This window comes from Mangrovihabitans endophyticus, from assembly GCF_014646155.1.
In the GTDB taxonomy this organism is placed as follows: Bacteria; Actinomycetota; Actinomycetes; order Mycobacteriales; family Micromonosporaceae; genus Actinoplanes; species Actinoplanes endophyticus.
In genome coordinates this window covers 1-55,165 of the sequence record NZ_BMMX01000034.1, presented here as the reverse complement: position 1 = coordinate 55,165, position 55,165 = coordinate 1, and the positions used below count along the sequence as shown (strand labels likewise).

The 55,165-nt window shown below is 70.0% G+C and carries 54 protein-coding genes and 1 pseudogene (1 of these 55 cut by a window edge); 19 read left to right on the top strand and 36 right to left on the bottom strand.

Translation table 11 applies throughout. The features are described from left to right. Positions 1–87, bottom strand: partial view of an alcohol dehydrogenase catalytic domain-containing protein gene (locus IEY73_RS25790; RefSeq protein WP_229716159.1) — the 5' end (the start) only. The gene continues 312 nt to the left of window position 1, outside the view; the window shows 87 of its 399 coding nt (coding positions 1–87); it begins with the start codon at positions 85–87; its stop codon lies beyond the left edge, outside the window. 66 nt (positions 88–153) lie between these two features. Between IEY73_RS25790 and IEY73_RS25785 the strand changes: the two genes are divergently transcribed. After that, the gene (locus IEY73_RS25785) at positions 154–804 is read left to right on the top strand and encodes a TetR/AcrR family transcriptional regulator (protein WP_189081903.1); all 651 of its coding nucleotides are present in this window, start codon (positions 154–156) and stop codon (positions 802–804) included. On the opposite strand, the gene IEY73_RS25780 is transcribed toward IEY73_RS25785, so the two are convergent. Continuing rightward, positions 797–3,124, bottom strand: a complete 2,328-nt coding sequence (locus IEY73_RS25780; protein WP_189081902.1) for a hypothetical protein — start codon at positions 3,122–3,124, stop codon at positions 797–799. The genes IEY73_RS25785 and IEY73_RS25780 overlap by 8 nt on opposite strands. A gap of 250 nt (positions 3,125–3,374) precedes the next feature. After that, the gene (locus IEY73_RS25775) at positions 3,375–3,809 is read right to left on the bottom strand and encodes a MarR family winged helix-turn-helix transcriptional regulator (RefSeq protein WP_189081901.1); all 435 of its coding nucleotides are present in this window, start codon (positions 3,807–3,809) and stop codon (positions 3,375–3,377) included. A 157-nt stretch (positions 3,810–3,966) separates the two neighbouring features. Between IEY73_RS25775 and IEY73_RS25770 the strand changes: the two genes are divergently transcribed. Together IEY73_RS25770 and IEY73_RS25765 are read left to right on the top strand one after the other, a co-directional pair. Then, on the top strand, positions 3,967–5,688 hold the full coding sequence (locus IEY73_RS25770) for an FAD-dependent monooxygenase (protein ID WP_306661538.1): 1,722 nt from the start codon (positions 3,967–3,969) through the stop codon (positions 5,686–5,688). Next, positions 5,685–6,275 carry a hypothetical protein gene (locus tag IEY73_RS25765; RefSeq protein ID WP_189081899.1) on the top strand — a complete coding sequence of 197 codons (591 nt, stop codon included), beginning with the start codon at positions 5,685–5,687 and terminating at the stop codon, positions 6,273–6,275. Before IEY73_RS25770 ends, IEY73_RS25765 begins: the two co-directional genes overlap by 4 nt. 3 nt (positions 6,276–6,278) lie before the next feature. Here the strand turns inward: IEY73_RS25765 and IEY73_RS25760 are convergent, their stop codons facing one another. Beyond that, positions 6,279–6,809, bottom strand: coding sequence for a gamma-glutamylcyclotransferase family protein (locus IEY73_RS25760; RefSeq protein WP_189081898.1), 531 nt, complete (start codon positions 6,807–6,809; stop codon positions 6,279–6,281). 80 nt (positions 6,810–6,889) lie between these two features. On the opposite strand from IEY73_RS25760, the gene IEY73_RS25755 reads away from it, so the two are divergent. After that, positions 6,890–9,280: an ATP-binding protein gene (locus tag IEY73_RS25755; protein WP_189081897.1), complete on the top strand. Its 2,391-nt coding sequence runs from the start codon at positions 6,890–6,892 to the stop codon at positions 9,278–9,280. A gap of 9 nt (positions 9,281–9,289) precedes the next feature. On the opposite strand, the gene IEY73_RS25750 is transcribed toward IEY73_RS25755, so the two are convergent. From IEY73_RS25750 to IEY73_RS25735, 4 genes are all read right to left on the bottom strand, one after another. Continuing rightward, positions 9,290–10,519 (bottom strand): chymotrypsin family serine protease, encoded by a 1,230-nt coding sequence (locus IEY73_RS25750; RefSeq protein ID WP_189081896.1) that lies wholly within the window; start codon positions 10,517–10,519, stop codon positions 9,290–9,292. 210 nt (positions 10,520–10,729) lie between these two features. After that, positions 10,730–12,139: a nitrosuccinate lyase gene (locus tag IEY73_RS25745; protein WP_189081895.1), complete on the bottom strand. Its 1,410-nt coding sequence runs from the start codon at positions 12,137–12,139 to the stop codon at positions 10,730–10,732. Positions 12,140–12,379: 240 nt separating this feature from the next. Then, positions 12,380–13,414 carry a lysylphosphatidylglycerol synthase transmembrane domain-containing protein gene (locus IEY73_RS25740; protein WP_229716158.1) on the bottom strand — a complete coding sequence of 345 codons (1,035 nt, stop codon included), beginning with the start codon at positions 13,412–13,414 and terminating at the stop codon, positions 12,380–12,382. 102 nt (positions 13,415–13,516) lie between these two features. Further along, positions 13,517–15,655 carry an MMPL family transporter gene (locus IEY73_RS25735; RefSeq protein WP_189081894.1) on the bottom strand — a complete coding sequence of 713 codons (2,139 nt, stop codon included), beginning with the start codon at positions 15,653–15,655 and terminating at the stop codon, positions 13,517–13,519. Between the two features lie 46 nt (positions 15,656–15,701). Between IEY73_RS25735 and IEY73_RS25730 the strand changes: the two genes are divergently transcribed. Further along, complete coding sequence (locus tag IEY73_RS25730) at positions 15,702–16,223, top strand: MarR family winged helix-turn-helix transcriptional regulator (RefSeq protein WP_189081893.1); 522 nt, start codon at positions 15,702–15,704, stop codon at positions 16,221–16,223. Between the two features lie 36 nt (positions 16,224–16,259). Here the strand turns inward: IEY73_RS25730 and IEY73_RS25725 are convergent, their stop codons facing one another. Both IEY73_RS25725 and IEY73_RS25720 read right to left on the bottom strand, forming a co-directional pair. Next, complete coding sequence (locus IEY73_RS25725; protein WP_189081892.1) at positions 16,260–16,904, bottom strand: DedA family protein; 645 nt, start codon at positions 16,902–16,904, stop codon at positions 16,260–16,262. A gap of 28 nt (positions 16,905–16,932) precedes the next feature. Further along, on the bottom strand, positions 16,933–18,081 hold the full coding sequence (locus IEY73_RS25720) for an FAD-binding protein (protein ID WP_189081891.1): 1,149 nt from the start codon (positions 18,079–18,081) through the stop codon (positions 16,933–16,935). Positions 18,082–18,193: 112 nt separating this feature from the next. Between IEY73_RS25720 and IEY73_RS25715 the strand changes: the two genes are divergently transcribed. Then, positions 18,194–18,757 (top strand): phosphatase PAP2 family protein, encoded by a 564-nt coding sequence (locus tag IEY73_RS25715; RefSeq protein WP_189081890.1) that lies wholly within the window; start codon positions 18,194–18,196, stop codon positions 18,755–18,757. On the opposite strand, the gene IEY73_RS25710 is transcribed toward IEY73_RS25715, so the two are convergent. After that, positions 18,648–19,913: an MFS transporter gene (locus tag IEY73_RS25710; RefSeq protein WP_189081889.1), complete on the bottom strand. Its 1,266-nt coding sequence runs from the start codon at positions 19,911–19,913 to the stop codon at positions 18,648–18,650. The genes IEY73_RS25715 and IEY73_RS25710 overlap by 110 nt on opposite strands. A 168-nt stretch (positions 19,914–20,081) precedes the next feature. On the opposite strand from IEY73_RS25710, the gene IEY73_RS33765 reads away from it, so the two are divergent. Both IEY73_RS33765 and IEY73_RS33760 read left to right on the top strand, forming a co-directional pair. After that, positions 20,082–20,468, top strand: coding sequence for a copper resistance CopC family protein (locus IEY73_RS33765; protein ID WP_229716157.1), 387 nt, complete (start codon positions 20,082–20,084; stop codon positions 20,466–20,468). 63 nt (positions 20,469–20,531) lie between these two features. Next, positions 20,532–20,744: pseudogene (locus IEY73_RS33760) on the top strand (CopD family protein); the annotation flags it as partial. A 28-nt stretch (positions 20,745–20,772) separates the two neighbouring features. Here IEY73_RS33760 and IEY73_RS25700 read toward each other — a convergent pair. From IEY73_RS25700 to IEY73_RS25640, 13 genes are all read right to left on the bottom strand, one after another. Continuing rightward, positions 20,773–21,936, bottom strand: coding sequence for a sensor histidine kinase (locus tag IEY73_RS25700; RefSeq protein WP_189081888.1), 1,164 nt, complete (start codon positions 21,934–21,936; stop codon positions 20,773–20,775). 47 nt (positions 21,937–21,983) lie between these two features. After that, a complete protein-coding gene (locus IEY73_RS25695) occupies positions 21,984–22,709 on the bottom strand; it encodes a response regulator (protein ID WP_189081887.1) in 726 nt (241 codons plus the stop codon). Positions 22,710–22,711: 2 nt separating this feature from the next. Further along, positions 22,712–23,434: a hypothetical protein gene (locus tag IEY73_RS33755; protein WP_229716155.1), complete on the bottom strand. Its 723-nt coding sequence runs from the start codon at positions 23,432–23,434 to the stop codon at positions 22,712–22,714. Then, complete coding sequence (locus IEY73_RS25685; RefSeq protein ID WP_229716154.1) at positions 23,434–23,739, bottom strand: SHOCT domain-containing protein; 306 nt, start codon at positions 23,737–23,739, stop codon at positions 23,434–23,436. The genes IEY73_RS33755 and IEY73_RS25685 overlap by 1 nt, the downstream gene beginning before the upstream one ends. 117 nt (positions 23,740–23,856) lie before the next feature. Then, the gene (locus IEY73_RS25680) at positions 23,857–24,405 is read right to left on the bottom strand and encodes a hypothetical protein (protein ID WP_189081886.1); all 549 of its coding nucleotides are present in this window, start codon (positions 24,403–24,405) and stop codon (positions 23,857–23,859) included. 16 nt (positions 24,406–24,421) lie between these two features. Continuing rightward, positions 24,422–24,964, bottom strand: a complete 543-nt coding sequence (locus tag IEY73_RS25675; RefSeq protein ID WP_189081885.1) for a GNAT family N-acetyltransferase — start codon at positions 24,962–24,964, stop codon at positions 24,422–24,424. A gap of 107 nt (positions 24,965–25,071) precedes the next feature. Beyond that, complete coding sequence (locus IEY73_RS25670) at positions 25,072–25,431, bottom strand: ArsR/SmtB family transcription factor (protein ID WP_189081884.1); 360 nt, start codon at positions 25,429–25,431, stop codon at positions 25,072–25,074. Between the two features lie 5 nt (positions 25,432–25,436). Further along, complete coding sequence (locus tag IEY73_RS25665) at positions 25,437–25,868, bottom strand: SRPBCC family protein (protein WP_189081883.1); 432 nt, start codon at positions 25,866–25,868, stop codon at positions 25,437–25,439. Positions 25,869–25,963: 95 nt separating this feature from the next. Further along, entirely contained in the window at positions 25,964–26,335 is a 372-nt protein-coding gene (locus tag IEY73_RS25660; protein ID WP_189081882.1) for a rhodanese-like domain-containing protein, read from the bottom strand. A gap of 3 nt (positions 26,336–26,338) precedes the next feature. Then, positions 26,339–26,656, bottom strand: a complete 318-nt coding sequence (locus IEY73_RS25655) for a rhodanese-like domain-containing protein (protein WP_189081881.1) — start codon at positions 26,654–26,656, stop codon at positions 26,339–26,341. 70 nt (positions 26,657–26,726) lie between these two features. Continuing rightward, a complete protein-coding gene (locus IEY73_RS25650) occupies positions 26,727–28,112 on the bottom strand; it encodes an MBL fold metallo-hydrolase (RefSeq protein ID WP_189081880.1) in 1,386 nt (461 codons plus the stop codon). 166 nt (positions 28,113–28,278) lie between these two features. Further along, positions 28,279–28,551: a metal-sensitive transcriptional regulator gene (locus IEY73_RS25645; protein WP_189081879.1), complete on the bottom strand. Its 273-nt coding sequence runs from the start codon at positions 28,549–28,551 to the stop codon at positions 28,279–28,281. A gap of 76 nt (positions 28,552–28,627) precedes the next feature. Then, on the bottom strand, positions 28,628–29,830 hold the full coding sequence (locus IEY73_RS25640) for an NAD(P)/FAD-dependent oxidoreductase (protein WP_189081878.1): 1,203 nt from the start codon (positions 29,828–29,830) through the stop codon (positions 28,628–28,630). Between the two features lie 138 nt (positions 29,831–29,968). Between IEY73_RS25640 and IEY73_RS25635 the strand changes: the two genes are divergently transcribed. Beyond that, complete coding sequence (locus tag IEY73_RS25635; protein ID WP_189081919.1) at positions 29,969–30,178, top strand: DUF6767 domain-containing protein; 210 nt, start codon at positions 29,969–29,971, stop codon at positions 30,176–30,178. Here the strand turns inward: IEY73_RS25635 and IEY73_RS25630 are convergent. Both IEY73_RS25630 and IEY73_RS25625 read right to left on the bottom strand, forming a co-directional pair. After that, the gene (locus IEY73_RS25630; RefSeq protein ID WP_189081877.1) at positions 30,168–30,992 is read right to left on the bottom strand and encodes a sulfite exporter TauE/SafE family protein; all 825 of its coding nucleotides are present in this window, start codon (positions 30,990–30,992) and stop codon (positions 30,168–30,170) included. The two genes, IEY73_RS25635 and IEY73_RS25630, sit on opposite strands and share 11 nt — an antisense overlap. Further along, positions 30,989–31,813 (bottom strand): GntR family transcriptional regulator, encoded by an 825-nt coding sequence (locus IEY73_RS25625; RefSeq protein WP_189081876.1) that lies wholly within the window; start codon positions 31,811–31,813, stop codon positions 30,989–30,991. Before IEY73_RS25625 ends, IEY73_RS25630 begins: the two co-directional genes overlap by 4 nt. A 111-nt stretch (positions 31,814–31,924) precedes the next feature. Between IEY73_RS25625 and IEY73_RS25620 the strand changes: the two genes are divergently transcribed. Next, complete coding sequence (locus IEY73_RS25620; protein WP_189081875.1) at positions 31,925–33,307, top strand: MBL fold metallo-hydrolase; 1,383 nt, start codon at positions 31,925–31,927, stop codon at positions 33,305–33,307. Positions 33,308–33,374: 67 nt separating this feature from the next. Continuing rightward, positions 33,375–34,580 carry an NAD(P)/FAD-dependent oxidoreductase gene (locus tag IEY73_RS25615; protein WP_189081913.1) on the top strand — a complete coding sequence of 402 codons (1,206 nt, stop codon included), beginning with the start codon at positions 33,375–33,377 and terminating at the stop codon, positions 34,578–34,580. A 237-nt stretch (positions 34,581–34,817) separates the two neighbouring features. Here IEY73_RS25615 and IEY73_RS34175 read toward each other — a convergent pair whose 3' ends face one another. From IEY73_RS34175 to IEY73_RS25580, 8 genes are all read right to left on the bottom strand, one after another. Beyond that, entirely contained in the window at positions 34,818–34,940 is a 123-nt protein-coding gene (locus tag IEY73_RS34175) for a hypothetical protein (protein ID WP_268240488.1), read from the bottom strand. Positions 34,941–34,999: 59 nt separating this feature from the next. Continuing rightward, a complete protein-coding gene (locus tag IEY73_RS25610; protein ID WP_189081874.1) occupies positions 35,000–36,577 on the bottom strand; it encodes an ABC transporter permease in 1,578 nt (525 codons plus the stop codon). Further along, entirely contained in the window at positions 36,574–37,500 is a 927-nt protein-coding gene (locus tag IEY73_RS25605) for an ABC transporter ATP-binding protein (RefSeq protein WP_189081873.1), read from the bottom strand. The genes IEY73_RS25610 and IEY73_RS25605 overlap by 4 nt, the downstream gene beginning before the upstream one ends. A 221-nt stretch (positions 37,501–37,721) precedes the next feature. Then, on the bottom strand, positions 37,722–38,387 hold the full coding sequence (locus tag IEY73_RS25600) for a GntR family transcriptional regulator (RefSeq protein WP_189081872.1): 666 nt from the start codon (positions 38,385–38,387) through the stop codon (positions 37,722–37,724). Positions 38,388–38,564: 177 nt separating this feature from the next. Next, positions 38,565–39,353: an ABC transporter ATP-binding protein gene (locus IEY73_RS25595; protein ID WP_189081871.1), complete on the bottom strand. Its 789-nt coding sequence runs from the start codon at positions 39,351–39,353 to the stop codon at positions 38,565–38,567. Between the two features lie 4 nt (positions 39,354–39,357). Further along, the gene (locus tag IEY73_RS25590) at positions 39,358–40,137 is read right to left on the bottom strand and encodes an ABC transporter permease (RefSeq protein WP_229716153.1); all 780 of its coding nucleotides are present in this window, start codon (positions 40,135–40,137) and stop codon (positions 39,358–39,360) included. Continuing rightward, positions 40,134–40,970, bottom strand: a complete 837-nt coding sequence (locus tag IEY73_RS25585) for an ABC transporter permease (RefSeq protein ID WP_189081870.1) — start codon at positions 40,968–40,970, stop codon at positions 40,134–40,136. Before IEY73_RS25585 ends, IEY73_RS25590 begins: the two co-directional genes overlap by 4 nt. A 7-nt stretch (positions 40,971–40,977) precedes the next feature. Next, positions 40,978–41,961, bottom strand: coding sequence for an ABC transporter substrate-binding protein (locus IEY73_RS25580; protein ID WP_189081869.1), 984 nt, complete (start codon positions 41,959–41,961; stop codon positions 40,978–40,980). Between the two features lie 128 nt (positions 41,962–42,089). Between IEY73_RS25580 and IEY73_RS25575 the strand changes: the two genes are divergently transcribed. The 7 genes from IEY73_RS25575 to IEY73_RS25545 all read left to right on the top strand — a co-directional run bounded on the left by IEY73_RS25575 (position 42,090) and on the right by IEY73_RS25545 (position 50,741). Continuing rightward, positions 42,090–42,788, top strand: a complete 699-nt coding sequence (locus tag IEY73_RS25575; RefSeq protein WP_229716152.1) for a 4-carboxy-4-hydroxy-2-oxoadipate aldolase/oxaloacetate decarboxylase — start codon at positions 42,090–42,092, stop codon at positions 42,786–42,788. Positions 42,789–42,823: 35 nt separating this feature from the next. Further along, complete coding sequence (locus IEY73_RS25570; protein WP_189081867.1) at positions 42,824–43,870, top strand: 4-oxalomesaconate tautomerase; 1,047 nt, start codon at positions 42,824–42,826, stop codon at positions 43,868–43,870. Next, positions 43,867–44,820: a VOC family protein gene (locus IEY73_RS25565; RefSeq protein WP_189081866.1), complete on the top strand. Its 954-nt coding sequence runs from the start codon at positions 43,867–43,869 to the stop codon at positions 44,818–44,820. The genes IEY73_RS25570 and IEY73_RS25565 overlap by 4 nt, the downstream gene beginning before the upstream one ends. Then, positions 44,817–45,608, top strand: coding sequence for an NAD(P)-dependent oxidoreductase (locus tag IEY73_RS25560; RefSeq protein WP_229716151.1), 792 nt, complete (start codon positions 44,817–44,819; stop codon positions 45,606–45,608). The genes IEY73_RS25565 and IEY73_RS25560 overlap by 4 nt, the downstream gene beginning before the upstream one ends. Then, a complete protein-coding gene (locus IEY73_RS25555) occupies positions 45,605–46,606 on the top strand; it encodes an amidohydrolase family protein (protein WP_189081865.1) in 1,002 nt (333 codons plus the stop codon). The genes IEY73_RS25560 and IEY73_RS25555 overlap by 4 nt, the downstream gene beginning before the upstream one ends. 61 nt (positions 46,607–46,667) lie before the next feature. Further along, complete coding sequence (locus tag IEY73_RS25550; RefSeq protein ID WP_189081864.1) at positions 46,668–47,510, top strand: SAM-dependent methyltransferase; 843 nt, start codon at positions 46,668–46,670, stop codon at positions 47,508–47,510. A gap of 507 nt (positions 47,511–48,017) precedes the next feature. Next, on the top strand, positions 48,018–50,741 hold the full coding sequence (locus tag IEY73_RS25545) for a PAS domain S-box protein (RefSeq protein WP_189081863.1): 2,724 nt from the start codon (positions 48,018–48,020) through the stop codon (positions 50,739–50,741). Here IEY73_RS25545 and IEY73_RS25540 read toward each other — a convergent pair. Then, complete coding sequence (locus tag IEY73_RS25540; RefSeq protein ID WP_189081862.1) at positions 50,679–51,770, bottom strand: hypothetical protein; 1,092 nt, start codon at positions 51,768–51,770, stop codon at positions 50,679–50,681. The two genes, IEY73_RS25545 and IEY73_RS25540, sit on opposite strands and share 63 nt — an antisense overlap. A gap of 227 nt (positions 51,771–51,997) precedes the next feature. On the opposite strand from IEY73_RS25540, the gene IEY73_RS25535 reads away from it, so the two are divergent. Next, positions 51,998–53,491 (top strand): S1 family peptidase, encoded by a 1,494-nt coding sequence (locus IEY73_RS25535; protein ID WP_229716150.1) that lies wholly within the window; start codon positions 51,998–52,000, stop codon positions 53,489–53,491. Between the two features lie 134 nt (positions 53,492–53,625). Here IEY73_RS25535 and xynA read toward each other — a convergent pair whose 3' ends face one another. Further along, entirely contained in the window at positions 53,626–54,600 is a 975-nt protein-coding gene (gene xynA, locus IEY73_RS25530; RefSeq protein ID WP_189081861.1) for an endo-1,4-beta-xylanase XynA, read from the bottom strand. Positions 54,601–55,165 lie beyond the last annotated feature (565 nt).

Here is a 55,165-nt window from a genome sequence, read left to right as displayed (position 1 = left end):
GGGCCCTGGTGCCGGCATCGGCGCGTCGATCACCACCATGCCATCGGGATCGCCGAACGTCTGAATGCTTACCGCTTTCACCGTCATCTCCGATCAACCGACCCGGTGCGACCGTAGCGGACACCCCCGTCCACTTGAGTAAAGTGAGATCCTGTGACCGGCCGTTTGCCCCACATGCTGCGCTCGGACGCCCAGGAGAACCGGGACCGGGTGCTCGACGCCGCGCGGTCACTCTTCTCCGAACACGGCCTCGACGTGCCGATACGCGAGATCGCCCGCCGGGCAGGGGTCGGTCCCGCGACCCTGTATCGGCGGTTCCCCACCAAACAGGCGCTGATCGATCTCGCCTTCGCACGCGAGGTCAAGCAGTGCCGCGAGATCGTCCGCAACGCCTGGGCCGACGAGGACCCGTGGCGTGGGATGTGCTCGGTGGTCAACGGGCTCGCCGAGATCAACGCGCAGAATCAGGGCTTCGTCGACGCCTTCATGACCGCGTCGCCGGACGCGATCGACTTCGCCGCGCACCGCGCTGACATGCTCCGCATGATCGCCGAGCTGTGCCGCCGCGCGAAACATGCCGGCGCACTGCGCCCGGATTTCGTCCTCGACGACTTCATTCTCGTCCTGATGGTCGGCCGCGGACTCTCCGCCGCTCCGCCGGATGTCCGGCGCACGGCCGCCCGGCGGTTCTCCGCGCTGACCCTCGATGCACTCCGCGCCTCACCCACCACGGCCACCTTGCCACCACCGGTCCGCGTCACCCCCGCAGTCCTCGCGAATTGGGGCGGCGGTCGTCCTATTTGATGACGGAATTGAAGGTTGCTATGACGATCACGTCATGAGCCACCGTGAGCTCGCAGGTCGCCTTCCTCTCCTCCGAGCTGCAGGCGCCGCGCCAGCCAGCAAAGTTGTTGTACGAATCTTCGGTCTCCTCTGGGCTCGGAGTCGCGGTCAGCGTGATTTGGTTGCGCGCCGGATCGGTGATGCGGGCTTCGCAGGATCCGGGGCAGGCAATGAAGTCGTCCCCGCTGGAGACGGTGCCGCGCCCAGATCCTTCTATCGCCACGCCGAAAAGGACGAAGCCGGTTCCGGTGAGTTCCGCGGAGGCGGTCCTCCCGCTCAGATCGGCGACCGTCAGCTTGCCGACGTGCAAACCTATCGAGCTCGGACGGAAGGTCACGGCGATTTCGCACCGTTGGTTGGCCCTGAGTATCCGTCCGCCGCAGTCGTCGCGGTCGATGGAATACGCGTCGCTTCCGTCGATGCCGCCACCTGCCATGATCGCGGCGGCGTCGTTGAGGTTGGTGATGGAGACCAAGCGTCGGATGATCGGTGCGTTGGGTGAGACGTGGGCGTCGCGGAAGGAGACATTTCTCGGGGCGACGGTCAGCGGACGAGCCGCGGTCGGCCGAGTGGTAGTCGTTGGTGCGGTGCCGCTGGTTTCTGGTGTGAGCGGCGATCCGGTGTTTGCGGTTTCTGGTACCGGCAATGGCGTGTCGGGTAATGAGTCAGTTGCGGGCGGCAGGCGCAGGCCGGTATTGACCGAATCGTCGTGGAACATGTTGATCCCGATGGCCGATAGGACGATCACGCCGAGAATCGCCGCGATGAGCGAGACTGCTCGGCGCACCCAGCGGCCGCGATGCGACGGTCCGGGCTTCGATGGTTCGGGCTGCGATGGTTCGGGCTGTGCGGGTCCCGGTTCTGCGGCAGCGGCTCCCGAAGCGGCGACCAGGCTCAGGTTGTGTCGGCTGACGTTGGCGCCGGGCACGTCGCCGAGTGCCTCCCGGATACGCACGGCCTCCGTCAGAAGAGTTCCTGCTTCGCTGGTACGGGCCTGGCAGAGCGCGAGCGTGCCCTGTTCATGAGCGAAGAACGCCTGTGCTGCCGAGTCGCCGACCGCCTGCGCGCCACGCATTCCCAGCTCCAGCAACTGCCGACATGCCTCCCACCGGCCGGCGAGAGCCAACACCGGCTCGACAACTCGTATCAGCCGTACGACGTAGTCCCACTCCAGTTGCTTCGCACCGAATTTGATCAATGACAACCCGGCTGCGGCCACCGGCAGAGCCGCGTCGCTCGCCGGATCCGCCGCTGTCAGCCAATCGCCGATCACTCGAGCGGCGTTTCCGGCGCTGACATAGTCCGCGACGGAGGCCAGGTTTCTCTCACCGCGACAAACCGGCAGACCGAACCGGTCCTCGTGCTGTTCGATATGCCCGCGGCGGCGCAGTTCCGCGAGCGCCCCGGCCACGTCACCGAGGCCCGTGATCGCGGAGATGAGGTCGCCGGGAAGAAAGACGCCGGCGAGGAGCGCTGCGTAGGCGAGAATCTGCCGCTGGGCGTGGGACAAACCACCCAGACTGAGCGAGTGGATGTCGTGCGGCCGATCGGCGAGGGCGGCGAAGCTGTGCTCGTGCACCCGTACAAGCGCGGCCGCCTGGCGCAGGCTGAGCGGGCGACCATGGACGGCAGCGATCAGTCGGTGTATTGCGGCAGCCTCGTATATGGACAACGGTCGGGCGAGGTCACGGCGGATGACCGTGCTCGCTGCCGCCTCGCCGAGTCCGGGCAGCACAACACTTCTGCCCCGGCGCTGCAGCCGTGGCCTGTCGGAGGCGATCACCACGGCGCATCCGGGTAATGCGCTCAGCACCTCGCCGACGCGGGCTGTGTCACCGGCCAGTTCGTCGAGCACGGACACCACTCCGGCGCGGCGGAGAAGGTCAGCGCAGGTCTCGGGCGGGAGTTTCGCCCGACGGTCCATGACGTAGACCTCATCGACGAGTCGCTGCAACAGATCCGCCGGATGATCATCGCCGGCCAACAGACAGACGGCAGGGCGTCGCAGGCGAGTGGTGACGGCGGCGGCGACGTGGCGTAGCAGCGTCGACCTGCCTTGCCCGCAAGGTCCAGTGAACTCGATGGGAAGATCGGCGGCCGCGGCATTCACGGCTTGGTCGACGTATCGCTGACGTCCCTCCAGACCGCTCGTCGGCATGAGGGAAGGGGGCGTAAGGGTCAACCGGGGAATCGTATCGAAATGTGACCCCAGGCGCTCCGCCCGGCCGCCGACGCCGGTCATGTGATCTATACGCAAATCACGGAACCAGATGCTGTTCATCCCGCCTCCTCCTGAGCGGAACGGGAGCGGCTTTTCGTCATTAGATTCCAGTCGCTACCCACGGCGCAAGGCTCCGAGACCCTCGGCAGGTGTCACATTCGACGCCACTGCAATTGCGAAAAAGGTTCAGTGCAGATCATCGATATAGTGGCATGTGAATTTGGCTGATTGAAACGTGGACGGGAACTCCCGAGAGCTGCGCCTTCCCCACGACAGCTACCTTGCGATGCCTCGTGTCCCATCGCCTGCCCTACTCACGCCCCTGGCGCGGCGGAAGACTCGACGTCGGGCTCCAGAGCCGGGTGAGAAGGTCGCGGAGCTGAGTGAACTCGCTGGTACCGAGGTGCTGGGCGAGTTCGGTTTCCAGGTCGGCGAGCGTGGTGAGCGCGCGGTGTCGGCGCTGTTCTCCGTCGGGGGTGAGGATGATCAGCCGGTCGCGGCGAGAGGTGGGGTCCGCGGTCGTGGTCACGATGTGGGCGTCGGTGAGCTCGCGCACCACGGTGTGGATGTGTTGACGGCTGACTCCCATCGCCCGGGCGATGTCGGCGGATCTGCTGCCTTCCGGATGCAGGTAGGAGATGACTATCGCGGCGGCGCCGCTGATGCGGCGTTCGCCACCGGCCGCGGCGGCCTCGTTCAGTCGCTCGGCGAACCACCGGAAGCCCTCGCGCAGCAGGGTCGCCATCGGTGGGTGCGTGTCCGTGGAAGGTGCCGCATTCGTGCTTGCCGGACTCGCGATGCCGGCCTGCCGCTTTGTGCCGGGATTGCGGTGTTCGGTTGCCATGGCACCTCCTTCGCACCTACTCTAACCGTCAACTAGATTGACGATCTGAGGGGATGTCGTGGCAGACACAGTGAACCTTTTTCAACCTGGCATCGAGCCCGTCGGTTGCGCGCCGTCGACCAGCGGCGGCATCTGCCAGCCTCGCCACGGTGAAAAAGGTTCAGTCTTGGTGGCCGGCGCAGGCCCGGTCGGCATGATGGCTGCGCTTGAACTGACCCGCCGCCGAGTGCCGGTCCGTCTGATCGACGCGGCTGACGGGCCGGCGACAACGAGCCGGGCGGCGGCGCTTCACGCACGCACGATCGAGATGCTTGATCAGGTCGGGCTCTTCGAAGCCTTCGAGGCCCGTGCGGTGCTGGGGCGGGGGATCGCCTTCTACGCCGACGGGACCGAACTGGCCCGCATGGACGCCCGGTTCACCACGCAGGCCACACGCTTCGAACAGGTCTGGTTCATCGACCAGGTCATCACCGAAGAAATCCTGCGCGAGGCACTCGCGGCCCAGGGAGTCGAGATCGAATGGGGCGTGCGACTCGTCGATCTTGCCGAGCATGCCGGCTCGGTGACGGCAAACCTGCGGCATGCCAACGGCTCCGCGGAGGACGCCGAGGTGGGTTGGCTGGTCGGGGCCGACGGTGGCCACAGCGTGGTGCGCGACAGGCTCGGCATCCGGTTGGCCGGAACGTCCAGCGAGACCTGGCTGATCGCCGACGCCGAACTCACCATCGCCGGTCCGATGGAGCATGACCGCATCCGCTGGGTACGCGCCGGCGGTGAGACCGTGATGATCTTCCCGCTCGTGGGCGAGGACCGATGGCGGCTGCTCGACACCGTCGATGTCGACTACGACGGCGACGCGGATGCCGTCGCCCAGCGCTTCTCCGACAAGCTCACCCGCGGGCTGGGCCGTGCGGTGACCGTCGCCACCCCCTCCTGGGTCTCGGTGTTCACCATCCAGCAGCGCGCCGTGCGGACCATGCAATCTCGCCCCGGCGAGGGTCGGCCCTCGCGGTGCTTCGTCGTCGGAGACGCCGCCCATGTCCACTCCCCCGCATCCGGGCAGGGACTCAACACCGGCCTGCAGGACGCCGTCAACCTGGCGTGGAAACTGGCTACCGCCGCACGCGGCGACCGGCCCGATCCCTCCACGGCCGCACTGCTTGCCACGTACAGCGCTGAACGGGTTCCCGTCGGGCAGGCGCTCCTCTCGACCACCCGGATGGCAACCATGCTCGTCGGATTGCGGAACACCACTGTCGACAAGAACCTGCCGGCGATTTTCGAGGCCCTGCACGCTCTGCCGCCGCTGTTACGCGGGATCAACGAAACCTTCCTGGGCGGCATGTCCGGCCTGAACATCGCGTACCCGACCAGTCCGCTGACCGTGCATGACAGCGACACCGCCCGCACGGGACCCCGACCGGGGGAACGTCTCGCTCAGGTCCGGCACTCCGACGCCGCCGACCCGAGCTGGCAGCCCGTTCTGTCCTCGCTGCGCGATCCCGACTGGACGCTGCTGATCGCCGCCGACCAGCCTGCCGTCCGGCAGCTCAGCGCACGTATCGGCGTCACCTGGCCGACACCGTCGATCTGCCCGGTCGGGGGCCCCGCCGCCGAACAGCTCGGGCTGCACCGGGAGATCACCGGCACCAGCATTTCCGAGACCGACACCGATACCGACACGACCGGATGGATCCTGGTCCGGCCCGACGGATACGTCGCCGCACGCGGGCGCAACCGCGTCGAACTCGATGGGGCACTGGAACGGATCGGCCGATGAACGCCGGCCCCGCCACGCACGGCCCGCGTGAACACCCTCTGTCCTTCCGCGTCCTCGCCGTGCTGCCGATCATCCTGTTCCTGCCCAGCATCGTCGCGTTCGCCGTCGCAGAACCCGGAGTCGTCTGGCCCGAATACCCCGGCGTCTTCTTCCACCTCGCCATCCTGGTCCTCATCGCGCGAATAGACGCACCCCCATGGGCCAAAGCCGCAGGCTATAGCTGGATCACCCTCGACGTCCTCACTGGCATCATGTCCATCTACGGCGTCGCCTACGACCTGACCTGGCCCGTCCGCCTCGGCGGACACGTCTTCGCGGGGGTCTGGATCCTTACCAGCTCGCTCTGCGCCCGGAATCGAGCCATCGCCGTCGTCGGCGCGATCACCGGCGTCTGGCTCGGTGCCTACTCGTTCATCGCCGACGTCGCACCGGTGCAGATCCTCTATCCGTCTGCTCCGCTCGTCATCGTCTGGCTCGCCCTCCTGGCCGCGTACTACCGGCCTGGCGATCACAAGGCCGTACCCCTACCCCGAGAGGTAGTCGACGGCGCAGGCTCGCAGGGGCCCGCGTTTCGGTGGGGGCGGTGAAACTCACGAGCGTCGCATGCGGACGAGGTCGATGACCGGTGACGGGAGGGGTCGCGGCGCCGGTATGCCGTCGTGCATGGCGAACGCCGCCTCCACGGTGTCCAAGTATTGCTGGCGGATCCGCGCGGTGCCCGCCGCGATGCCACGCCTGGCCCGGTCGGCACTGTCCGGTTTGGCGACGTAGGTCCACGCCGGGCCGTAACCGTCGATGTCGACGCTGATCCGCCGGTAGTTTCCCTCGCGGGCGTCCAGGGCGGGCAGGCCGTCATCGCTCATGAGGACCAGCACGCCCTCGACCGCAGCGCCGGGCTCGATCGTCATGAAGAGCACCTGAATCGGCGGACGGGTGCCGTCGGCGGGATTCTGATATACCACCGGGCCGTTCGCGGTGTTGTCTGTGCACACATGCCAACTGCGGGACCATCCGGTGAGCCGCACACGGACGTAATCACGGCCGGCTTCGGCCGGTCGGCCGACAAGCTCCGTGATCGTCGCGGGCGCGGTCAACGACCCGTACGCGAAGACGGCGATCATCCGGCTAAGCCTAGGCTGCCGTAGCCGGGCGGGGAGTGCCGTTGTCGGTGAGGATGTGCCGCATTGTCCCCATTCTATTGATGCTTGACTATGCTATCCGGGTGGTCGAGTTGTCGCGCCGAGTGATCGCCGACGTGGCGACCGTTGAGGGTTTGGCCGCCGTGCTGCGCCAGCTCCGGCGCCGGGAGGCCCGCCGTGAGGGAGCCAACCCGCTCACCTACCGTGAGCTGGCCGCCAAGACCGGCTGGTCGCACGGCATCATCGGGGAGTACTTCGCGGGACGGGTGTTGCCGCCCACCGACCGGTTCGACGTGCTGGTGCGTCTGCTCGGTGCCACGCCCGCCGAGCAGGGTTGGCTGGCCACAGCCCGCGACGTGGTCGAGGAACACCGGCGGGCCGGCGGCGGCCGAGCCCTGGGCCGGCTTCCGCCTGCCGTGCCGGGTTTCGTGGCTCGTGCCGAGCCGCTGGCGACGCTGGACCGGCTGGTGGACCCGGCCGCCGACGGAGCGCCGGTGGTCACCGTCTCGGGCATGGCCGGGGTGGGCAAGACCGCTCTGGTGCTGCACTGGGCACATCGCGCGGCCGGGCGGTTCCGCGACGGACAGCTTTACCTCAATTTGCGAGGCTTCGACCCGGCGGGGGCGCCGGTCGCCCCGGATGAGGCGGTGCGCACACTGCTCGACGCGCTCGGCGTGCCGCTGCAGCGCCTCCCACCGACGGTGGACGCGCAGATCGCGCTGTATCGAAACCTGCTCGTCGATCGGTGCATGCTGCTGGTGTTCGACAACGCGCGCGACGCGGGTCAGGTGCGACCGCTGTTGCCCGGCGGCGGATCCTCTCGCACTCTGGTCACCAGCCGTGACCGGCTCGCCGGGTTGGTCAGCCTCGACGGCGCCCAGCCGGTACGGCTCGATCTGCTCACCGTCGAGGAGTCCCGGGAACTCCTCGCCGCGCGGTTGGGCAGCGCGCGGCTGTTCGCCGAACCGCGGGCGGTCGACGAAGCGGTCGCGGCGTGCTCGCGGTTGCCGCTGGCGCTGGCGATCGTGGCCGGCCGAGCCGCCCTCAATCCGGGCTTCCCGCTGGATGCGCTGGCTGGTGAGTTGCGGGCCGCACGAGGTGGACTGGAACCGTTCAGCGGCACCGACCCGAGCTCGGACGTGCGGGCGGTCTTCTCCTGGTCGTACCGGTCGCTCAGCACGGCCGCGGCGCAGATGTTCCGGCTGCTGGCACTGCATCCGGGTCCCGACGTCGGCGGGCCGGCGGCGGCCAGCCTCGCCGGGGTGTCGCCGGCTGGAGCGCGCCCCCTCCTGCGCGAGCTGACCGACGCCACCCTAACCTCCGAGCACCGGCCGGACCGGTACGCCTGCCATGATCTGCTGCGCGCCTACGCCGCCGAAATGGCAGCGATGGTCGACTCGGACGCCGACCGGCACGCTGCCGTCGGCCGTCTGCTCGACCACTACCTGCATACCGCGCACACGGCGGACCTGCGGCTCGACCCGCACCGTGATCCGATCCCGCTGCCGCCCGCCGGCTCGGGGATCACGCCGGAGCCGCTCGCGGACCACGAGGCCGCGCTGGCCTGGCTGGACACCGAGTTTCCGGTGCTGCTCGCGGCGATTCCGCTGGCCGTTGCGGAGAACTTCGACCGGCAGGCCTGCCTGCTGGTCCGCACCCTCGCGCATTTTCTGGAACGTCGTGGGCACTGGACGCGCTGGGTGGCCGCACATCAGGTCGCCCTGGTCGCGGCGCGGCGGCTCGGCGACCCGGCGGAAGAGGCACCGATCCGCCGCAGCCTCGGCCGGGTCAATGTGCACCTTGGACGCTCCGACGAGGCGGTCACCCATCTGACCGCCTCGCTCGACCTGTACCGCGAGGTCGGCGACTCCAACGGGCAGGGCCGCATCGAGTTCGACTTGGGCTGGGTCGCCGCCCGGCAGGAACGGTACGACGACGTCCTCCGCCACAGCCGGACGGCGCTGGAACACTTCATCGTCGCGGGCAACCGTTCGGGGCAGGGCCGGGCGTACAACAACATCGGCTTGTCGCTGACCCTGCAAGGCCGGCACGTGGAGGCTGTGGGCTACTGCCGGCGAGCCCTCGACCTGCTCCAGGCGATCGACGACCGGTACGGTGCCGCCGGCTCCTGGGACAGCCTCGGCCGCGCTCAGCACCAGCTCGGCCGATATCGGGAAGCGGCCGACTCGTACGTGCGGGCCGACGGGTTGTGGCGGGCGCTCGGCAACCGGTTTCAGCAGGGGGAGTCACTGGTCGGCCTCGGTGACACCCAGGCCGCAGCCGGTGATCTCGACGGAGCCGCGCGCACATGGCAGCGGGCCCTGGACATCTTCCACCAGCTCGACCATCCGGACGCCGAAGCGGTGCGTGGGCGGCTGGTCCTTCGCCTCCCGGAACAAGGGCGTCCGTCGGGTGGCAGTTCCCGCTACCCGACGGACGCTCCGGATTCGTGACGTTCTCGGTCAACCGGCCAGGATCGTCGCGTTGACCGCCGACAGGCCCGGCACGATGTCCTCGTAGAAGATGCGCGAGGCGCACAGGCGGGTCGCGCTGGTGTCGTACCCGGTGCACGGCACCCGGAAGTTAGCGGAATCGATCGCGGTGAGGGTGCCCCGCGCGATCACCCGTGTGGTGTCGCCGGCCACCGTGGTCAGCACCGGGCCGCCGCTGTCCCCCTGCCCGCCGGCGTTGGTGCCGTCGACCTTGTCGGCCCGGACTTGGCCGCAGACCTGGCCGACGCCCTGGACGTTGATGCAGAGGTTGACGGCGCCGACCCGGATCGAGCACCGGGTGCCGGAGAACGAACCGGAGGTGCACACCAGATTGCCGACCGCACTGGTCTGGCTGCCCGCGACGGCATTGGAGAACTCGCTGACCACGCCGCCCGAGGCATTGGTGGTGTTGTTGTACACCCGGGCCTGGGAGTTGGCGTTGATCACCTGCACGTCGTTACGCAGCACGTCGGTTCCGATGCGGCCGATGTCCTGCCCCGTCGGGTCCTCAGCCAGGTCACCGGTCTGGCCGCAGTGCGCCGCCGTCAGAATTCGGTTGGCACCCGCCTGCCGGATTCCGAAGCCGGTGGAGCACCGGACGCTCCGGTTCACGTTGTGCCAGCGCGCCCCGCCGGACCACGGCGGCGCGTCGTTCAGCCGGGTGGCGGGCAGCGGCGCCACGTTGGTCTCCAAGGTCACCGGCACGCCCGCGTACTTCGCGGCCGGAATCGCCGCGCCTGTCGTACCCACCAAGAGGCCGGCACCGTCGGCCCGCGGGCCGACCATGGTCACCCGGTCACCGGCGCGGGCCAGCAACCGGGAGGCCGCCGCCTGGAGTTCCCGCTCCGAGTACGCCGCCGACAGCGTCCGTACGGGTACGGTCGCCCGCGCGGTCGTCGACAGGTTCGCCGGCGGCCGGCCCTTCCAGTACACCCGCAGCTCGCCGGTGGTCGGATCGGCGATGATGCCCGCGTATCCGGACCGGTCGTCGGCACGTCCCAACGCGGTGATGCGGGCGCCGGCGGCGTTCATCCGATCCTGTGTGGACAGCAACTCCGACCACGACTCGAAGCCTCCGGGCACCGGCACGCTGGCGAGTACGTTGCTCGACGGTGCTGCCTGCGCGGGGGCCTGCCCGAACCCCACGGCGGCGAGTGCGAGCGCGCAGGCCGCCGCCGCCAGACGATTGATGTGTCTCATCGTTTCCCTCCCCTGAGTCGGGCCGCCGGTCGATGCGCCGTCGGCCCTCGGGGATTGACGATGCCCATCGCCGCGCCGTCTGGCCCGGCATCATGGACACCCTTGGACACCGTTGGACAGCGGGTGCCCCGGGGATTCGCCGCAGGACTCCGCGCCCGCGATGAAGGCGGCGCGCAGATCTGGCAGCCGTGACCGGCGTCCGCCGTGCGGTCAGTCCTTGCCTGCCGGTGTCAGGACCGCGGCCACCAGGGCGCTTGCGGCGCCCACATACTGCTCCGGTGCGCACAGATCGGCGAGCTCCTGAGCCGTCAACGCCTCCGTGACCAGCCGGTCGTCACCGAGCACCGCGGCGAGGGGCCGGCCACTCGCCGCAGTCGCGGCGGACGCCTCCGACATCACCTTTCGGGCGGCGGCCTTCCCCAGCCGCGGGGCGAGGGCCGCGGCCAGGCGCTCGGAGACGATCTGGCCGTTGGTCAGCTCCAAGTTCTGCCGCATCCGATCCGGATCAGGCTGCAGGCCGTGCGCCAGCTCGACCGCGGTGTGCGCGGCCCCGCCGGCCAGCCGGAGGCATTCACGAAGCACCTGCCATTCGGATTGCCAGACCCCGGCGGACCGTTCGTCCTCCGACAGCAGGCTCTGATTCAGCACCGTGGCGAGCGCGGGAACCTGCAGGGACGCGGAGCGGATCATGGTGGAGAGCACCGGGTTGCGCTTGTGCGGCATGGCCGAGGACCCGCCGCGGCCGACGGCCGAGGGTTCGCGCGCCTCGGCGACCTCCGTCCGGCTCAGGGTCAGCACGTCGACGGCCAACTTGCCGAGTGCGCCCGTGGTGAAGGCCAGCGCCGCGGCGAGGTCGGCCATCGGTGCCCGCAGGGCATGCCAGGGCAGCGGTGCGCAGGTGAGCCCGCACTCCTCGGCGAACAGGCGCGTGAGCTGCTCGACATAGCTCGCCACGTCGAGCTTCGCCCGGTCCGGGCCGCCGGACCGGGCGAACTCCAGGTAGCCCCCCAGCGTCCCGGCCGATCCGCCCAGGGAGACGGGCAGACCGTGCGCGAACACATGGCCGATCCGCGCCTCGGCGGAGACCACGAGCTCCCGCCACCCCGCGGCCTTGAGCCCGAACGTCGTCGGGACGGCCTGCGCGGCGAGAGTCCGGCCGGCCATCGTGGTGTCGGCGTGTCGCTCGGCGAGCGCCGCCAGGCCGGCCCCGACGCGGGACAGGTCCTCCCGGATCACCGCGAGCGCCCGCTTGCTGACCATCATCGCGGCGGTGTCGAAGATGTCCTGGCTCGTCGATCCACGGTGGACGTATTCGGCGGCATCGGAGTCGACCTGCGTCACGGCCGCGGTCAGCGCCGCGACCAGGCCGACGATCGGATTGGCGGTCGATCGCGCCGACAGGGCCAGTTCCCGCACGTCGAAATGAGATGCTTGCGCGACCCGCGCGATGGCTTCGGCCGCGGCGACCGGGACCGTCCCCAACCGGCTTTGCGCACGCACCAGCGCGACCTCGGCATCGAGCATGGCCTGCAGCCACGCCACGTCATCGACCAGATGCTCGACCGGGGCGCCCGCACGGACCGGCGAGAGGAGCCCGGCATCGACCGGGGGCTCGTTCATCGGGCTGTGCATACCAGCACCTCCTGGTCTCGGGAACGGTTGGCGGGGAGGCCACGCGCCTGCCGTGGTGACCCAGCGCGCCGACTGGGTACACCGTAAGCGAACCGGCATTGATCACCGAGCGGTTCGGCGTCGAGTTGATCGAGTCCACGAGACCTGGACGGCGGCGTCGAGGCGTGGCTCGCCGCCGGGCTGCCGACCACGGACCGACCCGCCGACGTACGCGAATGAGCAGCCCGGTCAGCCGGGCCCGGCCGCGGTCACCGCCATCGCGTCCCGGTAACGGTGACGGATCACCAACCACGTGATCCAACCGATGCCGATGATGAAACAGAAGCTGATGAGGCGGTACAGCACCACCGTGGCGATCGCGGTCGCGGTGCTGACGCCGCCGGTGACCAGGCCCAGGATCAGAGCGCTGTCGATGATTCCCAGGCCGCCCGGGATGATGGTCAGGGTCCCGGCGGCGTACCCGGCGCAGAAGGCCAGCAGTAGCTGGGTGGCGTTGATCGGGTCGGGGCTGACCGCGCGGAAACACATCCAGAGGCAGACGGCGTCGATGAGCCAGTTGAGTACCGCGAAAGTGGCCGCCGCGGCGCCGTAACCCGGGGTGAGCCGGGCCGCGGTGAGCTGCGTGACGAAGCCGCGGACCTGGTCGACGCCGGTGTCCGCGGGCCGCCGACGGAGCCGGTTGAGATGACCGAGGGTGGTGCGGATCATCGGTTCCAGCGTCGCGGGTCGCCGAGCGAGCCGCCGGATGCCCAGCGTGATCAGTACGATGACGGCGGCCAGGCCGCCGAGGCTGTACCAGGGCGGGGTGCCGTGCGAAGCCAGAGCGCTGACCGCGGACACGGCCGCGAGCGCCGCGGCGGAGAGGATGCCGGACAGCGCGATGCACCAGGAGGCGACGGCGGGACTGGCGCCGAAGCGGCGCATCTGCTGGTAATTGAACCGGGTGGAGAAGGCCGGTCCGCCGGGCAGCGTGACGCTGAGCGAGTGCGCCGCGTACGCGAGCGCGACGTGCCGGTAGATCGGCACCCGCAGGCCGGCGGAGAGCAGCAGGCTGCGCTGCATGCGCGCGTACATGCCCATGGCGGCCAGCTCCGCCACCAGCGCCCCGGCGAGCCACCGCGGATCCGGGGCGCGCAGATGGGACAGGGCGTCCGCCAGCGACGGCCATCCCACGTACAGCTCGATGGCGAACAGCGCGACGACCGCCGCCACCGCGCAGCGGCGCACCCATGTCCGCTTGCGCCGATCGCCGGGTTCCGTCACGGGTGACAGTCTTCCCGGTCGACCAGCCGGAGCACCGGCCAACCCCAAGATCGAGCGCGGCGCCGGAGCGGCGGCGTTACCGGTCGGCGATGGCCATCGGCGTCATCGCGGGCCTGGTCCCGGCGCTGCGGACCGCTCGGATGCCGCCGACCGTGGCGCTGCGGACCGGCCGAGGTCCGCGGCCGGCTGTGACCGGCGACTCGGCTGGGCCGGCCACCAGAACCGCTCGCCGAGCAGCAGCGCGATCGCCGGCACGACAAGCGTGCGCACCAGCAGAGTGTCCAGGAGTACGCCGATGCCGACGATGACGCCGATCTGAGTCAGCACGATCACCGGCAGCACCCCGAGCACGGTGAAGACCGCCGCGAGCAGGATGCCGGCGGAGGTGATGACGCCTCCGGTCGCGCCGAGCGCACGGACCATCGCGGTGCGGGTGTCACCTCGGGCGATGGCTTCCTCGCGAGCGCGGGTGACCAGGAAGATGTTGTAGTCGACGCCCAGAGCGACCAGGAACAGGAAACTGAGCAGCGGAACACCGGCGTCCAGTGCGGGCATGTCGAACAGATGCGTGAGCACGATCGTGGCGGCGCCCAGACTCGCGGCGTAGCTGGCGATGACGGTTACCAGCAGTAGGACCGGGGCGACCAGCGAGCGCAGCAGCAGGATCAGCACCAGCAGGACGACGGCCAGCACCAGCGGAACGATGACCTGGTCGTCGCGCACGTTCGCGTCGCGCTGGTCGAGGTCTGCGGCGGGTGCCCCGCCGACCAGCGCATCAGCGCCGGGTATGTCGGCGAGCGCGGCGCGGACGTCCCGGACGGTCTGGTCGGCTCGCGTCGTGCCGGGGCCGTCCGTCAGCCGCACCGAGACCTGCGACAGCCGGCCATCGTCGGAGGTCTCCGCGCGGCCGACGTTCGCCACCCCGTCCACGGTCTGCATGGCCGCCGCCACGGCGTTCGTCGTCGCGCTCGTGGTGATCACCGTGAGGGGTTGTGAGCTGCCGGCCGGGAAGTGCCGGGCCAGCGCCTCCTGGGCGGTGACCGACTCGACCTCGGTGCGGAACTGCTCGGTCTGCGAGAGCCCGATCCGCGTGGTCAGCAGGCCGGCGGCGAGACCACCGAGCAGCATCACCGCAACCGTGAGCACGGCGGCGGGGCGCTTTCCGACCCCGGCGGCGATGCGCGCCCACCACCCGGTGTCACTGGGCTCGGGGGAGCCGACCTTGGGCACGAACGGCCAGAACACCCCCCGCGGCAAAGCGGCCAGCACGGCGGGCAGCACGACCAGTCCGAAGAACAGCGCGACGGCGACGCCCAAGGCCGCCGAGATCCCCAGCGTACGGTTACTGGTCAGCACCGCCGCGAGCAGCGTGAGCAGTGCCAGGATCACGGTGGCGGCGCTGCCGACGATGGCTGGCGCGGCGGCGCGCAGCGCGGTGGCCATCGCTTCGCGCCGGCTCGGTGTGCGGCGCAATTCCTCGCGGTAGCGAGACATCAGCAACAACGCGTAGTCGGTGCCTGCGCCGAACACCAGCACGGAGACGATGCCGCTGACGGAGGCATCGGTGCGCTCCCCGACCACCCGGGCAACCCAGGGCAGCAGCTTGGCGACCAGTTGGTCGCCGACGCCGATCACGAGCAGTGGGGCGATCCACAGCACCGGGCTGCGGTAGGTGATCAGCAGCAGCAGCGCCACCACGGCGGCGGTCGCGATCAGCAGCGTGACGTCGGCGCCGTCGAAGGCCGCCGCGATGTCACGGCTGAACGCCGGCCCGCCGGTGACCTGGGCGGTCAGCCCCGTTGGCAGAGATTGTGCGACGGTTTCGCGGATCGCATCGACCGTCGCGGCCTCGGCGGCGTTGTCGAGGTCACCGGCGACCGGCACGATCAGCAGCGCCGCCCGCTTGTCCTGCGAGATCTGCGGGGGAGGTACGACGCCGCCCTGCGCCCGGGCGGTAAGCGACCTGGTGGCGGCATCGATCGTGTCGCGGTCGGCCGCGGTCAGTGGGGCGTCGACACGCTCGAACACGACGACTGCGGCATCCGTGCGGCCGCTGGGGAATCGGTCCGCGAGCTCGGTGACCCGGGTCGACTGCTTGCCCGCGGGCAGCCCGTCGGAAGGATCGGCGGCCGGCTGCTCCGGGGATGTCAGCCACACCAGGGCGGTCAGCGCGGCGGTCACCACGACGATGAGCAGCGCACCGGTTCTGCTGGTGACGGCAGCGACCCAGCGAGCACTCATGACAGATCCTTCGCTGAATGAAATATTCGGCTAACGAAAAGATAAGATGACCGGCGTGTCGGCGCAACCTTCCCGCGACGCCGCGCGCGCCGAGGCCGTCGACGACCTCATCGACGCGTTGCGGCTGTTCACCGTCGAAAGCGACGTGTTCGTCGACGTCTTCGCCCGTGCGCACGGCCTGGGACGCAACGACCTCAACGCGATCATGTGGATCAGCCAGGGCACTCAAAGCGGTCATCCGATCACCCCGGGCGAACTCACGAGTCGGCTCGGCCTGGGCGCGCCGGCCATCACCGGGCTGGTCGACCGACTGGAGAACGCCGGACATGTCCGCCGGGAGCGCGACCCGCACGACCGTCGCAAGGTGACGATCGTGATGCAGCCGTCCGCTCTGCAACTCGCGATCGACTTCTTCGTTCCGCTCGGCAGGCTCATGCATGAGACCGTTGCCGACATCGACGCCGATGACCTGCGCCGCCTGACCGAGGTGGTCCGGCGGATGACCCACGCCGTCACCGTGGCCCGCGACGCCACCGACGCGCCGGCTACGCCGTCGGCAGAGGGCTGACCTGCCTGAGGCTGCGTCGCGCGGGTGCGGCTACCGCTACGACCGGGACCGGTCGCGGCGGCGCTTGCGGAGCAACTCGACACCGATCGGGACCACGGACAGGACAACGATGCCGAGGAGGATCAGTTCGATGTTGGAGCGAACGAACGCGACTTGCCCGAGGAAGTACCCGAGGATGGTGACGCCGCAGCCCCACAACGTCCCGCCGACGACGTTGTAAGTCAGAAAGGTCCGATAGTGCATGTGGCTCGCCCCGGCCACGATGGGGGTGAATGTCCGCACGATTGGCACGAACCGGGCCAGCAGGATCGAGCGCGCGCCGTACTTGTCGAAGAATCCCTGCGCCCGGGTCAGATTCTCCTGCTTGAACAGCCGCGAGTCCGGTCGGCGGAACAGGGCGGGGCCGAATCGCCGCCCGAACACGTACCCGAACTGATCGCCGGCGACGGCGGAGATGGACACCAACAGACACATCAGCCACAGCGGCACCTTGAGATAGGTGCCGTCGGCGATCAGCAGCCCGGCGGTGAACAACAGCGAGTCGCCGGGGAGGAAGAAGCCGATCAGCAGGCCGGACTCGGCGAAGACGATGGCCAGGATGCCGATCAGGCCGAAGGTGGTGATGAGCCACTCCGGGTCCAGAAATGTCGGGCCCAAAGCGACCACGGGCGCTGCCAGCATGAAGTCCCTTTCGTTCGGCAGATCCAACCTACGTGCTGGGGGCGTTCGCCGCTCCGCCGTTGCCGCCGAACAGACGGAGACGGCGAGCCAGGTCGCTGGACATCACCCGGTCCGGGTCGAGTAACGCTCGCTCGGTCCGCCACCGGGGCAGCTCCGGGTACATGGTGTCGAGCAGATCGGGCCGTAACCGGGAGCCCTCGGCCAGGCATGCCCGTCCACCGGACGCGGCGACGCGTTCGTCCAGGTGGTCGAGCAGTGGCGCGAGGGCAGGATCGGCCGGAAAGTCGAGGGCGAGGCTCCACCCCGGGATCGGGAACGAGAGGAATCCGCCACCGAACCCGCCGAATACCTTCAGCACCGCCAGCGTCGCCGGGTGCCCCGCCTGGCGAGTCGCCGCGAGCGCCTCCGCCAGGACTACCTCGGCGCCGAACGGCACGACGAACTGGTGCTGCACCAGGCCGCGTGCGGCGGGCCGGGGCGGGACCGCGTGCGGCGGGAAGAGCACCTGCGGGAGACTCGATCGCCGCCGTGGACGCAACCGGGCCCGCAGCACCCGGGCGTGGTCGGCGGGCCCAGCCACCGGGGCCGACGAGATCCGCCGGTGCACCCGCCGTACGCCCGAGGCCGACCGGCCGACATCTCGCGGTGCGAGCCGCGCCGGGCAGGTCGGCTGCGCGGCGGTGACCACGCCTCCTCCGGTGCGGCTTCCGGCCCGGCGGGTATCGATCCATCCCACGGCGTACGGGTGATGATCGGCCGCCGCTCGCAACCGCTCCAGCATGGCCTCCAGGTCGGCGGCGGGCGTGTCGGTGCAGGTGAGGTCCCAGGAGGTCAGCGGGGCCAGCCGCAACCGGGCCGATCGGATGAGGCCGGTGAGCCCGAGACCGCCGACCGTCGCGCGAAACGCCTCCGGTTCGATCCGCGGTCCCATCGTGACGACCCCCCGCGCCGGGGTGTGCACGGTCATCTCCCGCACGTGATCGCCGAACGTCCCCCATCGCACGTGGTTCTTGCCGTGCACGTCCGCGGCGATCGCGTCGCCGACGGTGGTCCGGGCGGCGCCGGGCACCACGGGAAGCGTCCAACCGCACGGGGCGAGCGCCCGCACCAGCGTTCCCAACGGCACGCCGGCGTCGGCGACGACGGTGTCGCCCTCGATCCGAAACCGGGCGTCCATGCGAATCTCCTCACCTACGGCTGGTCCGCAGGCTGCTCGTCCGGTGCTGAAGATCTGCTGAATGGCACCGCATTTCAGCGGGTTTTCAGCACCGCCGGACCATCGTGCGCCGGTGAACTACGAGTTGTTCCGCGTGATCAACGACCTCGCCGGCCGCTGGGGAGCGGTGGATCAGACCATGCGTCTCGCCGCCACCGTCCTGATCTATCCGCTGTTCGCCGCCGCCGGCGTCGCGATTCTCCGCGCGCTGTGGCAACGGCGATTCCGCCGGATCATCGACGTCGGCCTCACGCTGACCTTCGCGTACGGCATGGCGGCCCTTCTGCATCACCTCAGCCGTCAACGGCGGCCGTTCCAGACCCACGTGGTGCACCAGCTCATCCCCCATGACCCCGGTGTGTCGATGCCCAGCGACCACGCGGTCGCCGCGCTGACCGTGGGCCTCGCCGTGTTCGTTTTCCTCAGTCGACGGGTCGGCGCGGCGCTTCTGGTGGTCGCGATGGTGATCGGCTTCTCCCGGGTGTGGGCCGGGGTGCACTATCCGGGCGACATCCTCGCCGCGGCGGTCATCGCGGTGCTGGCGACCGTGGAGGTTTGGGTGTTCGAGCGCCGGGTATCCGATCTGCGTCCGCGGGCAGCACTCGCCGGGGCCGCAGGGCCGCGCCCGCCACGCTGAGCGCCGCCCACGCGCAGAACACGCCGGTGGGGTTGGCCGCCCCGATCAACGCACCCACGACGGGAGCGCCAGCCGCCTGCCCGGCGGCGAGGGTGAAGAACGAGAGGCCGACTCCCAGCGACGTGCGATCGGGATACAGACGGGTGCTCCAGATCAGGGCGCATCCGGTCAGCCCGATGTAGGAAGCCCCGAACACAGCGGCAGCGAGCAGCACGAGCAGCATCGCGGCCGAACCCAGCGTGAACAGCGCGGTCGCGGCGCCCATGGCGACCATCAGGACCGCCCAGGCCACTGGAAGCCCCACACGTCGGATGAGGTCACCCCCGAACGCGCCGAGGACTCCGGACGCTCCGAGCGCGATCCACACCGCAGCCGAGATGGTGGTGTTGCCCTCCGCCTGGCGGTCAACCAGCTCGCGGCCGAAGGTCCACACCGCGATGCTGCCCAGACCCATGACGAACGATGCGATGACGAGCATGGCGGTTCCGGGGACCAGCCGCATGCCACGGCCGGAACCGGGCTCGCCGGGCTGCACCTCCGGCCGGTTCGGCCCGGACGGCGCCGGGATCGCCCAAGCCACCCACCCGGTCACCAGCGCGGCGATGACGGCGAAGGTGCCCCAGGCCCACCGCCAGTCCGCGAGCAACACCAGAGCCGTCGGCCCGGAGATCAGCACCCCGAGTCCGGTCCCGGCGTTGACGATGGTCTGCGCACGGTCCCGACTGCTCTGCCGCACCCACCGGGCGACGGCCGCGGCCATCGGTGGGGAGGCGATGCCGGTGCTGGATCCGGCCACCACGATGCCCGCGGCCAGCACCGGCGCCGACGGTGCGACGGCAACCGTGGCGATGCCCAGAGGCGCGGTCAGTCCGGCGAGCACCGCCACCCGCCGCGGCCCGTATCGGGGCGTGATCAACAGACTCGCCACGATCGCCACGCAATAGCCCACATAGCTGCCCGCCCCGATGACCCCGGAGAGCGTCGAGCCGATCGCGAACTCGGCCTGAAAGTCCGGGGCGAACAGCCCGTACGCGAAGCGGGCGAGGCCATAACAGGTGCCGATCAGGGCCGCTCCGGCGCCGACCATCGCCCATCGGGGGCCGGATGCCGAGGGCGCCGACTCGTCCGCAGGAGGTGTGGTCTTGGCCGTGGTCATCGGCTCCCCCGGATGCGATGGGCATGCGGTCTACCGATGGCTACGCTACGAGCCGGCTTCCTCCACGACAAACGCACGGACGCCGCCGCGTCCGCTCTCGGGCGATGGTGTCGACGTGGTCTCTAGGGTTGACTGCCTGGTCGTCCGCCCGGGAAGGGGTTAAGTGGAATGCTGCACCGGTTCAGGTTTGCGCTGCTGCTGGTTGTGGCGGCACTGGGGCTGGTGGTGATGCCGGCGTCCCCGGCGTCGGCGCACTTCGACCTGGCGAAGTCCAAACCGGCGAACGGCGCGACGGTGTCGGGTCCGTTGACCGAGATCCGCCTGGTGTTCACTCGGGTGGGCGAGCCGGTCGGCTCGGGCTTCGAGTTCTTCGACGACACCGGTCGATCGGTGCCCGCCGTCGCCGATACTCCGGACGACGGGACGACCTGGGTGGTGCGGCCGCAGACCGATATCGCCTCGGGAGAGGTGGGCCTGGCCTGGAAGCTCGCTGCACCGGACGGGCATCCGAAATCCGGCACCATCACGGTGACGGTCGCTCCGCCATCACGGTGACGGTCGCTCCGCCATCACGGTGACGGTCGCTCCGCCGGTACCGGCCTCACCGAGTCCACCCCATGGGGCCGGATGCTGCTGGTGAAACTCGCCCTGGTGACCGCGGTCGCCGCGATGGGCTTGTACAACAACAGCCGGCTCGTTCCGGCACTCGAACACGGCCGGGTCACGCAGCCGGACCCGGCACGTCGACTGCGCCGGGCGGTGACCGTCGAAGCGGTGCTGATGGTCGCCGTCATGCTGGTGACCGGGCTCCTGGTCGGCTCGGCCACCTGACCAGAGTGTCCGACCAAGACGTGCCGCGCTACCGGTCGGTGCCGGATCGGCGAGGCGTGGTGGCGGGGAGCGTGACGGTGAAGGTGGCGCCTTCGCCGGGACCTGCGGAGTGCGCGGTGACGTTCCCGTGATGGGCTCGGATGATCGCCTGTGTGATGGTCAGACCGATGCCGGATCCGTGTCGGCCGGGACCGTGGCCGGGTGGGGCGGCGGAGTGCCCGCGGGCCGGATCGGTGCGGTAGAAGCGCTCGAACAGGTGGGCGGCCCGGTCCGGCGGGAATCCCTCACCGGTGTCGACGACGGTCACCCGGGCCGGACCGCCGTCGGGCCAGTCGGTGGTGACGGTTACGACGCCGCCGGGCGGCGTGTGCCGCAGCGCGTTGTCCAGCAGGTTCATCAGCGCTTCGACCAGGCGGTCGTGGTCCACGGTGACGGTCGGGCCCGGCTCGTCGGCGGATGTCCGCAGGTCGACGTCGGCCGCCTGGTAGCGCGGGCGCAGCGCGTTGGCGGCGCGGCGGGCCAGGTCCGCCAGGCGGGCAGGCTGCGGGTGCAGGGCGAGTTGGCGCTCCTCGGCGCGCGAGACCGACTCCAGATCGGTGGACAGCCGGCGCAGCCTGGATGCCTGGTCGGCGAGGGTGGTCAGGGTCTCCTCGTCGACGGGCAGGACGCCGTCGGTGATCGCCTCGACGGTTGCCTCCAGCGCGGCGATCGGGGTGCGCAACTCGTGGCCGAGGTCGGCGAGCAGCCTCCGTCGGGTCTGTTCGGAGGTGGCCAGTTTGCGGCCGAGCTGGTTGACCGCGCGGGTCAAGGCGGCGAATTCCGGGCCTAGGCGCGGATCGGCCAGATCGGTGTCGTAGTTGCCGTCCGCGATGCGGGTGGTGGCGGCGGCCAGACCGGCGACCGGAGCGGCGAGCCGGCGGGCGATGAGCCAGGCGATCAGTCCGGCGGCGATGATGGCGACGGTGATCGCGGCCGTCAGGGAGATAAGCGTGGCCTGGGTGAAGGCGCGGTCGACGTGAGTCAGCACGCCGGGGGTGAGATCCACCGCTCCGGATCGGCGCAGATGCGTGTCGAAGGCGGTCGGTGCGATCAGCAGCGCGACGGCCAGCAAGGTGCCGGCCCCGGCGCAGACCACCAGCGCCAAGGCGGCGAACAGCCGGGACGGCAGTCCGAGGCGCTCCAGTCGTGCCATCGGCCATCGCCGGACGAGACCGGCGCCGCGCCGGGCCGACGTGCCGGTCATCCCGGGCCCATCCGGTAACCGATGCCTCGTACCGTACGGATGTAGCGCGGGTCGGCGGGATCGTCGTCGAGCTTGCGGCGGGCGTGTCCGACGTGGATGTCGACCAGGTGTTCGTCACCGATCCAATCGGTGCCCCACACCGCATCGATGAGCTGACGACGCGAGAACACCTGCCGTGGCCGGGCGGCGAGTGTGGCCAGCACGTCGAACTCGGTGCGCGTCAGGTCGACGAGCCGGTCGTCGATGCGGACCTCCCGTGCGGCGGGGTCCACGGTGAGCGACCCGATGCGCCGGATGCCTCCGGTCGGCGCGGCGTCTCCGGCGGTCGCGGCACTGCGCGGCCGGCGCAGCATGGTGCGGATGCGCGCCACCAACTCGCGCGGGCTGAACGGCTTGGTCAGGTAGTCGTCGGCGCCCACGGACAACCCGATGAGCTTGTCGACCTCGTCGGCTCGGGCGGTCAGCATGATCACGTATGCGTCGGTGAAGGTGCGCAGCCGGCGGCACACCTCGATCCCGTCGATGCCGGGCAACATCAGATCCAGGACGACCACGTCGGGCGCTGCGGTCCGGGCTGCCGTCAGTGCGGATTCACCGTCGCCGACGGCGGCGACGGTGAATCCCTCCCGCTGCAGATAGCCCGACACGGCCCGGACCAGCGCGGGCTCATCGTCCACGACGAGCGCTCGCACCGGTGCCGGCGGCGCGGCATCGACATCCACGGCTACTCTCCGGTCATCGCGATGAAGGTGCCGTGCCACGTGTGATACCAGGCCGCACCGCTGACTGAGTTGATCGACATCATGCCGACGATCGACTCCCCCTTGAGGGTGTGCAGGGTGTAATAGCCGGGAAAGGCCATCGGTTCACCGGCGGTCAGACCGGCGTGCCGGCCGTCCAGCCACGCCTGCGCGTCGACGGTCGCCTGCTTGGCGGAGACCCGGGCCGCCACCTCCGCCCTGGGGTGCATGCCGTAGCGGGTGTTCCACATCATCGCCGGACCGTACTCGATGCTCACCGCCCCGGTGCCCGGATCGATCAGCACCTCGGTCGCACCCCGGCCGTCTGCGGACAACAGCTCGCTGTAGTAACCGTTGGAGAACTGCATCACCTCACCCGCGCGGAGCCCGTCACCGAGCTGGTCGGCGAACGCCTGCGCCCGTGCTCTCGCTGCGGCCATCGTGGTCACCGTGCTGCCGTCGCCCGGCAGCCCGTACCGGCCATCGGTCTGCCAGGTTCCGGCGTTCCCGGAGCCCATCATCCCGCCGGCCATGCCACCCATTCTCTCCGGACCGGCGCCCGCGGGTGCGGCGTTGGCGAAGCCCGCCTGCCGCGGCGGGTCCGCGGAATGCCGGCCCACGCCGACGCCCACCGCGATCGCGCTGCCCGTCAACGCCACCACCGCGGCCACCAGGGCCGCCATCAGCCAACCCCGCCGTGCGCTCATCATTTCGTCCCCCTCGCCTGCACGAGAGCGGCCCGCTGTTCCCGGTACGTGTCGACGTCGATCTCGCCCCGCGCGAAGCGCCGATCCAGGATGTCCTCCGGCGCATCCTCCCGGGCGCCGCCCTGTGCCGAGACGTCATGCTTCGCGCTCGGCAGCAGCCGCACCACCAGGACCACGATCACCACGATCAGCAGCAGCCAGAACAGCCCCATGGCAAGCCAGCCGACCCAGCCCATTCCTCCGCCGTACCAGCCCATCATCACCGCGCTCCCTTCCGCCGGATCCCGGTCCACCGGAACCGGCACTCGCGGTCGAATCCATCCGGTCCGACCACATTCCAGGCTGCCTGGCCGCGATGAGGTTTCCCCCGGTACGTTGACGAAGATTCGACGAAGACCGCGCGGGTATGCGGATCCCGAGGGTCAGGAGCCCGCCGGCGACTGCGCGCGGGACCGGCAGGTGTCGCAGCGATCCCGGTCCGTCCAGTCCGGACGCGACAGCTCCTGCGGGGTGATTTCCGGCTCGCCCAGGTCGCTGCGGATGGTGAGCCGGAAACGCCAGAGCGCCTCCGCGAACCGGTGGTAGGCATCGTGGTACTCGGCCGAGTCCCGCCCCGAGCCGGCGCGTACCGCGTCGCGTACGTCGATCAACGCCTGGAAGGCCGACTCTCCCGCCGCAAGTTGGCCCGCGGTGCCGGTGACCAGCAACTGCTCACGTGCGACGTACACCGGTGTCACCGCTTCGCTTGTCGCGACGCGCCGCTGCGCCGAATCCTGTTCCGCCGCCGCGACAAGCCGCAACGCGCCCAGCGCGTCGACGAGTGCGACGGTGAACGCCACCCCTTGCCGTCGCCGCTCCTGCCGCCGGTCCCGATCCCGTCGGCTGTGGTCACGGCGCAGGTCCACCACCAGTGAACTGCCCAACGCGACCACAGCCCCGGCCACGGCGCTCAAGAGCGGTATCCAATTCATGCCGAGCATGATGGCATCAGGTGCCGGACAGGGCCTTGTGGTACACCAGGAAATCGCACTCGGTGGCCAGGTCACGGGCCAGCCGGGGATATGCGGTGGCGAAGTTCTCGGACCGGATCTGCCGATAACCGGCGCGGGTGTACCAGCCGAGGAGGAACTCCTTGAACGGATGCGTCCAGGAGTGCGGCACCAACAGCTCCAACTGCATCGTGCCGCAGCCTTGTGAGCGGGCCCAGTCCTCCGCGTAGGCGACCAGCCGGCGGCCGACGCCCGCGCCCCGCTGGTCCGGAGCCGCCACCAGCATGCCGAACTCGCCCTCGCCGGTGGGGAGGCGGCGCACCTGCACCAGGCCGACGATCCGCGTGCCGCGTCGCGCCGCGACGATTTCGCCGGCCCGGATCGCCGCCGTCATCTCCGTCGCCGAGATGCGCGTCGCCCCGTCCACCCAGAGGCCCTTTTCCGCGTCCGCGTAGACCTCGTTGACCAGATCGATCAGCTCCCGCACCAAAACGACGTCGTCGGCGTCCGTACGGGACAGGAAGGCGATGTCGACGGTCATGGATGCTTCCCCCGTGAGCGGCCGTGTGGCGTGGTCCGGCATCACGGTAGCCGGTCAACGCTGCAAGGGCTGTCTCGTCGTGCGCACCCGGCGGCCAGGGAGAGGCGTCAGGCCGTGCCGTCGTGGGGCGGGTCGACCGCCAGGTCGCGCAGGCGGGCGAGGGCTCCCGTCCAGTACGCCTCATATCGGGCCAGCCACGGCCCCAACGCCTGGGACATGGCGTCCGCGTCGATGGCATAGAGCTGGTTGCGTCCCTGTTTGGTCGCGGTGACCAGACCCGCCGCCCGCAGTGCCATCAGATGCTTGGAGATGCCCGAGGACACCAGGCCGGGGAAATGCCCGGCCAGCTCGCCGACCGTCAGCGTGCCATGGTCGGCGAGCAGGTCGAGGATCCGGCGACGTGTCGGGTCGGCCAGGACCCGGAACAGGTCGTCGGTGGTGGTCGTGGGCGCGTCGCGGTCCGCCATCGGAGTCAGGCGGCGACCGTCGTCACCGCGTCCGCCAGCCTCCGCAGCACCTGGTGCTTGTCGGCACCACGCTCATAGGCTTGCATCGTCTGTTCCCAGCCCGCCTTGCCGATGCCGGCGAAGCCGTCGTGGACCAGCCCCACCCGGGTGCCGGACGCGATGGGCTCCACCGTGATGACCAGCCGACCGGGATGCACCCAGCCGGCGTCCTCCTCCAGCCACGACAGCACCAGTCGTCCCTCCGGCACCAGCTCCAGCACCGTGCCGCTGATCCACGTCGTGCCGTCGCCGCCGGGCATCCGATAGGAGCCGCCGAGCCGCAGGTCGATTTCGATGTCCGGAGACAGCCAGCGGCGCAGCCCGTCCTGTGTGGACAGCCAGCGCCAAACGGAACTCGGCGGTGCGGGAATCTCCATGGAGCGTACGACCTCGGGCATGCCTTCTCCTCCAATGCCTTACCGCTTGGTAATCCATTACCGTACGGTAAGGCGTCGCCCGGGTCAAGGCCGGTCGGCGTGCGGATCGCCGGTCGTCAGGTGATCCGGCCCGGGCGTCCGCCCTTCGCCGCCACCGGCAGGCCGGCCGCCGCCCAGGCCCGCATTCCGCCCGTCACGTTGTGCACCTCGAAGCCGTCGGCGGCCAGCATCGTCGCGGCGCGGGCCGAGCGGGCGCCGGATCGGCACACGGTCACCAGCGGTCGGCCGACGGGCAACTCCTTGGCACGGCCGGGCAGTTGCCCGAGCGGGATGTGCCGGGCCTTCGGCGCGTGGCCGGCGCGCCACTCGTCGGGCTCGCGGACGTCCACCAGCACCGCGCCCGCATCCAGCAGTGCGCCCACTGCGGCCGGTGCGACCGACGCGTACGGCTTGCGGAAGATCTTGCGAAGCGATCCGGCGATGCCCATGGCTCAGTTGTCCGATCCGCTCACGACCGGCCGGCCGGAGCATCGCCAGCCGCCGGTCCCGCCGGCCACGGAGCGCGCGTCCAGGCCCGCCTGCGAGAGGCGTTGTGCGGCGGTGAGGCTCCGATTGCCGCTGGCGCAGATGATGTAAACCGGCTGATCCCTCGGCAGTTCCGCGATGTGCTCCGAGACCTGGCGCAACGGCATCAGCCGGGCGCCGGCGACGTGGCCGCCCGCGTACTCCTCCGGCTCTCGGACGTCGATGACCGTCGCCCCGCTGTTCAGCGCTGCGGCAAATGTTTCAAGGTCGACTTCGCTTACCACATCATCCTCCTCTGCCGAACGGTATACCCCCTAGGGTATACCGTTCGGCGTGCTTCCGGTGGTGGTGCCGTCAGGCGGTCGCCGGGCGAAGATCGGCCTGCCAGGCGTTGTAGCCGCCCAACAGGTCCGAGACATCGTCGCGACCGGCGTGACGCAGCAGGCTGGCGGCGACGGAGGAGCGATAGCCGCCGGCGCAGTGCGTCACGATCGGCCGGTCCCCGGCGACCTCGCCGATCCGGCGCGGGAGCTCGGCGAGCGGGATGTGCATCGAACCGGTGATCATTCCGCGTTCGCGTTCCCCGTCGTTGCGGACGTCGAGCACGATCGGTGGCCCCGACTGGTCGAGGGCTTGGCGCAACTGGGTGACCGTGAGACGGCTGGCCGGCACGATCTCGGCGACCATGTCGAGGAAGGCGCCCTCGGGCTCGCGCAGGTAACCGGTGACCCGGTCGAAGCCGATGCGGGCGAGCCGGATGACGATCTCCTCCTCGCGATCCTGCGGGGCGACGACCACGATCGGCGACGCGGGGTCGACGACGGTGCCCGCGGTTTCGGCGAAGCGGCCGTCGGCCGGGATGTTCAGGGCTCCGCGGACGTGTCCGGTCGCGTATTCCTGCGGATCGCGGGCGTCGATGACGACGGCGCCGTCGGCGCGGGCGGCCAGGAACTCCGCGGCGGTCAGCGGCCGGGCCGGCTGGTGCTGGTCGAACAGGTCGCGGGCCTTGCGGTTGAGCACCGCGTCGTACGCGAAATAGCCGGGCGCTGCGGGCTGCCCGCCGGTGACCAGGGTGAGGAACTGATCCTCGTCCATCGGCGCGCACGCGTAATTGGTGCGCCGTTGCTCGCCGATGGTGGACTGCCGCTCGGTGGACAGGTTCTTGCCGCATGCGGAACCCGCTCCGTGGGCGGGGAAGACGCGGACCTCGTCGGGCAGGGACATGAGCTTGCGTTGCACGCTGTCGTAAAGCATCCGGCCGAGTTCGTCGGCGGTGACGCCGAGGGACGCGAGCAGGTCCGGGCGGCCGACGTCGCCGATGAACAGCGCGTCACCGGTCATCACCCCGTACGGCACCGTGTCGTCGGCGTGCTCGAAGACCAGGATGCTGATCGACTCCGGGGTGTGCCCGGGCGTTTCCATGATCTGCAGGGTGACGTCGCCGAGGCTGATGCGCTCGCCGTCGGCGAGCTTGCGAATGGCGTACTCCGCCTGGGCGCGGTGTCCGTAGCCGATCCACGCGCCGGTGGCGGCGGCGACCTCAAGGTGCCCGGCGAGGAAGTCCGCATGGAAGTGCGTGTTGATCACGCCTTCGATGGTCAGATCGTGGGCCCGCGCATCGGCGAGGTATTCGTCGATGTCCCGGCGAGGGTCGACCAGGATCGCCCGCTTGGTGGTCTGGTCGGCGATCAGGTACGACGCCTGCGAGAGGCAGTCGAGGTAGTACTGCGTGAACAGCATCAATCCGTCTCCTTGTCCGGTTCGCACAGTCCGGTCCCCTCGGAAATACCGTACGGGGTATGTGGTCATCGGGAGGTCGATATCACCGGTTCGGGATGCGCCTGCCATATACCCCTGGGGGTATATGGCAGGCGCAATGCGGTGCTGGTGAGGGTTCCGCCGGTCGTCAGGCCAGCGAGAGGAAGAGTTTCTCCAGTTGGGCGACGTTGAGCTGGGGCTCCTCGCCGGACTCCTGTGCGGTGACGCACTCGCGCAGGCCGGTCGCGATGATCTTGAATCCGGCCCGGTCGAGGGCGCGGGAGACCGCGGCGAGCTGGGTGACGACGTCGGCGCAGTCGCGACCGTCCTCCAGCATCGCGATCACCCCACGGATCTGTCCCTCGGCGCGGCGCAGCCGCTTGATCACGTCGGTGAGCGCTTCGCCCTCGATCTCCACCATTGCCTCCCGTTGACCTGGCGATATACCCCCTAGGGTAGTTCGCCATCCGATCGGCGGCCATCGGCCGTACCACCGATCAGGGTAGGCTCACATGGCCTCCCTTCATCTTCCAGAGGTAGTACTTCTCGAAGGCGAGTTTGAACGCGTGGTTCTGCGGGCCGGGCACGAGCACGCCGTGCCGGCGCGGCGGCAGCATCTTGTCGGCCAGGATGAGCACGCCGTTGTTGCCCGCGTCCATGACACACACGGCCGGGATGTCGCCGAAGCTCTTGTGGCTCGCCGGCTCCTCGCCGCGGATCTGCGCCGCTACGTTCTTCGCCGCGACATGGGCCATCTGTTCGGTGGGCAGGCCGGTCTTGGGCACGCCCACCGGCGTGGGCGTGGTCCACGGCGCCTGCACCGCGGCGGCCAGCCCGACCGCGTAGATGTTCTCGTAGCGCTTGCTCTGGTAGGTGTCGCGGACCTCGACATAACCGCCCGCGTTGGTCAGGCCGTCGGTGCGGCGCAGGAAGTCCTGGCCGGTGAACGGCGGCACGATCATGGTGAACGCATACTTGATCTTGGTGCCGTCGGCGGTGACCACCGCCCCGTCTTCGATGGCGCTCATCGCCGTGTCCGTGCGGTAGGCGATGTTCTCCTTGCGCAGGAACATGCCGAGCAGTCGCTCACCGTGCGGAAGCCCGCCGATGCCGAAGTGGCCGAGGAACGGCTCGGCGGTCACGTACGTGATCTTGGCGCGCCGCTTGAGGCCGGCCTTGCGCAGTTGGTACGAGGTGTTGAAGAGGAATTCGTACGCGGCACCGAAGCAACTCGCGCCCTGGGTGGCGCCGATGACGATGTCGCCGGGTGCGTCCCGGAACCGTCGCCATGCCTCGCCGGTGTGGATGGCGCCGTCCAGCGAGGTGATCCAGTTCGAGTTCTCCCGCAGGCCCTCCACCGCGTCGAGGTTCTCCCGGGTTCCGGTGGCGATGATCAGATAGTCGTACGGGTGGACGTGGCCCGAGACGGTACGCACGGTCTTCGCCCGCGGGTCGATCAGGTCGGCGGCGTCCTGGATGAACTCCACGCCGGCGGCGTCGAACGTCGGCGCTACGGGGAAGGTGATGTCCGTGGGCGCCCGCTTGCCGAAGGGGAGCCAGATCAGCGACGGGTTGAACAGGAATCGATCGCGATCACTGAGCACCGTGACGTCGACGTCACCGTGCAGCTCCTGCTTCACTGCGATGGCAGCGGTCAGGCCACCGAAGTTTCCGCCGAGTACCAGCACCTTCGCTCGCATCTCATGGCCTCCTCAGTCGTCGATTCAAGATTACCCAGGGGGGTATCCATGCCGTAGGGCCGAAACGACCGGCGAGATCGGGACCTTCGTCCATGTCGGACGACAACGGCCACGGTCACCGTCGAGGTGGGAGGAGCCATGACGAGCAAACGCCGACCGGACGCGCGGTGCCCGTTGCGGCCCGGCGAACCCTGCACGTTGTGCCAACTGGATGTCACCGGCCCGCAGGACTGTCCCCTGGTCTACCTCGTCATGAACGACGACGAGCTGCGCGCCGGCCTGCAGGAAACCCTGCGCCGTGGACGCGCGGACGGGGACCGGCCGGCGGACCGGTCCGTCAGGAGCTGATCACCGTGTTGGCGATGGTGTAACCGGCGACCAGCAGGACGAGCACGGCGAACGCGCGGGTGGCGATCGCCTCGGGAACCCGCGCGGCGAGCCGTCTCCCGCCGAGGCTGGCCGCCATCGCGGCGATGGCGAACGGCGCGGTGGTCGCCCAGTCGACGGGATCGCCGCCCGCACGAGCGGCAAGCGATGTGGCCGAGTTGATCGCGATGATCACCAGTGAGGTGCCGACCGCGGCGGACATGGGCAGGTCGAGGGCCAGCACGAGCGCGGGGACGATGACGAACCCGCCACCGACGCCGAGGAAGCCGGTGAGAAAGCCGACCGCGAGCCCGGCGATGATGATTTTGGTGGCGGTCTTGCCCCGGGTGGGTGCCGCCTTCCGGGCCACGTCGACGGAGCCGGCCGGCCCGCGAGCGCCGCCCGATTCCACTGCCGGTTCGATCGCCGGCCTGCGGCGGGCGGTCTGCAGGAGCATGGCCGCCGCGGCGACGATCATGAGGGCGGCGAAGCCGTAGAGCAGCACGTGCGGCGGGACGTGGCGATTGGCGACGGTGCCGGCGAAGGCGGCGACGATGCCGGTGACGCCGAAGGTCAGGCCGGTGCGCCAGCGCACGGTGCCGGCGCGGGCATGACCGGCGGCGCCGACCACGGCGGTGAGCCCGACGATGATCAGGCTGCTGGTGGTGGCGTCCTGCGGGCTCTGGCCGAGCAGGTAGACCAGGGCGGGCACGGTGAGGATGGCGCCGCCACCGCCGAGTCCGCCCAGCACGACGCCGATGACCAGCCCCAGGCCGGCGGCGGACAGCAGCGTCATCGGTGCTCCATCGAGGTGAGTCCGCGGGGGCGCTGGCGCGGGGCGTGTCCGGCCAGGCCGAGCTGATAGCCCGTGCGGGCGGAGAACGCGGCGGTGACGCTGAAGCGATCGCCGCGCACCAGGGTCGTCCGCCACTCCAGCGGCTGGCCGTGGTGGTCGGCGAGGCGTTCCACGGCGAAGGCGGCGACGGTGTCGTCGATGCCGAGCTGTGCGCGTTCGGCCGGGGTGGGGATGACGGCGCGGATGTTCTCCCGGCCGCCGGTGGGGCGGACGCCGCAGCGCGCGGCCAGCTCGGTGTAGAGCGCGGTGTGCGTGAAATCGGCCTCCAGCAGCGGGGTGGCGACCGCGGCGGGCAGCCACACCCGGTCCACGGCGAGGGGTTCGCCGTCGGCCAGCCGGAGTCGTTCCAGATAGATCAGGGGAGTGGACTCCTCCAGGCCGAGCTGGACCGCCACGACACCGTCGGCTCGCACCTCAAGCCGTCGGACCACGCTGCGTTGCTCCTGCCCGGCGGCCTCGACCGAGGCGAAGAGGCTGTAGAGCGCTCCGACCGGTTGCTCGATCTCGGGCGTGCCGGCCAGCCGTGGCGGGCGGCCACGCTCGGCCACCACGACGCCGTCGTCGCGCAGCCGGCGCAGCGCCTCCCGCACGGTGTGCCGGCTGACCCGGTACTCGTCGATCAACGCCAGCTCACCGGGGAACATCGCGGCGAACTCGCCGTCCTCGATGCGCCGCCGCAGATCGGCATGCACCTGTGCCCACAGCGGCAGTGCCTGCGCGCGATCGACCGGCCGTGCGCCGGCACCGCTTGGCTCCTGCATGGCATCTACCCCCGGATTCGTCGCTTGCCGATTAAATGTCCGGCTTGCTTGTTCGACTTCCATCGCATAATGTACGGACATTAGAACGCGATGGCAAGGGAGAGCTGGGGCATGGTTGACGTGGTCGTCGTGGAGACCAGCGAACTCGGAGATCGCAGCTATCTCGCGCACGACGGGGAGACGGCGATCGCCGTGGATCCGCAGCGGGACCTGGATCGTCTCCAAGCCGAGCTCGACGCCCGTGGGCTGCGGGTGATCCTGGTGCTGGAGACGCATGTGCACAACGACTACGTGTCGGGTGGTCTGCAGCTCGCTCATGACCACGAAGCTCGCTACGCGGTGAATGCCGCGGACGCCGTCGCCTTCGACCGCGTGTCGGTCTCCGACGGCGACGAGTTGCAGGCCGGACGGCTGCGGGTGCGGGTGATCGCCACGCCCGGGCACACCGACACCCACCTTGCTTACGTGGTCACCGACGGCGACGGGCCGGCAGCGGTGTTCACCGGTGGCTCGGTGCTCTACGGCAGCGTGGGGCGCACCGACCTGGTCGACCCGGACCGCACCGACGAACTGACCCGGGCGCAGTATCGCTCCGCGCACCGGCTGGCCGAGCTGCTCGACGATGACGCGCGCATCTACCCGACCCACGGATTTGGCAGCTTCTGCTCCTCCGGCTCGGCCGCCGGCGGGTCGGACAGCACCCTGGGCCAGGAGAAGGCGCGCAACGACGCGTACACCGCCGACGACGAGGACACCTTTGTCGCCAAGCTTGTCGCCGGTCTCACCGCGTACCCGGCGTACTACGCCCACATGGGTGCCCGCAACCGCGAGGGCGCCGGCCCCGTCGACCTGTCTCCGCCCACGCAGGTCAGCCCGGCCGAGCTGCAGAAGCGGATCGGCGCCGGCGAGTGGGTGGTCGACCTGCGCGACCGCACCGCGTACGCCGCCGACCACCTGGCCGGCACCATCAGCATCGCCCTGGGACAGCATTTCGCCACCTACCTCGGCTGGCTCATCCCCTGGGGCACGGCACTGACCTTGATCGGCGAGACGCCGCAGCAGATCACCGACGCCCAGCGCCAGCTCGTGCGCATCGGCATCGACCGTCCCGACGGCGCGGCCACCGGCGAGCTGCACCGGCTCGCCGACGGCCAGCCCACCCGCGGTTACCGCCGCGCCACCTTCGCCGACCTCTCCGCCGCTGTTGACGCCGGTCCTGCGGCCGGCGGGCAGACCGGCGCTCAGCTCACCGTGCTCGACGTCCGCCGTGACGACGAGCGGGCGCACGGAGCGATCCCAGGGTCGGTGCACGTCCCGTTGCACGCCCTGCTGGACCGGCTCGGCGAGATCCCGGCCGGGACGCTGTGGGTGCACTGCGCGAGCGGCTTCCGGGCGTCCATCGCGGCCAGCCTGCTCGACCGCGCCGGCCGCCACGTCGTCCATGTCGACGACGACTACACCGAGGCGGTGCAGACAGGTCAGGCCACCGGTTGACGTCTCACCGCCCGCCGCCGACGGAACGCGTCCGCCGACGACCCCAACCCTGAACGGAGGCACCGTGATGGCACCACCCGCCCTGCATCACCGCGTTCTCATCCTCGGCGGCGGCAGCGCCGGGATCGACGTCGCCGCGCGGCTCCGCCACGCCCAGGCGCCCGATGTCGGACTGATCGACCCGGCCGAGACGCACTACTACCAGCCACTGTGGACATTGGTCGGCGGCGGCTGTGCCCCGGCGCGGGAAAGCGCGCGCCCGCAGGCGTCGGTCATGCCCAAGGGCGTCGCCTGGATCAAGGACGCGGCCGAGCACGTGGACCCCGAGGAACGGCTGGTCACCACCGCCGGCGGCGTGCGGGTCAGCTATGACCACCTCGTGGTCTGCCCCGGGATCCAACTGGACTGGCACAAGATCCCCGGCATGGCCGATGCCATGGACACGCCGGCGGTGTCCAGCAACTACACGTACGCCACGGCGCCGAAGACCTGGGAACTGATCCGGAACCTCCGCTCCGGCACGGCCGTCTTCACCATGCCGGCCGGACCGATCAAATGCGCCGGCGCACCGCAGAAGATCGCCTACCTCGCCGCCGACTACTGGCGCCGGCAAGGCGTGCTCGACGACATCCGCATCGTGCTGGTCCTGCCGACGCCCGGCATGTTCGGCGTCAAGGTGTTCTCCGACGAGCTGGAACGGGTCGCCGCGCGCTACGGTATCGAGGTTCGCTTCAACAGCGAGCTCGTGGAGGTCGACGCCGCCGGCCGACAGGCGATCATCGTCAACCACGCCAACGACAGCAAGGAAGCCGTCACCTACGACCTGATGCACATCGTGCCCCCGCAGTCGGCGCCGGACTGGCTGAAGGCGACAGCCCTGGCCGACCCGGACAACCCGGCCGGTTACGTGCAGATCGACAAGAACACCATGCAGCACACGCGCTATCCGAACGTGTTCGCGCTCGGCGACGCGGGGAACTCGCCGAACTCCAAGACCGGCGCGGCCATCCGGAAGCAGGCCCCCGTGGTGGCCCGCAACCTCATCGCGACGGTCGCGAACCGGCCACTACCGGCGTCCTACGACGGCTACGCGTCGTGTCCGTTGACCACGGCCCGCAACAAGATGCTGCTCGCCGAGTTCGACTACAGCTTGAAGCCGGCGCCCAGCTTCCCGTTCATCGACACCACCCGCGAGCGCACCGACATGTGGTATCTGAAGCGGTACGGGCTGCCCGCGCTCTATTGGAACCTGATGCTCCGCGGGCGCGCCTGACACCCGCGGACGCTCAGAAGGGCACCCGGGCTCGATGCGCTGCCCGGACGGCGGACATGACCGCCTGCCACACCCGCCAGCGGCGCAGCGAAGTCGGCTGCGCCGCGTCGCGGGCGGCCGTCGAAACGGACGCGGGTGAAGAGAGGGAAGTGGCGGTCGTCGGCATCACGCAGTCCTCGATCGGTGGTCGACAGGGGCGGGAGGCGTCGCCACGGGCGAAGACCGATCGCCGACCGGTCAGCCGCAGGCGACGCCGCGCATACACAGCCGGTCGTCGACCGCCAGGCCCGTCACCGCGATCAGGCACATCGTGAAGATGTCGCCAACCGGGACGGATACCGAGCGCATGTTCGCCAGCACATCACCCGGCACCCCCGGTCGGCAACCGGTTCCCGGAACTCGGGAGACGACGATCACGGTCAGGTGCCGACATCGCGGCGGCGCAATCCGGCGTATCCGGCGGCGACTCCCACGGCGGCCACCAGCACGGTCACCAGCAGCGGCGAAACGGCGAAGTCCGCCAATGGCACCCTCGGGATGTGGGTGAACGGCGACGGCCACTGCGCCCAGTCGGGCAGGTCGAACGATTCGGCGAACATCGTCACCACGACGCAGTACGCGATCACCACCCACGCCACGATCGCGGCCGGCTGGGGGACCCAGCCGATGGCCAGCGCGGCCACGGCGATGACCAGCCACACCGCCGGCAGATAGGTCAGGGTGACGCCGATGAGGCGCGGCACCTGGCCGGCGTCCGAGACGGTCATGCCGTACGCCACGCCCTCGCCGAGACCGAACGCGATGAGCATCACGGCGCTGCCGAGCACCGGGACGCTGAGCTGGGCGGCCAGCCACGTCAGCCGGCTGACCGGCATGGCCAGCACCCGCTCGGCGCGGCCGGAGCTCTCCTCGCCGCGGACGCGCAACAGGCTCGCCACGCCGAAGGCGGACGCCAACAGCGCGGCCATCCCGGCGGTCACCGCCAGGTAGGAGTTGACCACGTCGTCGGCGCCGCCGGGGAGGAAATCGGCGATCTGCGGGTTCTCCCGGACATACTGCTCCATGCTGTCGCCGAGCGAGCCGTACGCGACGCCGAGCAGGACGAGGCCGGCCGTCCAACCGATCAGGGTGCCGCGTTGCAGACGCCAGGCCAGCGCGTACGGGTCGCGCAGCCACCGGGACGCGGTGGCCCGGCCGGGGCGCGGCGGCACCAGTCCGGCGCCGAAGTCGCGGTGCGCCAGCAGGCCCACCGCCGCGGCACCCAGCAGCGCGGCGGTGAGCAGTGGCAGCAGCAACGGCCACCAGCGGTCGTCGGCGTACGGCAGGGTGCGCTGTCCCCAGCCGATCGGCGAAGCCCAGGAGACCGCGCCGTCGCCGACGTCCCCGATGGCCCGGAAGACGTACGCCGCGCCGAGGACGAGAGCGACGGCGCCGTACGCCGCCCGGGTGTTCTCGAAGACCTGCACCGCCACCGCGGTGAGCGTGGCGAAGACCCAACCGAGCCCGGTCACCGCGGCGCCGAACAGCACCGAACCGGCCAGCGGCAGCCCGGTGCCCGCCGACACCGCGAACACCAGCGCGCCGACGGCCACGTCGGCGAGCCCGGCCAGGGCGAGGGCGGCCACCAGCGGGGCGTGCCGGCCCACCCGGGCGGAACGGATGAGTTCGGCCCGGCCGGACTCCTCGTCGGCACGGGTGTGCCGGCCGACCAGGAACATGTTCATCAGGGCGACCACGATGGCCACGTACGCGAAGATCTCGAAGACGATCTCCCCGCCGAGGGCGCTGAGCAACTCGGTGGGGCCGCTCATCGCGATCACCGCGGTGTTGGCGCCGATGGTGTCGCGCAGCCGTGCCAGCGCCTGTGGAGTCCCGTACAGGCTCTGGCTCTGGGTGGATTGGATCAGCACGAGCAGCGTGGCGCCGAGCAGCCACCATGGCAGGCCGAGGCGCTCCCGGCGGAGCAGGAAGCGCAGCAGGCCGAACGTCCCGGTCATGACCCGACGACCTTCCGACCGTTCGACTGCTCGTCGCCGTAGTGGCGCAGGAACAGCTCCTCCAGCGTCGGGGGCGTGCTGGTCATGCTGCGCACGCCAAGCGGTGCCAGCCTGCGCACCACGGCGTCGAGTTCGGCGGTGTCGACGTCGAACCGGGCGTGATGGTCCTCGACGAACAGGTCATGGACGCCGGGCAGCGCGTCGATGCCCTGCGGCGGCTCGGCGGTCTCCACCGCGATGGACGTCCGGGTCAGATGCCGCAGCTCGCCCAACGTGCCTGACTCGACGGTGCGGCCGAGGCGGATGATGCTGACCCGATCGCAGAGCGCCTCCACCTCGGCCAGGATGTGGCTGGACAGCAGGACCGTGCGTCCCTGCTGCTTCAGGTCGTGGATGCACCGCTGGAACACCGCCTCCATCAGCGGGTCCAGGCCGGCGGTGGGCTCGTCCAGCAGCAACAGCTCGGCATCCGAGGCGAGCGCCGCGACAAGGGCGACCTTCTGCCGATTGCCCTTGGAATAGGTGCGCGCCTTCTTCCGCGGATCGAGGTCGAACTGCTCCAGCAACTCGTCCCGGCGCCGCCGGTCGATGCCGCCGTGCATGCGCCCGAGCAGGTCGATGACCTCGCCGCCGGTGATCCCCGGCCACAACGTGACGTCGCCCGGCACGTACGTCAGGCGGCGGTGCAACGCGACGGCGTCCCGCCACGGGTCGCCGCCGAGCATCCGCACCTCGCCGGCGTCCGGGCGCAACAGTCCCAGCAGGACACGGATGGTGGTGGTCTTCCCGCTGCCGTTGGGCCCCAGGAAGCCGTGCACCTCACCGGGCGCGACGCGCAGATCGAGCCCGTCGAGGGCGGTGGTGGCACCGAAGGTCTTGCGCAGCGCGGTGATCGAGATGGCCGCATCGGTGGGCGTGGTCATGTCATCTCCTTGGTGGAGAAACAGATAGGGGTGACCGGCCGATCGGCGTGGCGAAGGGCTCTGCGCGCGCCGCGGTATCGGGGATGAGTGCACGGGTGGGCAACCATGACGCCTCCATAGGTCAGCAACGTCGCCGACCAGGCTTCCCGGCACTCCGCGGTGCATCATATGACGCGGTGTCGAGCCCAGCACGACAGCGCGCCATGGGCGTTTCGGGCCCGTCAGGGGCGCGCCTCGCTGCGTACCTCGGGGTGGTAGACCGCCGGGCTCTCCGGGAACCCGCGCAGGGCGTTCAGCACGCTCGTGAGGTGCACACGCATCGCGCTCTCCGCCTTCTCCGGGTCGCGCGCGCACACCGCCTCGATGATCGCCAGGTGTTCCGGAAGCGACTTCGACGGCCGTCCAGGGACCAGCGCCAGCCGGAACTGGTGGCGCACCATCTGGCCGTTTAGCTGCTCGATGATCCGCGTCGCGGAGGCATGCTGCGCGATCTCCCGCACGGAGGCGTGCAGGTGGGCGTTCAACTCCGAGTAACGGGGCATGTCGGCGCGCTCGACCACGGCGGACATCTCCGCGCCGAGGGCCCGCAGGGCGGCGATGTCCGCGTCGGTGATCCGTTCGGCCGCGCGCCCGGCCACCAGGCCCTCGACCGCCCGCCGGATCTCGGTGATCTCGATGGCCTCCGCGATGGAGATCTCTCGCACCCGGGCGCCGCGATTGGGCTGCAGTTCCACCAGGCCCTCGTTGGCCAGCCGGTTGAGCGCGTTGCGGAGCACGAACCGGCTGGCCGCGTAGCGTTCGACCAGATCGGCCTCGATGAGCCGCTGCCGCGGTGCGTACTCGCCGCGCAGGATCGCCGCGCGCAGCTCCCTCAGCACGTCGCTCATCGCCGTACGGGCTTCCCGTTGCCCCGCACCGGACGCCTCGGCATGCTGGCCCTCATTCGTTCGTTCTCCCTTTCCGGTGTTCCCGCCGCGCCGGTCTCCCGACGCCGCCACGATCGTGCTCGACCATCGCCATGGTAGGCAGCGACCGTGTCCGATCCGCCGGGCCGTGGGCGAGCGCTATCCGGCGTGCGCCGGACGGCCGCCCCGCTTGGCCGTCTGGACCAGCTCGTACACGTGGTTGCGCGTCTCGGTGAACGAGGTCGATGACCGGGTTTCCAGTTGGTCGCGATTGTCCGGCAAGGGGACTGGGACATCCTCCAGTACGACGGTGGGCCGGTTGGACAGGACCAGGACCCGCTGCCCCAGGTAGACCGACTCGTCGATGTCGTGGGTGACGAACAGGACGGTGATGCCGAGCTCACGCCACAGCCGGCGGACGAGGTCCTCCAGCTCGGCGCGGGTCTGGGCGTCCACCGCGGCGAAGGGCTCGTCCATCAGCAGCACCCGTGGTTCGTACGCGACGGCGCGTGCGATGGCCACCCGCTGCTGCATGCCTCCGGACAGTTGCCACGGGTGCGCCCCGGCGCTGTCCCGCAGCCCGACGGACGCCAGCGCGGCGTCGACCTTGGCGGCCCGTTCGGCACGGCCCAGGCCCTTCTCCTTCAACGGCATTTCGACGTTGCGGCGTACCGTCAGCCAGGGGAAGAGGCTGCGCCCGTACTCCTGGAAGACCACCGCCATGCCGGCCGGCGGCCCGGTGACGGGCGTGCCGTCCAGGGTCACCGTGCCCCCGGAGTTGTCCAGCAGCCCGGCGATGCAGCGCAGCAGCGTCGTCTTGCCGGCGCCGGACGGCCCGACCACGCAGACGAACTCGCCGTCGCCGACGTGGAAGGTCAGATCGCGGATGGCCTCGACGCTGCGGCCGTGGCCGTCGTAGGTCTTGGTGAGTCCGTCGACGTCGAGCACGGTGTCACGCTCCTCGCTCGGCCTGGCGCAGCCCGCGGTACCACGCCAGGGTTTGGTGTTCGACCAGGCGGAACAGGCCGGACAGGGCCACTCCGATCAGGCCCAGCAGGATGATGCCGGTCCACATCTGCGGCACGGCGAAGCTGCGCTGGAACTGCACGATCGCCGCGCCCAGACCACGGTTGGCGCCGAACAGCTCGCTGATCACCATGAGGATCACGCCGATGGACAGGGCTTGACGCGCGCCCGCGGCGATGCGTGGGCTGGATCCGCGCAACACCACCTGCAGCAGGGTGGAGGTGCGGCCGAACCGGTACGAGCGGGCGGTGTCCCGCAGCACTTCGTCCAGCGAGCGCACGCCCTCGACGGTGTTGAGCAGGATCGGCCAGACGCAGCCGAGCGCGATGGTGATCACCTTGGCGGTCCAGCCGGTGTACCCGGCGAACAGGGCGATCACCGGGATCAGCACCGGCGGCGGCACCGCACGGAAGAACTCCAGCGTCGGTTCGCACAGCGCGCGCAGGGTGCGGAACGATCCGATCGCGGTGCCCAGCGCGACCCCGGCGACCAGGGCGATCAGATATCCGATGGCCAGGCGCGCCAGGCTGGGCAGGACGTCGTGCATGATCGGGTCCGCGGTCCACGTGCGCGGGAAGGCGGCCACGATCTCCGACAGCGGTGGCCAGAAGAAGCTGCTGCTGTGCGCCGACAGGACCCACCACAGCGCGACCAGCACGATGGGTAGTCCGAGGGCGGCGAGCACGCGCCGGGGCAGGTCGGTCACAGGTCCCTCCGCACCGAGGTGTGCCAGCGCAGGACGCGTCGTTCCACGGCGCGGGCGGACGCGTTGACCGCCACGCCGATCAGACCGACCACGATCACCAGCGCATACGTCTGCGCGACCGCGCCGGAACTCTGCGCCACGCCGATGGACCGGCCGAGGCCCGGCACGCCGATGATCAGTTCGGCGGTGATCTCCAGGATCAGGGCCACCGCCGCGGCCAGCCGGAATCCGGTGACCACGTAGGGCAGAGCGGTGGGCCAGACGACCGTACGCACGATCGACCAGCGCGAGAAGCGATAGGAGCGGGCGGTGTCCCGCACCACCGGGTCCACATCGGCCACGCCGTACAACACCTGGACCAGCACTTGCCAGAACGACGCGTAGACGACAAGCACCAGCGCCGACTGCGGGCGGCTGCCATACATCAGCACGACCAGCGGGATGAGCGCGACGGACGGGATGGGCCGCAGGAACTCGACGGTGGAGGCGGTGACCGCGCGCAGGAACGGGACGCTGCCGACGATCACCCCGACGACGAGTCCGGCGATCATGGCGAGCGCGAGCCCGGCGGCCCACCCACCCAGCGTCTGGCCCAGCGCGGTCCAGAAGTTCGCGGTGGCGAGCTCGCTGCCCAGCGCGCGGGCCATCGTGCTGAACGGCGGCAGGAAGCGGCCGTTGACGACGCCGAGGCGGGGGAGCGCCTCGACGACCGCGACGACGATGGCCAGCCCGAGCAGCCCGAGGAGGGGTTCCCGCCAACGCCCGCCGGCCGGCGCCCGGGTGCGGGCGGGCCGGTCGAGCGTCGGCTCGGTCACCGTGGAGACAGTGGTCATGACGCGATCAGGGGAGCAGCGCGCCGAGATCCGGCTGCTTGGTGATCAGGCCGTCCTGCTGGGCGAGCTGGGCCAGCAACTGCACCGAGTCGCGATCCACCGAGGAGGGCCACTTCGGCAGGACGAGGTCCTTCTGAATGTCCGGATCGATCTTCGTGTACGTGGACAGGATCGCCCGTGCGTCGTCCGGGTGCGCGCCCGCGTACTCCAGAGACTTGTTCATCGCCGTGGTGAATCCCTTGACCTGGTCGGCGTGCTGCGAGGCGTACTGCTGGGAGGTGAAGTACATCCCGACGGTGAGGTTCGGGGAGGTGCCGGCGTAGTTGGACACCACCTGGCGGTCCCCCTGGCCGGTGCCGATGGTCAGGAACGGCTCGACCACCTGGCCGGCGTCCACGTCCCCGTTGTCCACCGCCGACACGATGTCCGGGAACGGCAGCTCGACGTAGTTGATGGTGGAGGGGTCGCCGCCCGCGTCCCGGACCACCTTGTTGATCGTGGTGGTGTTGATGTTCTTCAGCGTGTTCACCGCGACCCGCTTGCCCACCAGGTCGGCGGCGGTTTTGATCGGGCTGTCCTTCGTGACGATGACCGCGCCGAAGTCCTTGCCGTCCTCGCCGGTGGAGGCGACTCCGGCGGCGACGCCCTTCAGGGCCAGCCCCTTCGACCCGGCCAGCAGCAGCGAGGTGGTGTTGCTGAAGCCGAACTGGTATTGCCCGCTGACGACGCCCGGAACGATGGCGGCGCCGCCCTGGGCGGTCTCCAGCTTGACGTCCAGGCCCTCATCGGAGAAGAAGCCTTGTTTGATGCCGAGATATATGGGTGCGACGTCGACGATGGGGATCACGCCGACCTTGATCGTGGTGGTGCCGTCCGCCGATTGGCCGCCCGATCCGTCCGACCCGCATGCGCTGACCAGCAGGGTGGTCGCGGTGGCGGCGGCGAGGATGGAACGTCGTGTCAGGCCGGCGGACGAGGAGTTTCGCGACATGGGTCCTCCTGAGGACGCGAGCGCCGGGAGGGCGCTTGAGGAGCCGACGCGGCGAATGTTACAGATATTGTCAACAATTGTGAAGGCAATCTTGACCGCAATATTGATCTGGCGTACACATGTCTGACATGGCATCCCACTTCGTCGTGCGGTCGGTGGACCGCGCCGATCCGGAAATCATTGCGGCCCTGCGCACCGCCGGCGTTGCCACCGCGCACGAGGCGGCTGGCCGGATCGGCCTGCTGGGTCCGCGCATCCAGGCGCGACAGACCGGCTCCGCGATCGCCGGCTCGGCGATCACCGTGTCCTGCCACCCCGGGGACAACCTGATGATCCACGCCGCGGTGGAGGTGTGCCGCCCCGGAGACGTGCTGGTCGTGACCACGACCTCGCCGTCCACCGACGGCATGTTCGGCGAGCTGCTGGCCACCTCGCTGGCCGCGCGGGGAGTGGTCGGCCTGGTGATCGACGCGGGCGTGCGCGACACGGCGGAGCTGCGCGAGATGAGCTTCCCGGTGTGGTCGCGTGCGGTGCACGCACAGGGCACCGTCAAGGCCAGCCCCGGTTCGGTGAACATCCCGGTGGTGGCGGACGGTCAGATCGTCCGGCCCGGCGACATCGTGGTGGCCGACGACGACGGCGTCCTGGTGCTCCCCGCGGCGAGCGGCGGCCGGGTGGCCGAGGCGGCGGCCAAGCGCGTCGAGAACGAGAAGGAGAAGCGCCGCCAGTTGGCGGACGGCACGCTCGGCGTGGACATGTACAACCTCCGCCCGCTGCTCGCCGAGTTGGGCGTGCAGTACGTCGATCGCCTCCCGGAGGGCTCGTGAGCGGGGCCGGGGGCGGGTCTGACGGGGTTCGCTGCATGCAGATGCGTGGCGGCAGCTCGAAGGGCGCCTACTTCCTCGGCGCTGACCTGCCCGTCGAGGAGGTTGAGCGCAACGATCTGCTGCTGCGCATCATGGGCTCGCCGGACCCGCGCGAGATCGACGGCATCGGCGGCGGCCACCCGCTGACCAGCAAGGTCGCCGTGGTGACGCGGTCCGCCGACCCGAACGCCGACGTCGACTATCTGTTCCTGCAGGTGGTTCCCGACCGTGCCACCGTCACCGACGCGCAGACCTGCGGCAACCTGCTCGCCGGCGTCGGGCCGTTCGCGATCGAGCGCGGTCTGGTCGCCGTCGCCGGGGACATCACCGACGTCCGCATCCGCATCATGAACCCGACAATCGGCTTCGCGCAGGCCCGGGTGCAGACGCCGGGAGGCCGGGTGCGCTACGACGGGGACACCGTGATGGCCGGTACGCCGTTTCCGGCAGCGCCGATCCACCTCGCCTTCCCGGGCGGCGAGGCGCCGGTCTTCCCCACCGGGCGGCTCGTCGACCGGTTCGCCGGCGTCGAGGCGACCTGCGTCGACGCCGGCATGCCGGTGCTGCTGGTCCGGGCCGCCGACCTGCAGATCGACGGCGTCGAGTCGCCCGCGACCCTGGAAGGCGACGATGCCCTCAGGTCCACTGTGGAGGCGATGCGCCGGGAGGCGGGCCCCGCGATGGGCCTCGGCGACGTGACGGACAAGACCGTCCCGAAGATCTCCCTCGTGTCGGCGCCCCGGCAAGGCGGCACGATCGCCACCCGCACCTTCATTCCGCACCGCGTGCATGAAGCCATCGGCGTGCTGGGCGCGGTCTCCGTCGCGGTCGGCGTGCGTACCGCCGGAAGCGTCGCCGATCGGTCCGAGCCGGGAGAACAAGGTCCGGTACGCATCGAGCACCCGACCGGGTCGTTCGATGTGGAGGTCGACCTGGACGGTGCCGGCGCGACCACCCGGCTGCGCCGCAGCGCCGTCGTTCGCACCGCCCGCAAGTTGTCCGACGGCCTGGTTTGGCCGCGCAGTGGAAAGGCCACCGGATGAACCCCGCACATGACCCCGACCGCCGCAGGGAGATCGCCCACGTCGGGCCGATCGAGCTCTACACGCCCGTGCTGGAGAAGTCCCGGGACTTCTTCGTCGCCCAGATGGGCCTGCGCGAGGTGCACCGCGACGACACGTCCGTCTACCTGCACACCTGGGACGACTACCAGTCGTGGACGGTCCGGCTCATTCAGCGTGACGCGGCCGGCATCGGGCGCACCTACCTGCGGGCGGCCAGCCCGGAGGCGATGCGGCGGCTGGCCGAAGCGGTCGGTGGCACCAAGGTGGTCACCGACGTGCACAACCTCGGCGAGGTGCACCTGTTCACCGACCCGGACGGTCACGAGATGGGGGTGTATTGGGACGTCGCGTGGTATGCGCCGGACGACACCGACCGTCCGGCGCTGAAGAACCAGGCGGCGGCCTATCCCGGCCGGGGCGCCAACCTGCGGCGCCTGGATCACGTCAACTACCTGACCGCCGACGTCCCGACCACCTCGGCGTTCCTGCGCGACACCCTCGGGGCTCGCTGCACCGAGCAGATCGTGAAGGACGACGGGAGCCCGCAGGCGATCTGGTACAGCGTCGGCAACAAGACGTACGACCTGGTCTACACCGAGGACTGGACCGGCACCTCGGGCCGGCTGCATCACATCGCCTTCGCCACCGACACGCGCGAGGAGATCCTCCGCGCGGCGGATGTCTGCTTGGACGCCGGGGTGCACATCGAGACCGGTCCGCACAAGCATTCCATTCAGCAGACCTTCTTCCTCTATGTGTGGGAGCCCGGCGGCAACCGCATCGAACTGTGCAACGCGGGCGCCCGGCTGATCCTGGCGCCGGACTGGAAGACGATTAGTTGGACCCGTGAGGAGCGTGCCAAGGGGCAAGCGTGGGGGCTGAAAACCATCGAGACGTTCCACACCCACGGCACCCCGGTGGTGCCGTGAGGATCGCGATGCTCGGCCTGGGTGAAGCCGGCGGGGAGATCGCCCGTGACCTGGTCCGGGCGGGCGCGGACGTGCGCGGCTTCGACCCGCTGGTCAGCCCGCCGGCCGGCGTCGAGGCGCGTTCCGACGACGCCGACGCGGTCCGTGACGCGGACCTGGTGCTGAGCGTGAACAGCTCGCACGACGCCCGAACCGCGCTGGAGAACGCGCTGCCGGTGCTGGCACGCGGAGCCATCTGGGCGGACCTGAACACCGCGTCGCCCGGCCTCAAGCGTGCGCTGGCGGACCTGCTCACCGGCCACGATGTCCCGGTGGTCGACGTCGCGTTGATGGCGCCGGTGCCGGGCCGGGGCCTGCGCACCCCGATGCTGGTCTCCGGCGAGGGCGCCGAACGATACGCCAAGATCATGTCCGGGTTCGGCGCGGAGGTGACCGTCCAACCCGGCCCGGCAGGTGAAGCGATTTCGCGTAAACTGCTGCGCAGTGTCTTCTACAAGGGACTCGCCGCCGCAGTGGTCGAGGCGATGGCCGCGGCCGAGGTCGCGGGGTGTGCCGACTGGCTGCGCGGCAACATCAGCGCGGAACTGTCCGGTTTCGACGAGCGAACCATCGACCGGCTGATCGACGGCACGCACCGGCACGCCCGCCGCCGGGCCGACGAGATGACCGCGGCCGGCGCGCAGTTGGACGAGTTGGGCATCGAGCCGCGGGTGGCCACCGCCGCCCGGGACCTGCTCATCGCGCTGCGGGGCCGGGAAAAGCTATCGGACCAGGAGAAATCCGCATGATCATCGACTGCCACGGCCATTACACGACGGCACCCGCCGCGCACAACGCCTGGCGGGAGACCTTCTCCGCCGGGGGCACGCCTGCCGCGTACCCGGTCATCTCCGACGACGAGATCCGGGAGTCGATCGAAGGCAACCAGTTGCGCATGATGGACGCCCGCGGCATCGATCTGACCATCTTCTCGCCGCGCGCCTCGGCCATGGCCCATCACCGCGACGACGAGACCACCAGCGCGGCCTGGGCACGCGCCTGCAACAACCTCATCGCCCGGGTGGTGCGGCTCTATCCGGACCGGTACGCGGGCGTGTGCCAGTTGCCGCAGGCGCCCGACGTTCCCGTGGACCGCCTCCTGCCCGAGCTGCGGCGCTGCGTCGAGGAACTCGGCTTCGTCGGCTGCAACCTCAACCCCGACCCCAGCGGCGGCCACTGGACCTCGCCGCCGTTGACCGACCCGCACTGGTTCCCGCTCTACGAGGTGATGGTCGAGCTGAACGTGCCGGCCATGGTGCACGTGTCCGCGGTGACGAACCGGAACTTCCACGCCACCGGTTCGCACTATCTCAACGCCGACACCACCGCCTTCATGCAGTTGCTCCAATCGGACCTGTTCCAGACCTTCCCCGGACTGCGTTTCGTCATCCCGCACGGCGGCGGGGCGGTCCCGTACCACTGGGGCCGGTTCCGCGGGCTCGCCGACATGCTGGGCCGCCCGCCGCTGTCCGAGTCGGTGATGGGCAACGTCTTCTTCGACACGTGCGTCTATCACCAGCCCGGCATCGACCTGCTCTTCCAGGTCATCGACGCGGACAACATCCTGTTCGGGTCCGAGATGGTGGGGGCGGTGCGGGGCATCGACCCGCAGACCGGCTACCACTTCGACGACACCCGGCGTTACGTGGACGCGCTGAAGCTCCCGGACGCACGGCGGGAGCAGGTGTACGAGCACAACGCCCGCCGCGTCTACCCGCGGTTGGGAGCGACCGTCGCCCGACCATAAGTCCGTCAGTGCCCGGCGCGCAGAGGTCCTATGCTGCACCTATGCGCATCAGTCATCGTCGATGGACAACGTTGTGACCGGCCTCGCCTCAGGACCGCCCGCAGAAGCGGGGCCGCCGGGGATCGACACGTCGGTGCCGCATCCGGCTCGGCGGTACAACTACTGGCTGGGTGGCACGGACAATTTCGCCGCTGATCGAGAATCGGCCGACGCCATCGAGCGGGCGTTTCCCGGCATGCGCGCCGGCATCCTCGCCAACCGCGATGTGCTTCGCCGGATCGTTCGGTACCTCGCCACGGACGCCGGAATCCGGCAATTCCTGGACGTCGGCACCGGCCTGCCCACCGCCGACAACACGCACGAGGTGGCGCAGCGCATCGCGCTGGACAGCCGTGTGGTTTATGTCGACAACGATCCACTGATCACGACGTACGCGAAATCTCTGCTGGCCGGAAGCGCGGAGGGCGCCACCGCCTACCTGGAGGCGGACCTGCGCGACCCGGAGGCCCTCCTGTCCGCCCAGCAGCTACGCGAAACGCTCGATCTCTCCCGGCCGGTCGCGCTGATGCTCATCGCCGTGCTGCACTTCATCCCCGGCCACGGCCGGGCGCGCCCGCTCGTTCGGACCCTGATGGACGCGCTTCCGGCGGGCAGCTACCTGGCCGTCACGCACGTGACCATGGATGTCATGCCGGATGATGAGAAGGCCATGTACCGGCGGATGCTCGACTCCGGGAAGATCGACATCTGGCCGCGCGACCGCGACGAGTTCGCTGCGCTCTTCGACGGGCTCGACATGGTGGAGCCGGGGATCGTGATGACCACGGACTGGCCCGATGCGACACAGTCTGATGTGGACCTGAGCCGGATCAGCATCTGGACGGGTGTGGCCCGCAAGCCATGAACCACGGCGTCCCCACTTTCGCCGTCCGGGGCCGTCGGGCTCCCGCCCATAGCCCGCCGATCTTGAACTTGGTGTGCCCGGCCTGGCACACCATCTCCGACTTGTCGGACCACTAACCCCAAGATCGATCCCGAGTCCCGCCCACAGCCCGCCGATCTTGGACTTTGTGGTCGGATAGGTCGGTCATATACGGGTGAGTCAGGCACCCAAAGCTCAAGATCGGCGCGCGTGGGGGCGGGGCGCGTGGGTGGGGCGTGGGGGGCGTGGGGATGGGGGTGGGGGCGGCTGGGGGCGTGTGGGGGCGTGGGGTGGGGCGGGGCTTGGGCACCGATCGGGTGGTTTCGATTCTTTAGAGTTCCGGCGGCTTCGATTCGGTGGAAGCATCGGCTCGTCTGGGCGGGAATCCGTCGAAAGGGCCAATGCATGACCGTGCAATGGGAAACTCGGAAAGGAGACAGGCTCCGGTATCGATTCATCGGAATCGGTGCGAGCGCCGCGGCGGGACTCGTGGCGGCTGTCTGCTTGCTGGGCTGGGCCACCGGGCAGTCCGAGCTGTACACATTCGGTGGCGCCGACGCCGTGACCACGCCGGCGACCGCCCTGCTCCTGCTCGGGTTGGCCACCGCCGTCGGCGCGGGCATGACGCGGAATTCGCGAGGGGCCCGGGCGTTCACGCTTGCCATGGCGACGTGTGTCGGCCTGGCTGCCGGTGTCCTCCTCGCCCAGCACCTTTTTGCCCTGGAACCGGGGTTCGAGTCACGCCTGTGGCCGGAGGCCGTCGCGGCGACCGGCGACCGATATCCGGGGCGGCCCTCCGTGCAGACGACGCTGGGCATCACGATTCTCACGGTCGGACAGATCGGCGGCTGTTCCGGTGGCCTCCGCACCTGTCGCCTCGCGGCGCTGACGGGCCTTGTCGTCGGCGTCATCGCGGTGCTCGGCGTCATCGGCCAGGGGCTTAACTCGGTCACCCTGTACTCGTCGGCGGCCCTCGGTGCCGGCGGCCTCTCCTATCCCACCGGAGTGGCGCTCGCGCTGCTCGGCGCGGCGCAGATGGCCAACGCGCGTCGGCATCTGACCGCCTTGGACAACGGCTCGCTGCGGGCCCGTACCACTCTGCAACGCCTGGTGCCCACGGTGATCGCGGTGCCAGTGGCGACCGCCATCACCTGGGGGACCATTCAGTCGAGACCGGGGTCGGCGGTGCTGGGATCGTTGGTCGCCGCCCTCGGCATCGCGGTCCTGGTGTTTCAGGTGTGGACCACGGCTGCCGCGGTGGCCACCGCAGACCGGGAGAACGTCGACCTCGCCGACGTACTGGCGAACGGCACCGTCTACCTGCGCGGCACACGAATCCACTACACCAATCCGGCCTTCGACGAGATGGTGGGCAGCCCGCGGCGCACGCTGCACGACCGGGACCTCGACGACGCTTTGGGGGGCCCGCTCGCCGACCTGCGCCAGACCATCGATCGGCTCCGGAGCGCGCCCCCGGGCATCTCGGAGGAGGTGCGCCTGACGCGGCCGGACGGCACCGAGCGGGTGGTGGTGCTCGCCGGTCGGCCGATGCACGACCAACAGTCCTGGCTCGGCGTGGTTCAGGACATCACCGAGCGCGCGCGGGCGCAGGCCGAGCTCGCCGCGGCCAATGCCGCGCTTGCCGCGGCCAACGCCGCGCTGACCGAACGGCTCAGCAAGCAGGAGGAGCGACTGCTCCGGTACGGGGTGGTGGTCGAGTCCTCGCCGGACGCCATTTCCACCGAGACGCTGGACGGTGACATCCGCGCGTGGAACGCCGGTGCCGAGCGCCTGTATGGATACACCGAGAGCGAAGCGATGGAACGGCAGATGAGCATGCTCGTCCCGGCGGACCAGCAAGACGACTCGGCCGATGTGCTGCGTCGGGTGCGACGGGGCGAGCGGATCCTCGGTTGGGACACCGTCCGCCTCACCAGATCGGGCCGGCGTGTCGACGTCCAGTTGACGGTCAGTCCGCTCCGCTCCGCCACCGGCGAGGTGACCGGCGTGGCGACGATCGCCCATGACGTGACGCCCGTGCGGGAACAGGAGTTGCGATTCCGGTCGGTGTTCGAGGCGACCGGCACCGCACTGTTGATCGTGGGCGCCGACGGGCGGGTCCAGTCGGCCAACCGCGCGGCCGTGGAGCTGTTCGGTTATCCGGCCGAGGAACTGGTGAGGCTCGGCGTGGAACGGCTGGTGCCGGAGGGTGTACGCCCCGAGCATGCGGAGAGCCGCAAACGGTTCCTGGAGGAGCCGAGCACGCGTGCCATGGGCGCCGGCCGGGACCTGGCGGCACGACGCGCGGACGGGAGCGAGTTTCCGGTCGAGGTGGGTCTGAGCCCGGTCACGCTGCGCGCCGGGGTGTCGGTCGTGGTCTCGATCGTCGACATCAGCGACCGCGTCCGGGCCAGGCGCCTGCTGGAGGCGAAGAACGCGGACCTGGAACGGTCGAATCGCGAGTTGCGGGACTTCGCGTACGTCGCGTCGCATGACTTGCAGGAGCCGCTGCGCATGGTGGTCAGCTACACGGAGCTGCTGGCGCAGCGATATGAGGGTCAGATCGATGACCGGGCCGACCGGTACATCGGGTTCATCGTCGACGGTGGGCTGCGGATGCGGCAACTGATCAAGGGGCTGCTGGTCTATTCGCGGGCGGGTACCCGCGATGTGGACCTGAAACCGGCCGACGTCTCGGCGATCGTCGGGAATGTCCTGCGCGACCTGCGCCAATACATCGACGAGGCGGGTGCACGGGTGGAGGTCGGCGAGTTGCCCGCGGTCACCGCGGACGCCACCCAGCTCGGGCAACTGTTTCAGAATCTGATCTCGAACGCGGTCAAGTTCCGCGGCGACGCACCACCGCGGATCCGCATCGAGGCCGTCGAGGCCGACGACGGATGGCAGTTCTCCGTGGCGGACAACGGCATCGGCTTCGACCAGGAATTCGCCGAGCAGATCTTCATGATGTTCCGCCGCCTGCACAGCCACGGCGAGTACGACGGCAGCGGCATCGGCCTGGCGGTCGTCCGTCGGATCGTGGAGCGGCACGGCGGTCGCATCTGGTGCGAGTCGAAGGCCGGGGCCGGAACGACGTTCTTCTTCACCATCCCGGGGGCTTCGACGGATCGAACGCCGACGGGCCGAGCCTTACCGGTCGCGGGTGATGCGCCGCAACGCGCCGCCGATCTTCCGGGTGGCCCGGCCGCGTAGCCGTGCGAGGCCCGAAGCGTCCGTCCGGCGGCTGAGGCGGTCGGCCTGGCCCAGCAGGCCGATGATCGTCTCGATCGCCACCTCCAGCACCTGAGCGTCGGTCAGGTCGTCGGGAGCGACCGTCGACGACATGCCGCTCGGCCGGAGATCATCGAGGTCTCCGGCGATGTGGCAGGGGTAGTCCCGGAGATCCTTGATTTGCTGTTCGGCCAGCTCGGCCACCCAGTCGGCGCGGTCCAGGCCCACGCCGAATCGCACCGTGTTGCCGCCGCGCTGGAGCACCGCCGTGATGAGGTGACGCTTGACCACTTCCTGGTACGGCGTGCGGTGCGGGTAGCGATCGCCCAGGGCCTGGTTGACGCGGCGGAGCACCTCGATCTCGGCGGCTCCGAGCGACGCGTTCGCGGCCGGGGCGGTGAGGTCGCACAGTCCGTCCGGGATGCCCACGACGCCGGCGAAGCGATGCCAGAAGACATCGTGTGGCGCTCCGGGCGGCGGCAGCGTGACCAGATGCCGCTGCTCCGCGGAGACCAGATCGCCCCACCGGCGCAGCATCCGGTTCGGCGTGTGGTTCTCCCAGAGGGTCTCGAACTTCCCCCGCTCGACGGTCCGCAACCAGTCCTCGAACCGTCCGATGTTCCGGGAACGGATGCCCTGCTGCCACACCGAGGGGAGGGTGCGCCAGAGGTCGCGTCCGGCCACCACGATGTGCACCTCGGCGGGTCGCAGGCTCGCCACCGCGCGGGCGGCCTGTGCGGCGGTGGCGCCGCCCAGCCCCTCGTTGCTGATGATCACGTCCCCGTGCCATTCGCGGGACTTGGCCGCCAGCCGGTCCCAGGTCCAGGTGGCGCGTGGGTCGCGCCAGGACACCTCACGCAGGTCCGTCATGGCCTGATCGTGTGCGGAACGGTCACCGGGCAGCAGAATTCCCGCGCCTTTCAGCGCGTTCCGGTTGTTCCAGAGCACGTGCTGCGCATAGGTGCTGCCCGCCTTTGGTGCGCCGATGTGCAGATAGGCGCGTCTCGCCATGAACCCTCCTGATTTATCACCCGAGTCGGAAATGGTTTGCCATTCCGGAGGGAATGGCGGAAGCCGCGCGACCGGAACGGCGATACCGGAACGGCGATATGAGTCAGGTGATATATACCCACGTCTATTGTCGGACGTTACGTTGACCTTACGGTCGGCTACCGCCGACACCGGACACCACGCTTCCGGCCGCAAGCCCTCCTCCCCCTCCCCGAAGGAGTGACCGGATGAACCGTACCTTCGCCAGCGCCGCCGCAGTGATCCTGCTGCCGGCCGGCATCGCCGCAACACTTGCCGCGGCACCCGCCTCGGCCGAACCCCCGAGCGCGCCGTCGGCGCCGGCCGGCAAGGCCGCCTCCCCGGCCATGCTCGACGCCATGCAACGGGACCTCGGCCTGACCGCCGCACAAGCCCGCGCGCGGATCGCCCGCGACGACAGTGCCGGCCTCACCGAGCTGAAGCTGCGCAAGTCACTCGGCTCGGCCTTCGCCGGAGCCTGGCTCACGGCCGACGCCACGTCGTTCGTGGTGGCCGTCACCGATCCCGCCAAGGCCGCCGAAGTGCGAGCCGCCGGAGCCACACCGAAGGTGGTGGCCCGTAGCGCCGGCAAGCTCGACGCCGTTAAGGACCGCCTGGACAAGGCCGCCGGCAAGGCACCGGACACGGTGCCCGGGTGGTATGTGGACACCAAGACCAACACCGTCGTGGTGCTGGCCCGCGGCGGCAACGCAGCGGCGAAGTCCTTCGTCAAGGCCAGCGGTGTGGACGCCTCCGCGGTACGCGTGGTCGCCAGCACCGAGAAGCCGCGAGTGCTCTACGACGTGCGAGGCGGCGACGCGTACTACATCGGCGGCGCGCGCTGCTCCATCGGCTTCGCGGTCAACGGCGGCTTCGTCAGCGCCGGTCACTGCGGCAACGCGGGCAACTCGACAAGCGGCTACAACCAGGTGTCGCAGGGCACCTTCCAGGCGTCCTCATTCCCCGGCAACGACTATTCCTGGGTGGCCGTCAACTCCAACTGGACACCGCAGCCGTGGGTCAACAACTACGCCGGCGGCAACGTGACCGTGGCCGGGTCCACAGTGGCCGCCATCGGCTCGTCGATCTGCCGGTCCGGCTCCACCACCGGTTGGCACTGCGGCACCGTGCAGGCGTACAACCAGACGGTCAACTACTCGCAGGGCAGCGTCTCCGGGTTGACCCGGACCAACGTCTGCGCCGAGCCGGGTGACTCGGGTGGCTCCTGGCTCAGCGGCCAGCAGGCGCAGGGCGTCACCTCCGGCGGGTCCGGCAACTGCACCTCCGGCGGCACGACCTACTTCCAGCCGGTCAACGAGATCCTTTCCGCGTACGGCCGGACGCTGGTGACCAGCGGCGGCGGTGGCGGAGGTGGCACCCCGCCGCCGACCGGATGCAGCGGCTACGAGTACTCGGTGAGCGGTTCGCTATCCAGCGGCAGCTCCGCCGTCCAGCCCAACGGCAGCTACTACTACTCGTCCTCGTCCGGCACGCACCGCGGCTGCCTGGACGGCCCCAGCGGCGCCGACTTCGACCTGTACCTGCAGAAGTGGAGCGGTAGTAGCTGGGTCACGGTGGCGCAGGGCATCACCACCTCGGCCGACGAGTCGGTCAGCTATTCCGGCACCTATGGCTACTACCGCTGGGTGGTCAACGCGTACCGCGGCTCCGGCAGCTACGCACTGGGATACTCCAACCCGTAAACACCGGCACACCGCGGCAGGCCCGCACCGCTTCGGCGGTGCGGGCCTGCGTCGCGAGAGCGCGTCACGCCACTCCGGATGACCCCGCACGAACTCCTCCCGCGGAGCGGTCCGCTCCCGCGCCGACGCGGACGTCAGCCCGCGCTGCAGGAGACCGTCGGCCACGTCCACGTGCCGTTGGTCTGGATGGTGACGCCGAACGTGTTGCCGTTCCCGTTCGGCTTGGCGATCATCACTTGCGAGCTGGGCCAGGTGGCATCGGTGTTCCAGGTGGCGATGATCTTCTCCGGTGACGGGACGTTCATCGTCACGGTCCAGTTGCTGGAGCCGGAGACCGCGACGCTGAGGTTGTAACGGTCGCTCCACTGCTGACCCGCGGACAGCGTCGCGGTGCAGCCGCTGCTGCCGCCGGAACCGCCGCCCCCGCCGGTCGAGCCGCCAATGGTGATGTTGGAGTTTCCGCTGCTCTGGTATCCCTCGGTGGCCAGGATCATGTAGTCGAAGCTGCCCAGACTCATGCCGTAGCGTGCCCACGCGTCGAAGTGGTTGCCGGTGGTGATGGTTCCGCCGGTCTTCTTCGACTGACGGACGCTCCAATACTGGTTGAACGTCCGGGTGCCCTCGATGGACGGGGCGTTGTAGCGGGTCGTCTGATAGATGTCGTAGGTGCCACCGTCGCTGGTGACGGTGCCCTTGTATGTCCCGGTGGGCCGGTAGGTGCCCCAGTTGTCGACGACGTAGTACTCCACGAGCGGGTTCCGCGTCCAGCCGTACAGGGCCAGATAGGCGTTGCCGGAGGGATTGAAGCTGCCCGAGTAGCCCACGCTGCGCCGCCCGCCGGTGCTCCAGCCCTTGCCGGCCACGAAGTTCCCGGTGTTGCTCCACGAGGTGCTGTAGTTGCCGCCGGACCCCAGGTCCATGGAGACGGTGCCGGGGCTGTCGGTCCAGAAGGAATAGAAGTATCCATTGTTGGTGCCGGTCTGATTCGTCGTGATGGCCGCCTGCGCGGGGCCGGCGGGGATCACCGTGGCGGCGACCATGGCGAGGGCACACGCGCCGCCGGTGAGCAGTCTGCGTCGGCTTCTCGGGTGAGCGGGAGCGTCTTTCATGCGTCTTCCTCCTCGTGCGTGCCGGCGCGCTGGCCGGGCCGCATGGTGCGATCCGGCACCTGGCCGGGCGGCGTCGTGCGGGCCGGCGGCGGTGCTGTCGGTGGCACAGCACCGCCGCCGCGCCGATGTCGGACAACGCGCGGAGATGTGGCCGGTCGCCGCGGACGTCAGCGACCGGCAACCGGGCCGCCGCGGCGGCCCGGATCGACAGACTTCGAGGTCCGTCGATGGCGATAATGCTCGTCCAGGTCGCCTTCCGTGTCAACAAGTTCCGGAAATATCATGGAAACGAAGCCGCCCGGAGTTCTCCATCGAGCCAACGTATTCCCTGGCCATCGGCTAGTCTATTCGACATACATCAATACATGTGCCAGGAGTACTCAGCGATCGAGCATCGAACGGGAGGCAATAGTTCCGGAAGTTGCGGAATTCCGCCGCCCTCACTCGCGACCACCCGCCGGTGCCCCACGGGCATCCACGGGCATCCACCGGCACCCGCCGGCACCCGCCGGCACCCGCCGGCACCCGCCGGCACCCGCCGGCACCCGCCGGCACCCGCCGGCAC

What these genes read in the sequence shown, in the direction of transcription:
- IEY73_RS25570 (WP_189081867.1), top strand. Translation starts at nt 42,824, where the DNA reads ATGCAGATGCGTGGCGGCAGCTCGAAGGGCGCCTACTTCCTCGGCGCT.
- IEY73_RS25535 (WP_229716150.1), top strand. Translation starts at nt 51,998, where the DNA reads ATGAACCGTACCTTCGCCAGCGCCGCCGCAGTGATCCTGCTGCCGGCC.
- IEY73_RS25555 (WP_189081865.1), top strand. Translation starts at nt 45,605, where the DNA reads ATGATCATCGACTGCCACGGCCATTACACGACGGCACCCGCCGCGCAC.
- IEY73_RS33755 (WP_229716155.1), bottom strand. Translation starts at nt 23,434, where the DNA reads ATGAGCGCACGGCGGGGTTGGCTGATGGCGGCCCTGGTGGCCGCGGTG.
- IEY73_RS25550 (WP_189081864.1), top strand. Translation starts at nt 46,668, where the DNA reads ATGGACAACGTTGTGACCGGCCTCGCCTCAGGACCGCCCGCAGAAGCG.
- IEY73_RS25645 (WP_189081879.1), bottom strand. Translation starts at nt 28,551, where the DNA reads ATGGTGGAGATCGAGGGCGAAGCGCTCACCGACGTGATCAAGCGGCTG.
- IEY73_RS25575 (WP_229716152.1), top strand. Translation starts at nt 42,090, where the DNA reads ATGGCATCCCACTTCGTCGTGCGGTCGGTGGACCGCGCCGATCCGGAA.
- IEY73_RS25660 (WP_189081882.1), bottom strand. Translation starts at nt 26,335, where the DNA reads ATGGGCATCGCCGGATCGCTTCGCAAGATCTTCCGCAAGCCGTACGCG.
- IEY73_RS25620 (WP_189081875.1), top strand. Translation starts at nt 31,925, where the DNA reads ATGGTTGACGTGGTCGTCGTGGAGACCAGCGAACTCGGAGATCGCAGC.
- IEY73_RS25765 (WP_189081899.1), top strand. Translation starts at nt 5,685, where the DNA reads ATGAACGCCGGCCCCGCCACGCACGGCCCGCGTGAACACCCTCTGTCC.
- IEY73_RS25780 (WP_189081902.1), bottom strand. Translation starts at nt 3,124, where the DNA reads ATGAACAGCATCTGGTTCCGTGATTTGCGTATAGATCACATGACCGGC.
- IEY73_RS25585 (WP_189081870.1), bottom strand. Translation starts at nt 40,970, where the DNA reads ATGACCACTGTCTCCACGGTGACCGAGCCGACGCTCGACCGGCCCGCC.
- IEY73_RS25665 (WP_189081883.1), bottom strand. Translation starts at nt 25,868, where the DNA reads ATGCCCGAGGTCGTACGCTCCATGGAGATTCCCGCACCGCCGAGTTCC.
- xynA (WP_189081861.1), bottom strand. Translation starts at nt 54,600, where the DNA reads ATGAAAGACGCTCCCGCTCACCCGAGAAGCCGACGCAGACTGCTCACC.
- IEY73_RS25700 (WP_189081888.1), bottom strand. Translation starts at nt 21,936, where the DNA reads ATGGCACGACTGGAGCGCCTCGGACTGCCGTCCCGGCTGTTCGCCGCC.
- IEY73_RS25610 (WP_189081874.1), bottom strand. Translation starts at nt 36,577, where the DNA reads ATGACCGGGACGTTCGGCCTGCTGCGCTTCCTGCTCCGCCGGGAGCGC.
- IEY73_RS25725 (WP_189081892.1), bottom strand. Translation starts at nt 16,904, where the DNA reads ATGCTGGCAGCGCCCGTGGTCGCTTTGGGCCCGACATTTCTGGACCCG.
- IEY73_RS25675 (WP_189081885.1), bottom strand. Translation starts at nt 24,964, where the DNA reads ATGACCGTCGACATCGCCTTCCTGTCCCGTACGGACGCCGACGACGTC.
- IEY73_RS33765 (WP_229716157.1), top strand. Translation starts at nt 20,082, where the DNA reads ATGCTGCACCGGTTCAGGTTTGCGCTGCTGCTGGTTGTGGCGGCACTG.
- IEY73_RS25750 (WP_189081896.1), bottom strand. Translation starts at nt 10,519, where the DNA reads ATGAGACACATCAATCGTCTGGCGGCGGCGGCCTGCGCGCTCGCACTC.
- IEY73_RS25630 (WP_189081877.1), bottom strand. Translation starts at nt 30,992, where the DNA reads ATGACGCTGCTGTCCGCCGCCGGCCTGGGGCTGGTCATCGGCGTCGTG.
- IEY73_RS25650 (WP_189081880.1), bottom strand. Translation starts at nt 28,112, where the DNA reads ATGCTGTTCACGCAGTACTACCTCGACTGCCTCTCGCAGGCGTCGTAC.
- IEY73_RS25580 (WP_189081869.1), bottom strand. Translation starts at nt 41,961, where the DNA reads ATGTCGCGAAACTCCTCGTCCGCCGGCCTGACACGACGTTCCATCCTC.
- IEY73_RS25640 (WP_189081878.1), bottom strand. Translation starts at nt 29,830, where the DNA reads ATGCGAGCGAAGGTGCTGGTACTCGGCGGAAACTTCGGTGGCCTGACC.
- IEY73_RS25615 (WP_189081913.1), top strand. Translation starts at nt 33,375, where the DNA reads ATGGCACCACCCGCCCTGCATCACCGCGTTCTCATCCTCGGCGGCGGC.
- IEY73_RS25565 (WP_189081866.1), top strand. Translation starts at nt 43,867, where the DNA reads ATGAACCCCGCACATGACCCCGACCGCCGCAGGGAGATCGCCCACGTC.
- IEY73_RS25605 (WP_189081873.1), bottom strand. Translation starts at nt 37,500, where the DNA reads ATGACCACGCCCACCGATGCGGCCATCTCGATCACCGCGCTGCGCAAG.
- IEY73_RS25710 (WP_189081889.1), bottom strand. Translation starts at nt 19,913, where the DNA reads ATGACCACGGCCAAGACCACACCTCCTGCGGACGAGTCGGCGCCCTCG.
- IEY73_RS25730 (WP_189081893.1), top strand. Translation starts at nt 15,702, where the DNA reads ATGACCGGCGTGTCGGCGCAACCTTCCCGCGACGCCGCGCGCGCCGAG.
- IEY73_RS25720 (WP_189081891.1), bottom strand. Translation starts at nt 18,081, where the DNA reads ATGGACGCCCGGTTTCGGATCGAGGGCGACACCGTCGTCGCCGACGCC.
- IEY73_RS25735 (WP_189081894.1), bottom strand. Translation starts at nt 15,655, where the DNA reads ATGAGTGCTCGCTGGGTCGCTGCCGTCACCAGCAGAACCGGTGCGCTG.
- IEY73_RS25670 (WP_189081884.1), bottom strand. Translation starts at nt 25,431, where the DNA reads ATGGCGGACCGCGACGCGCCCACGACCACCACCGACGACCTGTTCCGG.
- IEY73_RS25775 (WP_189081901.1), bottom strand. Translation starts at nt 3,809, where the DNA reads ATGGCGACCCTGCTGCGCGAGGGCTTCCGGTGGTTCGCCGAGCGACTG.
- IEY73_RS25540 (WP_189081862.1), bottom strand. Translation starts at nt 51,770, where the DNA reads ATGGCGAGACGCGCCTATCTGCACATCGGCGCACCAAAGGCGGGCAGC.
- IEY73_RS25635 (WP_189081919.1), top strand. Translation starts at nt 29,969, where the DNA reads ATGACGAGCAAACGCCGACCGGACGCGCGGTGCCCGTTGCGGCCCGGC.
- IEY73_RS25680 (WP_189081886.1), bottom strand. Translation starts at nt 24,405, where the DNA reads ATGAATTGGATACCGCTCTTGAGCGCCGTGGCCGGGGCTGTGGTCGCG.
- IEY73_RS25600 (WP_189081872.1), bottom strand. Translation starts at nt 38,387, where the DNA reads ATGAGCGACGTGCTGAGGGAGCTGCGCGCGGCGATCCTGCGCGGCGAG.
- IEY73_RS25745 (WP_189081895.1), bottom strand. Translation starts at nt 12,139, where the DNA reads ATGAACGAGCCCCCGGTCGATGCCGGGCTCCTCTCGCCGGTCCGTGCG.
- IEY73_RS25760 (WP_189081898.1), bottom strand. Translation starts at nt 6,809, where the DNA reads ATGATCGCCGTCTTCGCGTACGGGTCGTTGACCGCGCCCGCGACGATC.
- IEY73_RS25755 (WP_189081897.1), top strand. Translation starts at nt 6,890, where the DNA reads ATGCTTGACTATGCTATCCGGGTGGTCGAGTTGTCGCGCCGAGTGATC.
- IEY73_RS25625 (WP_189081876.1), bottom strand. Translation starts at nt 31,813, where the DNA reads ATGCAGGAGCCAAGCGGTGCCGGCGCACGGCCGGTCGATCGCGCGCAG.